General features: G+C 74.1%; 48 protein-coding genes and 2 tRNA genes (1 of these 50 only partly in view). 29 read left to right on the plus strand and 21 right to left on the minus strand.

Annotation, left to right across the window (positions count from 1 at the left end):
- Together ACFZBX_RS19540 and ACFZBX_RS19545 are read left to right on the plus strand one after the other, a co-directional pair.
- Window positions 1-486, plus strand: the 3' portion of a protein-coding gene (locus ACFZBX_RS19540) for a helix-turn-helix domain-containing protein (RefSeq protein WP_391534988.1). It extends 345 nt beyond the left edge of the window; only the last 486 of its 831 coding nucleotides appear in the window; its start codon lies off the left edge, out of view; its stop codon occupies window positions 484-486.
- Window positions 483-689 (plus strand): DUF397 domain-containing protein, encoded by a 207-nt coding sequence (locus tag ACFZBX_RS19545; protein WP_391534989.1) that lies wholly within the window; start codon window positions 483-485, stop codon window positions 687-689. Before ACFZBX_RS19540 ends, ACFZBX_RS19545 begins: the two co-directional genes overlap by 4 nt.
- Window positions 690-779: 90 nt before the next feature.
- Here the strand turns inward: ACFZBX_RS19545 and ACFZBX_RS19550 are convergent, their stop codons facing one another.
- Window positions 780-1349 carry an SMI1/KNR4 family protein gene (locus ACFZBX_RS19550; RefSeq protein ID WP_391534990.1) on the minus strand — a complete coding sequence of 190 codons (570 nt, stop codon included), beginning with the start codon at window positions 1347-1349 and terminating at the stop codon, window positions 780-782.
- 229 nt (window positions 1350-1578) lie between these two features.
- Window positions 1579-2370: a MerR family transcriptional regulator gene (locus tag ACFZBX_RS19555; protein ID WP_391534991.1), complete on the minus strand. Its 792-nt coding sequence runs from the start codon at window positions 2368-2370 to the stop codon at window positions 1579-1581.
- Between the two features lie 165 nt (window positions 2371-2535).
- On the opposite strand from ACFZBX_RS19555, the gene ACFZBX_RS19560 reads away from it, so the two are divergent.
- Complete coding sequence (locus ACFZBX_RS19560) at window positions 2536-3300, plus strand: maleylpyruvate isomerase family mycothiol-dependent enzyme (protein WP_391534992.1); 765 nt, start codon at window positions 2536-2538, stop codon at window positions 3298-3300.
- A gap of 1 nt (window position 3301) precedes the next feature.
- On the opposite strand, the gene ACFZBX_RS19565 is transcribed toward ACFZBX_RS19560, so the two are convergent.
- The 3 genes from ACFZBX_RS19565 to ACFZBX_RS19575 all read right to left on the minus strand — a co-directional run bounded on the left by ACFZBX_RS19565 (window position 3302) and on the right by ACFZBX_RS19575 (window position 5638).
- Window positions 3302-4111, minus strand: a complete 810-nt coding sequence (locus ACFZBX_RS19565) for a DUF2268 domain-containing protein (RefSeq protein ID WP_391534993.1) — start codon at window positions 4109-4111, stop codon at window positions 3302-3304.
- A gap of 232 nt (window positions 4112-4343) precedes the next feature.
- Window positions 4344-4985 (minus strand): hypothetical protein, encoded by a 642-nt coding sequence (locus ACFZBX_RS19570; protein WP_391534994.1) that lies wholly within the window; start codon window positions 4983-4985, stop codon window positions 4344-4346.
- Window positions 4982-5638: a hypothetical protein gene (locus tag ACFZBX_RS19575; RefSeq protein ID WP_391534995.1), complete on the minus strand. Its 657-nt coding sequence runs from the start codon at window positions 5636-5638 to the stop codon at window positions 4982-4984. Before ACFZBX_RS19575 ends, ACFZBX_RS19570 begins: the two co-directional genes overlap by 4 nt.
- A gap of 551 nt (window positions 5639-6189) precedes the next feature.
- Here ACFZBX_RS19575 and ACFZBX_RS19580 point away from each other — a divergent pair.
- Complete coding sequence (locus ACFZBX_RS19580; RefSeq protein WP_391534996.1) at window positions 6190-6645, plus strand: hypothetical protein; 456 nt, start codon at window positions 6190-6192, stop codon at window positions 6643-6645.
- 84 nt (window positions 6646-6729) lie between these two features.
- Here ACFZBX_RS19580 and ACFZBX_RS19585 read toward each other — a convergent pair whose 3' ends face one another.
- Entirely contained in the window at window positions 6730-7479 is a 750-nt protein-coding gene (locus ACFZBX_RS19585; RefSeq protein ID WP_391534997.1) for an alpha/beta hydrolase, read from the minus strand.
- Between the two features lie 274 nt (window positions 7480-7753).
- On the opposite strand from ACFZBX_RS19585, the gene ACFZBX_RS19590 reads away from it, so the two are divergent.
- Window positions 7754-8071 carry a hypothetical protein gene (locus ACFZBX_RS19590; protein ID WP_391534998.1) on the plus strand — a complete coding sequence of 106 codons (318 nt, stop codon included), beginning with the start codon at window positions 7754-7756 and terminating at the stop codon, window positions 8069-8071.
- A gap of 32 nt (window positions 8072-8103) precedes the next feature.
- Here ACFZBX_RS19590 and ACFZBX_RS19595 read toward each other — a convergent pair.
- A tRNA-Trp gene (locus tag ACFZBX_RS19595) sits at window positions 8104-8176 on the minus strand.
- A gap of 32 nt (window positions 8177-8208) precedes the next feature.
- A tRNA-OTHER gene (locus ACFZBX_RS19600) sits at window positions 8209-8281 on the minus strand.
- 217 nt (window positions 8282-8498) lie between these two features.
- On the opposite strand from ACFZBX_RS19600, the gene ACFZBX_RS19605 reads away from it, so the two are divergent.
- The 10 genes from ACFZBX_RS19605 (at window position 8499) to ACFZBX_RS19650 (ending at window position 14415) form a co-directional block, all read left to right on the plus strand.
- The gene (locus ACFZBX_RS19605) at window positions 8499-9017 is read left to right on the plus strand and encodes an RICIN domain-containing protein (RefSeq protein WP_391534999.1); all 519 of its coding nucleotides are present in this window, start codon (window positions 8499-8501) and stop codon (window positions 9015-9017) included.
- Window positions 8978-9571 carry a hypothetical protein gene (locus tag ACFZBX_RS19610; protein ID WP_391535000.1) on the plus strand — a complete coding sequence of 198 codons (594 nt, stop codon included), beginning with the start codon at window positions 8978-8980 and terminating at the stop codon, window positions 9569-9571. Before ACFZBX_RS19605 ends, ACFZBX_RS19610 begins: the two co-directional genes overlap by 40 nt.
- Before the next feature lie 90 nt (window positions 9572-9661).
- Window positions 9662-9874 (plus strand): cold-shock protein, encoded by a 213-nt coding sequence (locus tag ACFZBX_RS19615; RefSeq protein WP_391535001.1) that lies wholly within the window; start codon window positions 9662-9664, stop codon window positions 9872-9874.
- Window positions 9875-10029: 155 nt separating this feature from the next.
- Window positions 10030-10647, plus strand: coding sequence for an ArsR/SmtB family transcription factor (locus tag ACFZBX_RS19620; RefSeq protein WP_391535002.1), 618 nt, complete (start codon window positions 10030-10032; stop codon window positions 10645-10647).
- On the plus strand, window positions 10644-11381 hold the full coding sequence (locus ACFZBX_RS19625) for an SRPBCC domain-containing protein (protein WP_391535003.1): 738 nt from the start codon (window positions 10644-10646) through the stop codon (window positions 11379-11381). The genes ACFZBX_RS19620 and ACFZBX_RS19625 overlap by 4 nt, the downstream gene beginning before the upstream one ends.
- Before the next feature lie 58 nt (window positions 11382-11439).
- The gene (locus tag ACFZBX_RS19630; protein WP_391535004.1) at window positions 11440-12012 is read left to right on the plus strand and encodes a dihydrofolate reductase family protein; all 573 of its coding nucleotides are present in this window, start codon (window positions 11440-11442) and stop codon (window positions 12010-12012) included.
- A gap of 69 nt (window positions 12013-12081) precedes the next feature.
- Window positions 12082-12600 (plus strand): GNAT family N-acetyltransferase, encoded by a 519-nt coding sequence (locus tag ACFZBX_RS19635; protein ID WP_391535005.1) that lies wholly within the window; start codon window positions 12082-12084, stop codon window positions 12598-12600.
- 62 nt (window positions 12601-12662) lie between these two features.
- Entirely contained in the window at window positions 12663-12965 is a 303-nt protein-coding gene (locus tag ACFZBX_RS19640) for a DUF1905 domain-containing protein (RefSeq protein ID WP_391535006.1), read from the plus strand.
- A 56-nt stretch (window positions 12966-13021) separates the two neighbouring features.
- Entirely contained in the window at window positions 13022-13981 is a 960-nt protein-coding gene (locus tag ACFZBX_RS19645; RefSeq protein ID WP_391535007.1) for an NAD(P)-dependent oxidoreductase, read from the plus strand.
- A 5-nt stretch (window positions 13982-13986) separates the two neighbouring features.
- Window positions 13987-14415: a PPOX class F420-dependent oxidoreductase gene (locus tag ACFZBX_RS19650; RefSeq protein ID WP_391535008.1), complete on the plus strand. Its 429-nt coding sequence runs from the start codon at window positions 13987-13989 to the stop codon at window positions 14413-14415.
- A gap of 9 nt (window positions 14416-14424) precedes the next feature.
- Here ACFZBX_RS19650 and ACFZBX_RS19655 read toward each other — a convergent pair whose 3' ends face one another.
- The 3 genes from ACFZBX_RS19655 to ACFZBX_RS19665 form a co-directional block, all read right to left on the minus strand.
- Window positions 14425-18906 (minus strand): hypothetical protein, encoded by a 4482-nt coding sequence (locus tag ACFZBX_RS19655; protein ID WP_391535009.1) that lies wholly within the window; start codon window positions 18904-18906, stop codon window positions 14425-14427.
- Window positions 18903-19439: a hypothetical protein gene (locus tag ACFZBX_RS19660; protein WP_391535010.1), complete on the minus strand. Its 537-nt coding sequence runs from the start codon at window positions 19437-19439 to the stop codon at window positions 18903-18905. Before ACFZBX_RS19660 ends, ACFZBX_RS19655 begins: the two co-directional genes overlap by 4 nt.
- A gap of 212 nt (window positions 19440-19651) precedes the next feature.
- Window positions 19652-20284: a GNAT family N-acetyltransferase gene (locus tag ACFZBX_RS19665; RefSeq protein WP_391535011.1), complete on the minus strand. Its 633-nt coding sequence runs from the start codon at window positions 20282-20284 to the stop codon at window positions 19652-19654.
- Window positions 20285-20387: 103 nt separating this feature from the next.
- On the opposite strand from ACFZBX_RS19665, the gene ACFZBX_RS19670 reads away from it, so the two are divergent.
- Window positions 20388-21641, plus strand: a complete 1254-nt coding sequence (locus ACFZBX_RS19670) for a DUF418 domain-containing protein (RefSeq protein ID WP_391535012.1) — start codon at window positions 20388-20390, stop codon at window positions 21639-21641.
- On the opposite strand, the gene ACFZBX_RS19675 is transcribed toward ACFZBX_RS19670, so the two are convergent.
- On the minus strand, window positions 21574-22155 hold the full coding sequence (locus tag ACFZBX_RS19675; RefSeq protein WP_391535013.1) for a hypothetical protein: 582 nt from the start codon (window positions 22153-22155) through the stop codon (window positions 21574-21576). The genes ACFZBX_RS19670 and ACFZBX_RS19675 overlap by 68 nt on opposite strands.
- 188 nt (window positions 22156-22343) lie before the next feature.
- Here ACFZBX_RS19675 and ACFZBX_RS19680 point away from each other — a divergent pair, with 188 nt between their 5' ends.
- Window positions 22344-23138 (plus strand): metal-dependent hydrolase, encoded by a 795-nt coding sequence (locus ACFZBX_RS19680; RefSeq protein WP_391535014.1) that lies wholly within the window; start codon window positions 22344-22346, stop codon window positions 23136-23138.
- Window positions 23139-23215: 77 nt separating this feature from the next.
- Here the strand turns inward: ACFZBX_RS19680 and ACFZBX_RS19685 are convergent, their stop codons facing one another.
- Window positions 23216-24247 carry a hypothetical protein gene (locus ACFZBX_RS19685; RefSeq protein ID WP_391535015.1) on the minus strand — a complete coding sequence of 344 codons (1032 nt, stop codon included), beginning with the start codon at window positions 24245-24247 and terminating at the stop codon, window positions 23216-23218.
- A gap of 71 nt (window positions 24248-24318) precedes the next feature.
- Window positions 24319-24600, minus strand: coding sequence for a metal-sensitive transcriptional regulator (locus ACFZBX_RS19690; RefSeq protein ID WP_391535016.1), 282 nt, complete (start codon window positions 24598-24600; stop codon window positions 24319-24321).
- A 188-nt stretch (window positions 24601-24788) separates the two neighbouring features.
- Here ACFZBX_RS19690 and ACFZBX_RS19695 point away from each other — a divergent pair, with 188 nt between their 5' ends.
- The 4 genes from ACFZBX_RS19695 (at window position 24789) to ACFZBX_RS19710 (ending at window position 31086) form a co-directional block, all read left to right on the plus strand.
- Window positions 24789-25064, plus strand: a complete 276-nt coding sequence (locus ACFZBX_RS19695) for a heavy-metal-associated domain-containing protein (RefSeq protein ID WP_391535017.1) — start codon at window positions 24789-24791, stop codon at window positions 25062-25064.
- A gap of 130 nt (window positions 25065-25194) precedes the next feature.
- Window positions 25195-27444, plus strand: coding sequence for a heavy metal translocating P-type ATPase (locus ACFZBX_RS19700; RefSeq protein WP_391535018.1), 2250 nt, complete (start codon window positions 25195-25197; stop codon window positions 27442-27444).
- Window positions 27445-27773: 329 nt separating this feature from the next.
- Entirely contained in the window at window positions 27774-29687 is a 1914-nt protein-coding gene (locus ACFZBX_RS19705) for an amino acid transporter (RefSeq protein ID WP_391535042.1), read from the plus strand.
- A gap of 85 nt (window positions 29688-29772) precedes the next feature.
- Complete coding sequence (locus ACFZBX_RS19710) at window positions 29773-31086, plus strand: M64 family metallopeptidase (protein ID WP_391535019.1); 1314 nt, start codon at window positions 29773-29775, stop codon at window positions 31084-31086.
- A gap of 203 nt (window positions 31087-31289) precedes the next feature.
- On the opposite strand, the gene ACFZBX_RS19715 is transcribed toward ACFZBX_RS19710, so the two are convergent.
- From ACFZBX_RS19715 to ACFZBX_RS19725, 3 genes are all read right to left on the minus strand, one after another.
- The gene (locus ACFZBX_RS19715; protein ID WP_391535020.1) at window positions 31290-32102 is read right to left on the minus strand and encodes a GNAT family N-acetyltransferase; all 813 of its coding nucleotides are present in this window, start codon (window positions 32100-32102) and stop codon (window positions 31290-31292) included.
- Window positions 32103-32217: 115 nt separating this feature from the next.
- Window positions 32218-33309: an ABC transporter substrate-binding protein gene (locus ACFZBX_RS19720; protein ID WP_391535021.1), complete on the minus strand. Its 1092-nt coding sequence runs from the start codon at window positions 33307-33309 to the stop codon at window positions 32218-32220.
- A 124-nt stretch (window positions 33310-33433) separates the two neighbouring features.
- On the minus strand, window positions 33434-33559 hold the full coding sequence (locus ACFZBX_RS19725; protein WP_391535022.1) for a hypothetical protein: 126 nt from the start codon (window positions 33557-33559) through the stop codon (window positions 33434-33436).
- 208 nt (window positions 33560-33767) lie between these two features.
- Here ACFZBX_RS19725 and ACFZBX_RS19730 point away from each other — a divergent pair, with 208 nt between their 5' ends.
- Complete coding sequence (locus tag ACFZBX_RS19730) at window positions 33768-34184, plus strand: cupin domain-containing protein (RefSeq protein ID WP_391535023.1); 417 nt, start codon at window positions 33768-33770, stop codon at window positions 34182-34184.
- Between the two features lie 35 nt (window positions 34185-34219).
- Here ACFZBX_RS19730 and ACFZBX_RS19735 read toward each other — a convergent pair whose 3' ends face one another.
- Both ACFZBX_RS19735 and ACFZBX_RS19740 read right to left on the minus strand, forming a co-directional pair.
- Entirely contained in the window at window positions 34220-34927 is a 708-nt protein-coding gene (locus ACFZBX_RS19735; protein WP_391535024.1) for a transglycosylase family protein, read from the minus strand.
- A gap of 226 nt (window positions 34928-35153) precedes the next feature.
- The gene (locus tag ACFZBX_RS19740; RefSeq protein WP_391535025.1) at window positions 35154-35588 is read right to left on the minus strand and encodes a DUF5997 family protein; all 435 of its coding nucleotides are present in this window, start codon (window positions 35586-35588) and stop codon (window positions 35154-35156) included.
- 58 nt (window positions 35589-35646) lie between these two features.
- Here ACFZBX_RS19740 and ACFZBX_RS19745 point away from each other — a divergent pair, with 58 nt between their 5' ends.
- Window positions 35647-36414: a LysR family substrate-binding domain-containing protein gene (locus ACFZBX_RS19745; protein ID WP_391535026.1), complete on the plus strand. Its 768-nt coding sequence runs from the start codon at window positions 35647-35649 to the stop codon at window positions 36412-36414.
- A gap of 480 nt (window positions 36415-36894) precedes the next feature.
- The gene (locus ACFZBX_RS19750) at window positions 36895-37629 is read left to right on the plus strand and encodes a hypothetical protein (RefSeq protein ID WP_391535027.1); all 735 of its coding nucleotides are present in this window, start codon (window positions 36895-36897) and stop codon (window positions 37627-37629) included.
- A gap of 6 nt (window positions 37630-37635) precedes the next feature.
- On the opposite strand, the gene ACFZBX_RS19755 is transcribed toward ACFZBX_RS19750, so the two are convergent.
- Together ACFZBX_RS19755 and ACFZBX_RS19760 are read right to left on the minus strand one after the other, a co-directional pair.
- The gene (locus tag ACFZBX_RS19755) at window positions 37636-39306 is read right to left on the minus strand and encodes a hypothetical protein (RefSeq protein WP_391535028.1); all 1671 of its coding nucleotides are present in this window, start codon (window positions 39304-39306) and stop codon (window positions 37636-37638) included.
- The gene (locus ACFZBX_RS19760) at window positions 39303-40220 is read right to left on the minus strand and encodes an ATP-binding cassette domain-containing protein (RefSeq protein WP_391535043.1); all 918 of its coding nucleotides are present in this window, start codon (window positions 40218-40220) and stop codon (window positions 39303-39305) included. The genes ACFZBX_RS19755 and ACFZBX_RS19760 overlap by 4 nt, the downstream gene beginning before the upstream one ends.
- 332 nt (window positions 40221-40552) lie before the next feature.
- Here ACFZBX_RS19760 and paaK point away from each other — a divergent pair, with 332 nt between their 5' ends.
- The 5 genes from paaK to ACFZBX_RS19785 all read left to right on the plus strand — a co-directional run bounded on the left by paaK (window position 40553) and on the right by ACFZBX_RS19785 (window position 45819).
- Complete coding sequence (paaK, locus tag ACFZBX_RS19765) at window positions 40553-41905, plus strand: phenylacetate--CoA ligase PaaK (protein WP_391535029.1); 1353 nt, start codon at window positions 40553-40555, stop codon at window positions 41903-41905.
- A gap of 111 nt (window positions 41906-42016) precedes the next feature.
- Window positions 42017-42433, plus strand: coding sequence for a hypothetical protein (locus tag ACFZBX_RS19770; protein WP_391535030.1), 417 nt, complete (start codon window positions 42017-42019; stop codon window positions 42431-42433).
- The gene (locus tag ACFZBX_RS19775) at window positions 42402-43424 is read left to right on the plus strand and encodes a tyrosinase family protein (protein ID WP_391535031.1); all 1023 of its coding nucleotides are present in this window, start codon (window positions 42402-42404) and stop codon (window positions 43422-43424) included. The genes ACFZBX_RS19770 and ACFZBX_RS19775 overlap by 32 nt, the downstream gene beginning before the upstream one ends.
- Window positions 43425-44006: 582 nt before the next feature.
- Complete coding sequence (locus ACFZBX_RS19780) at window positions 44007-44363, plus strand: ArsR/SmtB family transcription factor (RefSeq protein WP_391535032.1); 357 nt, start codon at window positions 44007-44009, stop codon at window positions 44361-44363.
- A gap of 151 nt (window positions 44364-44514) precedes the next feature.
- Window positions 44515-45819, plus strand: a complete 1305-nt coding sequence (locus ACFZBX_RS19785) for an MFS transporter (protein ID WP_391535033.1) — start codon at window positions 44515-44517, stop codon at window positions 45817-45819.
- The last annotated feature ends 284 nt before the right edge of the window (window positions 45820-46103 follow it).

Genomic DNA, 46103 nt, shown 5'->3' on the forward strand with positions numbered 1-46103 from the left:
GTCCAGGAGTACGCCGAGGCATTGGCGTACACAGCAGTCGAGCGGGGCGCGATCACCCAGTCCGAGGCCGAGCAGCGAGTCGAGTTCGTGCTGGCCCGTCAGCGGGTGCTAGACAGGAAGAAGCCGCCACTGATCCACGCGGTGCTGGACGAGGACTGTCTGGTGCGCACGATCGGCGGACGGATCGTCATGGTCAAGCAGTTGGACCACATCGTGGAGCTGGCGGCTCGGCCGAACATCACCATTCAGGTGGCACCGTTCTCATTGGGGGAGAACCTGCCGTTCACGATGCCGGTGACCTTGCTTGACCTACCTGACGGCTCGGTCGTCGGATACGCCGAATCGCTTGCTCGCGGCTACCTTGAACGAAGGCGTGAAATCGTCTCGGGGTGGGAGAGGGAGTACGATCAGCTGGTGGTGGAAGCCCTGCCCAAGGCGGCATCCCTGGCACTGATCCACAAGGCTCGAAGGGAGCTAACTCCATGAACCCTGACTTGTCGAAGGCGTCCTGGTTCAAGTCGTCGCACTCCAACAATGGCGGTCAGTGCGTGGAGGTTTCCGCGAGCTTCGCCGGTGCCGTCCCGGTGCGCGACTCCAAGGATCCCGAGGGCCCGGCCCTCGTCTTCCCGGCCTCGGCCTGGCACGCGTTCGTCGCCGGCGTCCAGGATGGCGAGTTCGGCGCAGTCTGACGCGAGTTCACTGTGTGGGCCCCGACCGGTTTCCCGGTCGGGGCCCGTTGCTTGGGGCGTCGTGCGACGGTCATCCAGTTGGGAACCGTCTCACGACCAGGCAAGTCGACCTTCGGTGAACCGACAGACCGGGAAGCTTCCCTCGGCGATCCTCGTCAGCGTCTCCGCTACGGAGTCGAAGTACTGGGCCATTGAATCGTACTCGCCCGTGATCGTAGGGCCACCCACGAACCAGCGGCCGACGCGTCCGTCCCGCACGTCGATGAACTTTCCCATCCAGCCGTCCTGGTCCGACAGGAACGGGATCCACTCGTTACGCCAGAACGGACTGTCCGGCTGGTCCGGAGGGTCGAATCCGCAGGACGTGGAGCGGTTCGCGTAGAGCCTCTCCATCGCCCGGATGCCCAGAAAGAAGCTTCCCTCGTCGGGGAACCCGTCGAAGCCGCAGCACATGACGTCGTCGTCGACGTCTTCCTCCGGCAGATCCAGATTGTTCTGCAACAGCCAGGTCCGCAGGTCCCCATGCAAGGAGATCCCCATCCGTTCCTCGGCTGCCGCGAGCATCTGCTCCGTAGCGGGCCCTGGCAGCTCCGTGTGATCGGCCGGCGCGTGCTCCCGAAGAAGACTCATCACACGTGACCAACTCTCAGTCACACTCATCGCCCTCTGCCCTTCGACTTCTCTACAGGGATGTCTCCGTCCGACCACGCCACTGCGGAGGTTGGGAAGTACCGGCCGGAGAACCTTGCAGGGATGGTACTTCGAGCATGCGTTCCATTCCTCCCGACGACTGTCTTCCGCCCCGAAGCGCAGGGCCGGCCCCTCAGCGAAGTGACCGCCCGCGATTGAAGCATGTGCAGCAGACCTGCCTTCCGGAGGGAAAGGCCCGTCAGCCGCTGGTCGTCCCCGTCCCCGTCTCCGTTCCCGTCCCCGTCCTCTGGACGTGAATGCGTAGGGCTGCGGCTGCGAGGCGGGCAGCGTCGGGGCTGCCGAAGGTGTGGTGGAAGTCGGGGTCGGTCTCGTACATGGCGGCTACTCCACAGATCATGGCGGCCGAGCGTTCGTGGTCGCCCGCGTGGGTCGGAGTGCCGGGGATCTCGGCGAACCAGGCCACATGGACAGCCGCGTGGGCCTGCGAAGCGGGCGAGTCCGGGGCCTCGCCCGCTTCCCGGAGTGCGGACCAGCGGTGCACAAGCGCTTCGCTCCTGGCTTTCCAGTCACGTTGCTGGCCGATGGACTTCGAATGCCACCACTCGTTCGAGGCGTCGAAAACCTCCTGTCCCCAGCGCCGGACAACCTCGTCCTCGTAGTGGTCGTTGAAGCCCTGGAGCATCACGTCCATCGGGGGGTGAAGGCCCGCACGGCGCATCTGCACCGTGTGCTCGACCGCCTGGATGCGACGTTCCAGCGCCAGACGATCGGCCTTGAGCTGGTCCAGGTGTGTCAGCAGGGCGTCGATCTCCGCGGTGGGTGAGCTCTCCGCGTCCAGAACGGCCGCGATCCGGGCCAGGGGCATCCCGGTGTCCCTCAGCAGCAGGATCCGTTGCAACCGCGCGACCGCGTCGGGTCCGTAGTACCGGTAACCGTTGGACCCGACGCGGTCGGGGTCGAGCAGCCCGATGCGGTGGTAGTGGCGCAGCGTGCGGCCGCTGATGCCCGCACGCTCGGCGAGCTCGTGCACGGTCCACTCCACCACTGCCTCCACCTCGTCGACCCGGCCTGATCAACCACTTCCTGGGGGACAGCCCTTGGACCCGATCACCACATAGGACACGCTGTAGGAGAGCATCTCATCCGGGACCAAAATCGAGTGCGAGAGTTCCGGTTAGGGTGATACAAGGGCTGCGTGACTGAGCATCTCAACTTCCCCACCCTCCTGCGGATGATTGCCGAGCGGTCCGCCGCGTTCCGCGCCGCCGTCGCCGAGGCCCCCAGCCTCGACGCCGACGTCCCGTCCTGCCCGGGCTGGACGCTGTACGACCTGGCGAACCACCTCAGTGAGGGGGACCGCTTCTGGGCGCACATCGTGCTGAACACCGCGCCGGGCGACGAGCGGCCGAGCAAGGACGGGCTGGCGGCGCCCAGGGAGCGCGAGGCCCTCATAGCCTGGCTGGCCGATTCGACGGAGCAGTTGCTTGCTGCTCTGCGCGAGGCCGGCCCGGAGCGGGGCTGTTGGGCCTGGTGGGAGCCGCTGGCCTCGCCGCACACCGTGGCCGCCGCGGCCCGCCGCCGCGTCCCGGAGTCGCTGATCCACACCTACGACGCCCAGCTGGCCGCCGGCGCCCCCCAGGAGCTGCCGACGACCGAGGCGGTCGACGCCGTCGAGGAGTTCCTCGCCACCGTCTGCACCGTCACGGTCCCGTGGCCGGGCGAGCCCGCCACCATGGACTACCACGTAGCCGAGGCCGGCTCCTGGCGCCAGACGGTGGACGCCGCCGGTTCCCGCTTCACCCGCCTCACCGCGGCGGAGGCCGCCGAGAGCAAGCCCACCGCCGCCGTCTACGGCACGGCGAGTGAGATGGCCCTGCTCATGTACATGCGCATCCCGGCCGGCTCGCTGCGGATGGAGGGCGACGCCGACCTGGTCCAGCAGTTGCAGAACTGGGGCTGATTCAGTGTGGCGCGTCCGGCGTCAGGCCCAAACGCGGCAGGGCGACCTCCAGGATGTCGGCCGAGGGAGTGTGGACACTGCCGGCGGCGGTCGTGCCGGCCGCGTCGAGGTAGGCGCGCACCAGGCGGGCGCCCGCCGCGTAGCCGGCACCGGTGGGCAGTCCGACCTGGCGGGCTCCGAGCAATGCCGCGGCGGCATCGCCGAGGACCCAGGAGGCGAAGTCGGCCATGCCCGTGACGCCGAGCCCTGAGGCGACCTTCGCCAGTACGGCGTCATCGGTTCGGGTCCGGTCTCCGACGAAGTGGGTGTGGCCCCGTTCTCCGTGCAGTTCGGCGGCGAACACGTCGGCCAGGCCCTCGGAGACGACGTGCTCGCCCACGGTGACGGTGGCGGGGTCCCACACGACGCCACCCGGTGAGTAGCGCACATTGTGGTGCAGCTCGTGCACCGCGATCGCCTCCAACCGGTCGAGGACGACGGGGTGCGGCCACACGGTGATGGTGATGTAGCCGCTGATGCCCCCGAAGCCCGAGACGCCGTCGACTTCGGTCATGAAGTACGTGTTCGTCGGATCACCCAGGACAAGCAGGACCTGAAGGTCGGGAATCGTCAGCTTCGGGACCGCCGACGTGAGGGCGGCGACGCCCTCCTGGAGGGCCGCGCCGACACGCTCCCAGGCGTTGGCGGCCACCAGCGCGTCGAGGCCCTCGCGGACCCGCTCGTCGACGGTGTCCGAGCCGTTCACCGGAAAGCCGAAGTTCTGCTGGTGGACCGTCGCCATGTCCACCCCGCCCGGGACGAAGAAGTACATGCCCGCCAGGGGAGACCACAGGTCACGCACCCGGTCCGCTCGATCCGCGGGCGACGCCTCCAGTACGCGTCTCATGCCCGCGGCGCTGTCAATCACTGAGATGGTCATGACCCGGGACGCTAAACATTGCCGCTACGACAAGGTCAAGGCCGGCGGGTCCGGGCCGTCCGACGCGACACAAGCCTGCTGTGCCTTCGCCCCGTCGAGCTGTTGCTCGACGGGGCGAAGCAGGTCAGACGATCCGGAACGCCAGGGCGCTCTCGGCGGACAGCTTGAGGGTGTAGATCCACACCGTCCCGTAGACCTCGTCCCGATAGGTGGTCCGGACGGCGTCGAGGTAGTAGCCCCAGCGCTCGTCCTGGATCACCGACCAGCCCGCTTCGTTGGTGTGGATGAGGAACTTGAGTCCCCGGCCCTGGATCTCGACGCACCCGTTGACGGTGACCTCGGCGTTGGGGCTGCTCACCGGATCGGTGACGGTGAGGCACTCGAAGCTCGGCCAGGTGGTGAGGTAGGCGGACGGCCCCTCGCCCCGGCAGATGTTCCAGCGGGTGAGCCCTTCCCAATCCTCGGTCAGCAGTTCGGCCTGGTGGCGGCGGAACGGCCGGTCCGGGTCGAACTTCTTGTAGGGGTGGGCGGAGAGAAAGGTCGGACCGTACTTCCTTGTGCGAGGGAAGCTGCTGGGGTCCGCAGGCTTGCCCCAGTCGCTGTAGGGGCTCTGGAACCTGACCAGGGTCGGGTCGCACACCGTGCCGAACGGGCCCGGCAGTGAACCGGCCGCCGAGGCCTGCGGGGCGGCGAACAGCAGCAGGGCGCTGGCGAGGGCGGGCACCAGTGCGGCGAGCGCGCGAACCCGGCGCGCGACCGCGCTCACGCGCACGTCAGCCCGCGCCGGGCCAGCTCCTGGACGCTGCCGGGGACCACGGTGCTGTCGCAGGCGACGGAGCCCTTGATCTCGACGTCGAACGTCTCGTAGGTGCTCGTGCCGCCGGGCAGGGTGTTCACCCAGACGCCGGTGTTCGCGCCGGTCCGGGCGCACTGGTAGCGGACGAAGTCGCCCTCGATCCTGTGGGTCCCCTTGAACATCCCGTACTCGCCGGGCCGGTTGAAGTTCAGGGTGAGCGTCTGTGACCAACTGCTGGTGCTGGCCTTGGTCTTCTGCACCGAGAAGCCGACCTTGGCGGAGACCTTGGCGAACAGCAGGCCGGCCTGCGCGGTGATCTCCACCGAGTTGTTGTAGGTGGTGCTGACGGTGTCGACCTGGGAGAGCGTTTCCGTGAAGGTGCCGGTGGTGCCGGGTGCGATGGAGATGCCGGCCCAGTGCGTGATCGTGGGGGTGACCCGGACGTTGACGACGTCCTGCCAGATCGTCTCCAGGTTCGGGTTGCAGGTGTCGGACGGCGGCCGGGGGAGCGGGTCGGCGTGTGCCGCGCCCGCGGCGATGCCGCTGAGCCCCGCGAGCGTGACGGTCAGCGTGGCCAGTGCGGCGAGGCGACGGCGAAGGTGACGCCGTGGGACGGCTTCCACAGGGGTCCTCCTGTTGGTCGGGCTGCCAGGGGCATGCCAGTGCGTGCCTGCCCGGCGAGTCACCGGATTCTTCCTCGCCCACGAATGAAATTTCCATCCAAGGAACCTGGGATGTTTTCGGCCCCGGGTGATGTGCTAGGAGCGCGCGGAGAACCCGGCGGCCGGGAATTTCGTCACGTTTTCGGGACTTGACCTGCTTCGATCGGCAAATCGAAGTCGGAATGAACACGTGGGACGTTTCCGTCATGCCGCATATGGACATGACCGCGAGCCGGAGTGGCCGAGCCCCGAGCAGCTGTTCCGACATCGGGTCCGGCGAGTTGCGGAAGCGCAATGCCGCCCCGGTGGCCGGTGCTGGTGCAGCGGTGCCTGCACGATGTGCAGCGCCGAGGCCCACAGGATCGGCTGCATCTTGGCTGGAATGGTGTCCGGAATTCGCCGGAGAGGGCCCGCAAATACCTCTGTGGGGGTACGGGAAGGTGAACGACCTCTGACAGACTCCGAACCTCCCGGAGGAGATACCCCCGGGGATGGAATGGACAGGTGGGACCTTGAAGACAAAGGTACGTCTGATCGCGCTCCTTTTCGCTGTCGTCGGCGGATTGTTCGGCCTCGCCGCGCCCGCGAACGCCACGACCGGCAACTATGTGGACCTCGAACTGGGCGCCGCTCCGGGCTACTACGACAACGTCAGCGGCTGCACCACGACGTTCGCCTACGGCGCGCCCTCCCGTGTGCTCCTCTGTGGCAGCCAGACCACGATCGTGACCTGGGCGGACGGTCGCAAGGAGGTCACCGGGCTGGGCACCGACCACGCCGTCTGGACCGTGGAGCAGACCACGGCCGGCGGTTCCTGGGGCACCTGGGTGAGCCTGGGCGGCAGCGACCTCGACCTCAAGTACGGCGTGGCCTGGCCCAACCCGTCCAGTGTCGGCGCGTGGAGCGGCGACTACCAGTTCTGGTGCCGCACCAAGACCACCGGCTGGGGCCCCTGGCACCTCTGCTGATCCGCCGATCTCGGGCCTCCGGGCAGTAGGCCCGAATGCCGGGACGGTTCCGAGGCCCTCCGGAACCGTCCCGGCCCTCTCCGCCTACCTCAGGTGGCGGGCGAAGAACCGGGCCCCGGCGTCGAGTTCGAAGTGCGGGACGCCGGTGTGCCCGCCTGTGTTGGCGTGCAGCGTCTTCTCCTTCGACCCGAGGGCGTCGAACAGGTCCAGGGACGCCTGCCGGTCGTTGCCCTCGTCGTCCCACTGCAGCAGGACCTGCGCCGGAACGGAGACCCGGCGGGCCTCCTCGAACACGGCGGCGGGCACGAAGCTGCCGGCGAACAGGTTGGCGGCCGCGATGCGCGGATCGACCGCCGCCATCCGGATGCCGATCGAGATGATTCCCCCCTCGTACCCGACCGGCCCGCCGATCCCGGGGAGTGCGAGAAGCGCGTCCAGAGCGGCCCGCCACTCCGGGGCGGCCCTCTCGACGAGCGGGAGGACCAGGGCGTCGATGATCTCGCCGGTGACCGGCTCGCCGGCCTCCATCACCCGGCGCAGATCGGCCCGGGCCTGCTCGGCGGCGGCCCAACGGGGCCGCTCACCGCTCCCGGGGAGTTCGATGGTGGCCGCGGCGAAGCCGTACTCCGCCGCGTAGTACCGGGCCCGCCCCGCCAGCCGGTCGCGCACCCTGTCCAGCCCGAGCGGGGGAGCGCCGATCAGGATCAGCGGCGCCGGTGCGGACGGGGACTCGGACGCGGATCCGGGCGTCCACAGGATGCCGGGGATCCCGCCGAGGGTGAAGTCGCGTTCGAGGACGCCGTCGTCGAGGCGCCGCTCGGAAGTGAACCGCATGGTCGTGCCTTTCGGGAGAGCTCTGGAAACGGCGCTCCCGGACGACCTATCGCCCGACCGTGACCCCGGAGGGGAGCACCCATGTCGATACTGCGTTCACGGGTACCACCTCCTCGTTCTCTCGCACGGCTTCCGGAAAGGTAGCAGCGACCGCCGTGACCCGCCAAACGATTTGTCGCGCGGTCCGCGTAGCCACCGAGGGGCCCTTCCGCCGTCGCCGCCCGGCTCGCGCCCGTAGACTGCCTGTCCGCGAGCCGGACAGGGTGAGGACCGGATGGACTACTGCCGCCACGAGTTGAGCAACTGCGCGGACTGCGCCCCGCGCGTGCGTCCCGGCCGGGACGCCCCCGGCGCGGAGTGGGACGGCTGGCCGCCGTCCGCGATCATCGTGCACGAGAGCGGGAAGGCCCATCTGCCCGGCTGCACGCACATCGTCCCGGCCGACGTCCGACCGCCCGTCTACGGCTGGGTGCTCGACCCCGCGCCCGGCGCGTGGCGCCGGCTCTCGGGCTCCGGCCCGCTCCGGGCCACCGGGGGCAACACCAGGCGCGCCGCGGTGAGCCGCTGTCAGACCTGCGATGCCACCCGGTAGGGCCCCACGGCGCGACCGGCCGCTCTTTCCGGCACAGGCGGAGGGACTCGAACCCCCGGCACGCGGCTTTGGAGGCCGCTGCTCTACCAACTGAGCTACACCTGCGAGTCCCGTGATGTGTCGGCACGGGTACCGCGTCCGGACGGCAGGGCTCGAACCTACGACCTCTCCACCAAGGAAGCGCTCTCTGTCCATCTGAGCTACGTCCGGTCCCGGCCGCTTCCCGCGGCCGTCGGGCTTCATCCTGGAGCACACCGCACACGGCGTCCACGGGTTTTCCCGCGCCCACACCCGGCGGCCCCTGGCCGACGCGTGTGTACGGGCTGTTGACGTAGGCGTCCACCGGGTGTGCACGTGGGGGCGGAACAGTCCCTCCTTGTGCGCCGGGGGCACCCCGGCGCGAAGGTTTGAGAGAGGACGGACAACCATGGGGAACCTCCTGCGCAAGAGCCACCTGGTGGGCGCGCTGGCGGCCGCCGCGATCGCGGTGACGGCCCTGCCGGGGACGGCGAGCGCCGCGAGCACGACCGGCTCGATCAGCGTGTTCGGCAACAGCAAGTGCGTGGACGTCCGTGGCGGCGACACCGCCAACGGGACCCCGGTGCAGATCCACACCTGCAACGGCACGTACTCCCAGTGGTGGACCGCGACCGACCAGCCGGACGGCACCGGCATCACCCTGTCCGCGCTCGGCAAGTGTCTGGACGTCGCCTCCAGCGGCACCACGGACGGCACCAGGGTCCAGCTGTGGGACTGCAACGGCACCAACGCCCAGCGCTGGGTCCGCTACATGGGCGACGTCCTGATCAACCCGCAGTCCAACAAGTGCCTGGACGTGCCCGGCGGCGTCGCCGAGGACGGCAACCAGCTGCAGATCTACACCTGCAACTGGACCGCCTCCCAGCAGTGGTCCTTCAGCCCGCCGCGCATCCCGCACACCGGCTGACCTCCCGACCGCCTCAGGAACGGCTCACCGTCCAGGGCGGGCTGACGGTCGGCGACGTACTGGAGACGCGGGAGGGCCCGGCCCGGCCGGTCGTCCACGGCCGGCTGGAGGCCGAGGACGAGGTGCACGCCCACCGGGACGTGGTGGTCGACGGCGGCCTCACCGTGCACGGCGACGTCCGGCCGCTGCGGAACCTGGAGGTCGGCGGCACGGTCGGCGCGGCGGACCTGACGGCCGGGGGGAAGCTGACGACGAGCGGCGAGCACGCCCTCACCGTCCACGGGGAGTCGGTCTTCGAGGGCAAGGTGAACGCCAACGGGAGCCTGTCGGTCCGCAGCGGGGGCGAGTGGATCCTGCACGTCAACGACGAGAAGGTGTCGGTCCGCGACGCCTTCCGGGTCGGCGGGGAGTCGGTCTTCCACCGGAAGGTCAACGCCAACAAGCACCTGTCGGTCCGCAGCGAGGGCGTCGGCTGGATCCTGCACACCGTCGACGACAAGGTGGCGATCCAGGCCGACCTGCGGGTCCACGGGCGGCTCCACGCGGACGGCTGACGGCCGGGCCGCCGCTACGCTTCGCGCAGGCCCGACCCCGCTGCGTGAGACACTGGCGCGGTCAGCGTGACCCGCGTGCAAGGAGAAGACATGGCCGAGCGCCAGAACGGCGTCGTGAAGTGGTTCAACGACGAGAAGGGCTACGGCTTCATCACCCCGGAGTCCGGCCCCGACCTTTTCGTGCACTTCAGGGCGATCGAGGGGACCGGCTTCAAGTCCCTCGTCGAGGGCCAGAAGGTGTCGTTCGAGGCGGTCCAGGGCCAGAAGGGGATGCAGGCCGACAAGGTCCAGCTGGAGGCCTAGCGGAACGGGATCCACGGCCGGGGCCCACGCGCGAAGCGTGGGCCCCGGCCGCGTTTCCGTGCCGCCGTCCGGTGCCCGCCCGCCCCGGTTCGCCGATCGCAGCCGACAAATAATTTTTCCTTGACAAATTTTCCTGTCGGCAGCACTCTGGAGGGGTGCTGGACGTCGCTGTGATCGAAGAACCCGCCGCGGCCGAGGCGTCCCTGGCCCCCCTCCGGGCCAGGATCCTCGCCGCCCTGGCCGAGCCCGGCTCGGCGGCCATGCTGGCCGCCCGGCTGGACCTGCCCCGGCAGAAGGTCAACTACCACCTGAAGGAACTGGAGCGGCACGGACTGGTCGAACTCGCCGAGGAACGGCGCAAGGGCAACGTCACCGAACGGGTGTACCGCGCCACCGCCGCCTCCTACGTGATCTCGCCCGCCGTGCTGGCCGCCGTGAGCCCGGACCCGTCCCGCTCGCCCGACCAGCTCTCCGCCCGGTGGCTGCTGGCGCTGGGCTCCCGGCTGGTGCAGGAGGTGGGCACGCTGCTCACCGGCGCCGCCCGGGCCCGGCGGCGGGTCGCCAGCTTCGGCATCGACGCCCAGGTGCGGTTCGCCTCCGCGGCCGACCGCACCGCGTTCGCCGACGAACTCGCCCAGGCGGTGGCCGTCCTGGTCAGCCGCTACCACGACGAGTCCGCCCCCGGCGGCCGCACCCACCGGGTGATCGCCGGGCTCCACCAGATCCCCGCCACGGACACCGGCGCCGAGCCGGGACAGGAGAACGTGCGATGACCCACCCGTTCGAGATCGAACTGGAGACCCTCCTTCCGGCGAGCCCGGACGAGGTCTGGGCGGCCATCGCCACCGGGCCGGGCCTGGACTCCTGGTTCATGGGCCGCAACGAGCTGGACCCGCGCGAGGGCGGCACCGCCGCCATGGAGATCGGCGGCCACCGCGAGGCCGCGGTGATCACCGGCTACGAGCCCGGCAAGCGCCTGGCCACCCGCACCGCCACCGCCGAGGACGGCCGCTTCATGGCCTTCGAGTACCTCATCGAGGGCCGCGACGGCGCCGCCACCTCGCTGCGCGTCGTCCACAGCGGGCTGCTCGGCGACGACTGGGAGGACGAGTACGACGCGCTGCGCCGCGGCTGGCCGTTCCACCTGCACACCCTGGGCGAGTACCTCGCCCACTTCCGGGGCCGCACCGGCACCCCCGTCTTCGCCGTCGCCTCGGTGCCCGGGCGCCCGGCCGGCGGGCTCCGCGAGGCGCTGGCCCGCGCCCTCGGCCTGCCGCTGCCGCCCGCCGTCGGCGCCCGGCCGAGCGCCGGGCCGGCCGGGCTGCCGCCGCTGGACGGCGAGGTGGTCTGGGCGGACGACGAGCGCTTCGGGCTCCGGACGGCCGACGGCCTCTACACCTTCCACCACAGCGCCGGACTGGTCCTGATGTTCCACCACCTCTTCGGCCCCCACCCGGAGGGCGCCGAGGCCGCCTGGCAGCAATGGCTGACCGGCCTGCTCGCCTGACGGCCCCCGCACCTCCACCGTTCACCGTTCACCGTTCATCGCTCACCGAGGAACCATCATGCGCACCCTGATCAGCACCGCGTTCATCTCCCTCGACGGCGTCGTCGAGGCCCCCGGCGGTGAACCCGGCTACCGCAACTCCGGCTGGACCTTCAAGGACGTCGAGTTCGTCCCCGAGGCCTTCGAGATCAAGGGCCGGGAGCAGGAGGAGGCCACCGCGATGCTGCTGGGCCGGGTCAGCTACCAGGCCTTCAGCCCGGTGTGGCCGGACATGGCCGAGTTCGCCCGCTACCGGGAACTGCCGAAGTACGTCGTCTCCACCACCCTCACCGAGGACGACCTGGTGGCGAACTGGGGCGAGACCGCCATCCTGCGCTCGCTCGACGAGGTCGCCGCCCTGAAGGAGACCGAGGGCGGCCCGATCATCGTCCACGGCAGCGCCTCCCTCAACCAGGCGCTCTCCGACGCCGGCCTGATCGACCGCTACCACCTCCTCGTCTACCCGCTGCTGCTCGGCGCCGGCAAGCGCCTGTTCAGCGGCACCGACAAGGACGCCCAGAAGCTGCGGCTGGTCGAGCACGCCGTCTACTCCAACGGCCTGCAGAAGCAGGTCCTCGACGTGGTCCGCTGACGCCGCCCCGGGCCGGTGCTCGCACGGGTACCGGCCCGCCGGCCCCGTGCGGCGTGGCAGCATGCGGGGATGACCGATCATCAGAACGACGTCGTTCCCCTGGAGGGCTACGAGCCCGCCGAGATATTCGGCGACACCCCGGACCCGTTCGGGGTCGACGCGTGGGGGATCACCTGGCGGCGCAAGGAGCACCACGTCGGCATCCGGGAGGAGCCGGACGGCCGGCTCGTCGCACACGCCGGGCTGGTGGTGCTGCCGGTGTCGGCGGGCGGGCGGCGGACGGACGTCGTCGGGCTCGGCGGGGTGGCCGTCGCCGCGGACCGGCGCGGCCGGGGACTCGCCCGCGCGGTGGTGGAGGGCGCACTGGACCGGGCCCGCGGCCTCGGACCGGGGGCGGCGATCCTTTTCTGCCGCCCCGACGTGGCCGGCCTCTACGCCCGCCTCGGCTGGCGCCCGCTGGAGGGCCCCGTCGAGGTCGAGCAGCCCGCCGGGCCGGTGGAGATGCCGCTGCGCACGATGTGGTTCCCGCTGCACGAGGGCGCGCGGTGGCCCGCGGGCGCCGTGCGTCTGCACTCCCTGCCGATGTGAGCGCCGGCGCGACGGGACGCGTGAACGGCCGGGTTGTCAGTGCCGCGTGCGATGCTGGGCGCGTGGTGTTCGATTTTGAAGCCGAGCTCTGGATCTGGGACGCCCGGCGCGCCGACAGCTGGACCTTCGTCAGCCTGCCCGTCGAGGCCTCCGAGGAGATCCGCGACGTGGCCGCGGGCCCGCGCCGGGGCTTCGGCTCGCTGCGCGTGCGGGTCACCCTCGGCGGCAGTTCCTGGCAGACGTCGATCTTCCCGGACAGCAGCCGCGGCTGCTACGTCCTGCCCGTCAAGCGCGCCGTCCGCACGGCCGAGGACCTGGAGCCGGGCGACATCGCCGCCCTCACCGTCGAACTCGTCGACCTCTGAGGAGAACCGGCTGACTTTTCGTCAATTGACCTTCGCCGCTTGACCTTCACACTGATGTGAAGGTTCAGGATGGCGTCATGACCGATAAATCGAACGAATCAGCGAAAGACGCCCCCGTCGCCGTCCTCGGCCTCGGACTGATGGGGCGGGCCCTGGCCGGGGCGTTCCTGCGCGCGGGCCACCCCACCACCGTATGGAACCGCACCCCGGGCAAGGCCGCCGAACTCGCCGACGCGGGAGCCCGCACCGCCGCCTCGCCCGAGGAGGCGGTGCGGGCCGCCGCACTGGTGGTGGTCTGCGTGTCCGACCACACCGCCGTCCACGACCTGCTCGACCGCCTCGACGCCGCCGACCCGGCCCTGCTCGCCGGCCGCGTCCTGGTCAACCTCACCTCCGGCACCGCCGCCCAGGCCCGGGAGAACGCCGCCCGGGCGGCCGCCGCCGGCGGCGGGTACCTGGACGGCGTGATCCTGGCCGTGCCACAGGCCATCGGCACACCCGAGGCCGTCGTCCTCTACAGCGGCGCCCGCGCCGACTTCGAGCGGTACGAGCCCGCGCTGCGCAGCCTCGCCACCGATGCCACCGCCCACCTGGGCGAGGACCACGGCCTGGCCGCGCTGCACGACTCCGCCGTGCTCGGGCTGATGTGGAGCGTGCTGAACGGCTTCCTGCACGGCGCCGCGCTGCTCGGCGCGGCGGGCGTCGACGCGTCGGCCTTCGCCCCGCTCGCGGCGCGCTCGACGGTGACGGTGGCCGGCTGGCTGGCCGACTACGCCGGCCAGATCGACGCCGGCACCTACCCGGCCGACGACGCCACCCTGGAGACCCACATCGCCGCCATGGACCACCTCGCCGAGGAGAGCGCGGCCCTCGGGGTGAGCACCGAACTCCCGGACCTGGTCCGGACCCTGGCGGGCCGTGCGCTGGCGGCCGGGCAGGGCGGCGCGAGCTACGCCGCGCTGGTCGAGCAGTTCCGCCGGCCGGCCCCCGCCGCCGGGGAGGCTGCCGCAGAATGACCGCCATGACGACGACCTTCGATCCCCGCACCCTGCTCGCCGCGAGCCGCCTCGGCGTGCTCGCCACGATCAAGTCCGACGGGCGGCCCCAGCTCTCGCCCGTGATGCCGTACTACGACCGGGCCGCCGAGCGGCTCTACGTCTCGATGACGGAGGGCCGCGCCAAGACGGCCAACCTGCGCCGCGACCCGCGCGCCGCCCTGGAGGTCACCAGCGCCGACGGCCGGTCCTGGGCCACCGCCGAGGGCACGGTCACCGTGGTCGGCCCGTCGGCCGACCCCGCAGGACCGGAGGTGGACGTGCTGGTCGACTACTACCGGCGCGCCGCCGGCGAGCACCCGGACTGGGAGGAGTACCGCGCCGTGATGGTCGCCGACCGGCGCGTCCTCATGATCCTCGCGGTCGACCACGTCTACGGCGAGCGGCTCGGCTGACCGCTCCGCTCAGCCGCAGGGGTCCGCGTAGGGCAGGTCCGAGAAGGTGTTCTCCCACTCGGCCCGGGCGTAGCGGATCGTGCGGACCGCGCAGAGGCCCGCGCGGAGCCGGTCGAAGTCGGACGGCACCAGGACGCTCTCGCCGCCCAGCAGCGCCAGCGGGCTCGACGGCAGTCCGAGCAGCAGCGCGCCGTCGCCCGGCCGGAACCCCTCCAGGACGAGGCCGGACCGGTCGAGGCGGGTCTGCGCGATCAGCTCGGCGCTCCCGGGCGGGGCGCCGGCGGCCGGGAGGCGCCAGAGCGCGAGCGGCGCCCCGGCCGGGTCCGCCGGCGCCCAGGCGGCCAGCAGCCCGGCGCCCGGGGCGACGGCCAGCGAGGTCATCTTGCTCAGCCCGCCGGGCAGGGCGTACCGCTTGCCGGGGCTGTCCAGCGCGGCGAGGAACGGCTGCCCGAGGTCGGACAGTGCGGCGATGGTCCGATCGCGGGTGAAGCGGGCGGTGTCGCCGAGCCGGGGGCCGGCGGCGAGCCGGGTGGCCGTGCCGTCCTCGTCCGGCGTCCAGGCGGTGTTCGGCCGGTGGGAGCCCTCGCCCGCGATCACCTCGCGGCTGACGATCAGCCAGTTGTCGCCGCTGGTGTCCATGCTCATCCGCTGTCCCCGGACCAGCGACAGCTGCCGCGGGTTCGCCGGGTCGGTGAGGTCCAGGATCCGGAACTGGGTGTTGTGGGTGACGGCCAGCCGCCGGCCGTTCGCGCCGAACAGCGTCAGTCCGGTGTCGGTGTTGGGGTACTGGTCGGTGATGTCGGCCACCTGCACCGGATGGTGGACCTGCTGGATGTCCCACAGGTAGACGGTCGGCGGCGTGCCGTTGTACACGGCGATCAGCGTGCTGCCCGGGCTCGCCCCGACGACCGGGCGGCCCGCGAGCGCCCCGGGGACGGAGATCCCGCCCGCCGGGCGCGCCGTTCCGTCGGCGAAGGACCAGAGCCGCAGCACCCCGGGGCCGGCCATGCCGACCAGCACGTCGCGGCCCTGGAGGAAGCGGACCTCGCCGGTGGCCCCCGGCACCGACCCGGCGGGGACCGGCGGGCCGTCGCGGTCGATCTTCCAGATGGTGCCGGAGCGGCCCACCCCGTAGCGGCCGTCGGGGGAGAACACCGGTTCCCCCACGTCCAGCGAGCCGGTGAGGAACTCGGGCAGGCTCTGCACCGGCGGGTTCCAGAGCGTGACGACGCCGTTCTCGTCGCCGGCGGCGACCGTGCGGCCGTCGGGCGCGTACGCGGCGGCCAGCAGGCCGGAGCCGCCGGGGACCTCCCGCACGGCGGGGGGCTGGTCGTCGACCGCGGTGAGCCTCAGGCGCCCCCGGTGGGACACGGTGGCCAGCACCGCGTTCCGCTCGGGGAAGGAGAGCGACGGCTGGGTCTCCTGGCCGGGCGCCGGATCGGGCAGCGCGGCCGGCCGCGCCGGGTCGGTGGTTTCCCACAGGTGCAGCCCGCCGCCCCCGCCGCCGGCCAGCCGGCGGCCGTCCGGGCTGAAGGCCACGGCCTGCGCGGCGGCGTCGGCGGGCTCGGCGAGCAGGCCCGGGTGCGCCCGGTCCGCGACGTCGAGGATCCGCACGCGTCCGCCGGACACCGTCAGGGCGAGCGTGCGGCCGTCCGGGTGGAAGGAGACGGAGTCGACCGACTCGCCCTGGGCCCCCGGGCCGGCCCGGTCGGGGGCGAGGGGGCCGGGTCGGGACAGGTCGCTCAGGTCCCACAGCCGCAGCCCGCCGGCGGCCGCCACCGCGAGGGCCGTCCCGTCGGCGCTCACCGACAGGGCCTTGACCGGGCCCGCGTCGGCGGCGGTCCGGGAGAGCAGCGTCGGGCGCGAGGGGTCCGTGAGGTCCCACACCGACAGGTCCGCCGGGGTGTGCACCAACAGGTGGTTGCCGTCCGGGTGCCAGGCGAGCGCCGCGTTCCCCCGGGCCTCCAGCACCTCACCGGGGGACGGGTGGTAGCGGTCCGCGGTGTTCCAGATCCGCACGCTGTTGTCGGCGGCGGCGCTGGCCAGGGTGCGACCGCTCCGGTTGAAGGCCAGGCCGAGCACGAACGCCGTGTGGCCGGTGAGGCGGGCCTGCACCGGCTGGAGGGCGGAGGCCAGCAGCGCGCCGCGCGCCTCGGGGGTGGCGGCGGTGCGGTAGGCGGCCAGGCTCAGGTCCAGGGCCTCGCCCGGGTTCTCGGCGCGCAGCGCGTCGGCCTGCTCGGCCAGCCGCTGCGAGGCGGCGACCGCGGCCTGCCGGCGTTCCCGCTCGGTCCGCGCCCCCACCACCCGCACCACGCCCACCGTCCCGCCCGCCGTGACGGCCAGCGCGAGCGCGAAGGCCAGCGCGCGCCGCCGCCGGTGCCGCAGGCGTGCGCGGCGCTCGGTGGCCTGGCTGGTGTCCAGGAACTCCCGCTCGACGGGGGCCAGCGGCAGGCCGGGACCCTCGGCGGGCGCCATCAGGAGGCGCTCCAGCCGCTCCCCGGCCAGCAGGCCCTCGGCGCGGCGCCCGTCCGCCACCCAGGCGGCGGCGCACTCGGCGATCTCCTGGTGGCGCAACAGGTCCACCCGCGACTCGCGGATCCAGCGGCCCAGCAGCGGCCAGCCGCGCAGCAGCGCCTCGTGGGAGATCTGCGCTCCGTTCTCCGACCGGGTGACCAGCCGGGAGCGGTCGAGCGCCTCGATCACGTCCCGCAGCGCCCGCCGCTCCTCCGGCGGCCTGCCCTCCAGCAGCGCGGGCAGGTCGGCGGTGCGCCGCCGCGCCCCGCCGTCGGCGTCCAGGTGCACCAGGCGCAGCAGCACGTCGCGCAGCGCGGCCCGCCCGGCGGCGTCGAGGCGCTCGTGCAGTTTGTCGCCGGTGTTGGCGACCGCGTGCCAGATGCCCCGGGTGTCCTGGTAGCCGGCCAGGGTGAGGACGGCGCCGCTGCGCCGCTGCCAGGTCTCGTGCAGGGCGTGGGCGAGGAACGGCAGGCCCTCGACCGGCTCGTGGCTGCCGCCGCCCTGCCTCAGGTCGTGCAGCAGCCGGTCGACCAGGCCGTTCTCCAGGGTCAGCCCGGCCTCCCCGGCGGGCAGCTCGACCGCCTCGCGCAGCGCCGCGCCCTTCAGCGGCTCGACCGACAGCTGGTTGCGGTCCAGCGCGGCGGCGAGGTCGGGGTGGGCGAGCGCGTGGCCGTAGGCGTCCGCCCGCAGGGCGAGCACGGTCTCGGGCCGGCCGGGGACGTCCGGGCGGCAGAGCAGGTCGATGAAGCGGTCCCGTTGGCGCTCGTCCTCGCAGCGGGTGAACACCTCCTCGAACTGGTCGACCACCAGCAGCCCGCAGGGGGAGTGCCCGGGCAGCGGGGCCGGGAAGCGGCCGGCCGCGAAGGCCGCCTGCACGTCCTCGGCGGTCCGGCCGGTGAGCCGGGCCCACTGGCGGGTGAGGGTGGTCATCGGCGCGGGGCCGGGGGCGGCCACCTCCAGGGCCGGCCACGGCACGTCCGCCGCACCCCGGCCGTGCCGGTCGGCGAGGCCGGCCAGCAGGCCGGCGCGCAGCAGTGACGACTTGCCGGCCCCGGAGGCGCCGACCAGCACGGTCGGTCCGGGCGTGCGCCGGTCGCAGACCAGGTCGAGCAGGTGCTCGATCAGGTCGGCGCGGCCGGAGAAGTAGCGGCTCTCCTTCAGCCGGAAGGGCCGCATGCCGGGATAGGGGCAGGGCACGTTGCCGGGCGGCTCGCGCCGTCCGTCGGCGGCCGGCCGGTAGGCGAGGTTGGGCGCGATGGCGAGGGTGCCCATGTCGCCCTCGCTGTGCCCGCGCGGGCGGACCGCCTCGTGCTCGGCCTGCCGGGCGAGGACGGCGTGCAGGCCGTCCATGGTCAGCGCCGGCGCCCCCTCGGGATCGCCCTCGGTGAGGACCCTCAGCAGCCGTCCGCTGAACCGGGTGTGCCGGGCGCCGGGCGGGGCGAAGGACTGCCCGAAGTTGTTCGCCGAGGTGAGCAGGAAGCTGCCGACCGGCCAGAGCCGGGCGAACGGGTCCCGGTCGGGGTGGCCGAAGGGGACGGCGGCCCGCCCGGAGTAGCAGCAGTCCAGCACCACGATGCTGCCGCCGCGGGCCTGGCCGAGCAGGTCGCGGACGGTGCGGTAGGCCACCGCGTGGGCGACCTCGTGCTCGGTGCGCACGTGCCAGGTGGCCAGGTAGAGCTCGTCGTTGGGGCCGAGCAGGCCGTGGCCGACGTAGTAGAGGGCGACCGCGCCGGAGGCCTTGGCGACCACCCGTTCGACGGTGGCGAGCACCTCGGTCTGGTCGGCCTCGGGGCGCACCCGGTGGATCCGGGCGGCGGGCAGTCCGCAGACCTCGCGGAGCGCGGCCTCAAGGTCGTCGAGCGTGGTGTCGACGGCGGGCAGCGGCTCCAGGCGGGAGCGCGGCCCGTGCCGGCCGGTGCCGACCAGGATCGCGTGGGCGCCGGGCAGCGCCCCCAGGCCTGGCGGGGAGCCGTTCACGGTCCCTCCGGCCGGTCGCCCGGGCGGTGGTGGGGCCGGGCCCGGCGCCGGTCGGGCTCGTCGGCGTCCGCGGGGTCGGCCGGGTCTGCCGGTACCTCGGGGGCGTCCGCGCCGCTCGGCTCGATCGCCTCGGCGACGGCGCGGACCAGGGCGGCCAGTTCCTCCGGGTCGAGCCGGCCGACCCGGTCGGAGGCGACGGTCACCTCGACGCCGTCGGCCCGTCTGAGCGTGACGGTCCGCCGCTCCCGGCGGCCGCGGACCCAGGCGACCACCGACCCGACCAGGACCGTGACCGCGCCGCCCGGTTCCAGTACGGCGATCAGCAGATCGCTCACCGTCCCCATGGCGCCCGCGACGGGCGGCCCGCTGCGGGCGTGCCGCACCCGGCCGCGCAGGGCCGGCTCGCCGGCCAGCCAGCGCGCGAGCCCGTGGACGTCCGCGCCCCTGCCCGGGCCCCTGTCCGTGCCCCCGTTCCCGTCCCCGTTCCCGTCCCCGTGCGCGCCGTTCCCGACCGCGATGAAGACCTCTGCCATTGCCCCCGTTACCCCCGCCCGCTCGTCCGGACTCCTTCGCCCCGCTTCCGGCCCAGCAGGGCGCGGACCATCTTGACGGCCACCACCCGGCTCCGGAAGGGGGCACGGCAGCACATGCCGGGGCGCACGGCAGCACGGGCCCGCCGCCGACGGTCCCACGACGCGACACCGCGCCCGCGGTCCCGGCCTTCCGGCGGGGTGGGCGACGGTGGTCAGCCGCGGGCGTCGGCCGGGGTGACCGGGCGGTGCATGGTGGTGACGGCACCGAAGCCCAGCAGGGTGCGCAGGTACGGGGTCCGCTCGGTGCGGGCGGCCGTGAAGCCGTGGCGCTCGTAGAGGGCGCGGGCACGCGGGTTGACGTCGATGACGTCGAGCCGGACGCGGTGGCAGCCGTGCTCGGCGGCGACGGCCGCGACCTCGGTGAGCAGCAGCCCGCCGGTGCCCAGGCCGCGCCGCCGGGCGTCCACGGCGATGCCGTCCATGACCAGCTCGCCCGGCTCGGGCCTGCGCTCGAACAGGGCCAGGACGGCGAGCCGGGGGAGGCTGCGGAACAGGCCGTAGGCGGCGAGCACGTCGCCGAGGTCGCCGCCGGTCAGGCCGCGCCCGCCGAGCCGGTAGCCCGCCACGCCGACGACCTCCCCGCCGTGCACGGCGACGATCCCCCGGTCGTGGTGCAGGTGTTCGGCGATGAAGGCGCGGCCGGCCTCGGGCGGGTCGAGCGCCGGGCCGAGCTTGCGGCCGAAGGCCTCCCAGTAGAGCGCGGCGACCCGCGCCTCGGCGCCGGCCGGCACCCCGCGCAGCAGCGTCGGACCGCCGTCGCCGGCGTTCCCGTCCTCGATCCCCATGGCGGTGCGCCCCTCTCGTCTCGCTCGGGACTTGCACTATCGAGCATATAACGTTCATGCTCGGAACGAGAGTTTCCATGACGATAGTTTTGGAGGGGATCCCATGGAGCAGACCCGACCCGCGGCGGCCACCGCCGCCGCGCCGGACCGGGCGGGAACCGGTCCGGCACGGCTCGCGGACGTCGACGCGCTGCGCGGCTTCGCGCTGTTCGGCATCCTGACCGTCAACATCACCTACCTCGCCTCCGCCTTCCACGGCACCGGCGTCGACGAGCCCGGCTTCGGCTCGCCGCTCGACACCGGCGTACGGGCCGTGGTGGCGCTGCTGTTCGAGGCCAAGTTCTTCCTGCTGTTCTCGTTCCTCTTCGGCTACGGCTTCACCCTGCAACTCGACTCCGCCGAACGGCGCGGCGCCCGCTTCACCCCGCGCTTCCTGCGGCGCCTGGCCGGCCTGTTCGCGCTCGGGGTGCTGCACGCCGTCCTGCTCTTCCCCGGCGACATCCTCACCACCTACGCGGTGCTCGGGCTGGTCCTGCTCGCCCTGCACCGGATCCGGCCGCGCACCGCGGTACGCACGGCCGTCGCCCTCTTCGCGGTCACCGCCACCGCCTACCTGCTGCTCGCCCTCGCCCTGCGGGGCGCCGACGGCGGGGACCCGGCGGTCGCCGCGGCCGACGCGCAGCGGGCCACCGAGGCGCTGCGCGGCGGGTTCGGGTCGGTGGTCGGGGCGCACCTCGACCAGCTGCCGGACGTGCTGTTCCTGCTGGTGTTCTTCCAGGCCCCGGCGGCCCTCGCGGCCTTCCTGATCGGCCTGGCGGCCGGCCGGCACCGGGCGCTGGCCGACCTCGCCCGCCACGACCGGACGCTGCGCCGGCTCCAGGCGGTCGGCTTCCCGCTCGGGCTGCTCGGCGCGGGCGTCTACACGTGGTCGGCGCTCACCCACCCCGGCCCCGCGGCCGAGGTGTTCGCGCTCGGGGTGGACGTGGCCACCGCGCCGGTGCTGGCCGCGGCGTACGCGGCCACCGTGCTGCGGCTGGCCGCCGGACGGCACGGGCGGCGGCTGGTGGCGGTGCTGGCGCCGCCCGGGCGGATGACGCTCACCAACTACCTGACGCAGTCGCTGGTCTGTGTGCTGCTGTTCACCGGCGTCGGGGCCGGGCTGGTCGGGCGGGTGGCGCCGGCCGGGGTGGCGCTGATCGGCGTCGCGCTGTTCGCGGCGCAGGCCGCGGGCTGCCGCTGGTGGCTGGCCCGGCACCCGTACGGGCCGGCGGAGTGGCTGCTGCGCGCGTTCACCGCGCTGTCCTGGCCGCGGTGGCGCGGTGCGGCGTCCGGCGACCCCCGGCGTCCGCTCGGCTGAAGTCCGGCGACCCGGTGCGGGTCCGGCTGAGCTCGAAGAACGCCGGGTGCCCGGCCGGCAGCCGGACGCCGTCGAAGACCCGGACGGCCACCTCCCCGCGCGGGGCCGCGTGGAGCACCGGCCCGCAGAACGCGGCGCCGTCGACGTGGACGGTGGTCGGGGCGCCGACGTCCGCGCCGACCGGGTCCATGCCCGCGCGGTGGCTGCGCCGCAGCGCCTCGCCCCACCCGGTGGAGTGCGCGGCCTGGGCCGGCTCCTCCGGGAGGAGCCGGCCGTCGGCCTCCCGGTCGTCGCGGAGCAGCTCGGCGCCGTGCTGTTCGGCGCCGTGCTGTTCGGCGGCCGCGCTGCAGACCCGGACCGGGCCCAGCCGGTGTCGAGCGGCCCGGCCGGGTGAAGGGTCGTGGCGGACCACCGGGCAGGGCCGGTCCAGGGCCGGATTCCCGGGCCACTTTCCGGCGAGGGCCGCCGGACGCGCGCCGGGGGCGCCCGCGACGCGCCCGGGCGGCGAATCCATCCTCAGGGGTGACGACCCGTCAGCACGCCTGCCCGGCAGCCTCCCCTCGCCGTAGGAATCCCATCCGCCATTCGAGTGAATTCATGACTCCGGATCTTCTCGATCATGGGCGACTATGCTGCCGCCCCGTCAGGCCCTCGCGAAGCCCTCGCGATGGGCGGTTCGGGACGAGGGCGGGAGCCGAGAAGATGATGGGACCGGCGCATTCGCTGTCCGGCGCGGCGGCGTGGCTGGGCGTGGGGGCGATCGCGGAGGCCATGGGTGAACCGATGCCCTGGCCGGTGCTGCTGACGGGGGCGCTAATCTGCGCGGGCGCCGCGCTGGCGCCCGACCTCGACCACAAGGCGGCGACCATATCCCGGGCGTTCGGCCCGGTGTCGCGGGTCCTCTGCGAGGTGATCGACAACCTCTCCTACGCCGTCTACCGGGCGACCCGCAGCCGGCACGACCCGCGCCGCTCCGGCGGCCACCGCACGCTGACCCACACCTGGCTCTGGGCGGTGCTGTGCGGCGCCGGTGCCTCGGCCGTCACCGTGTACGGCGGACGGTGGGGCGTGCTGGTGGTGCTCTTCGTGCACATGGTGCTGGCGATCGAGGGGCTGCTCTGGCGCCAGGCCAGGGTCTCCAGCGACGTGCTGGTCTGGCTGCTCGGCGCGGCCTCCACCTGGCTGATCACCGGTGTGCTGGACAAGCCGGGCAACGGCTCGCTCTGGCTGTTCGACCAGCCGGGGCAGGAGTACCTGTGGATCGGCCTGCCGATCACCCTCGGCGCGCTGGTGCACTGCCTGGGCGACGCGCTGACCGTCTCGGGCTGCCCGGTGCTGTGGCCGATCCCGATCGGCCGCAGGCGCTGGTACCCGCTGGGCCCGCCGAAGGCGATGCGCTTCCGGGCCGGCAGCTGGGTGGAGCTGAAGGTGCTGATGCCGGTGTTCATGGGCGCCGGCGGACTGTGCGCGGTGGGAGCGCTCGGCTACTTCGGCTGAGCGGGCCGGCGGCGCAGCGGGCCCCGCACCGGGGGATCTCCTCCGGGGCGGGGCCCGTTCCGTTTGTCCGGGCGGCCTCAGTGCTGGTGGCCGCCGTCGCCGTGCCCGGTGGGTGCGGGGGTCGGTGCCTGAGCCTCGGCGGTCGTCGGTGCCGGAGTCTCGGCGCTCGCTGCCGGAGCCTCGGCGGTCGGCGCGGCCGCCGGAGTCCCGCCCACCGGGAGGGTGAACGCGGCGGTGTGCACGGCGCCCTCGTGCCGGAAGTCCAGGAAGAGCCGGTACTCGCCGCCGCTGGGCGCCGTGGTGGTGAAGGTGATGGCCGGACCGCCGGCCGTGGCGGCCCCCTCGGGCAGGTGCCCGTCGGGGTGGACGTGCAGGTAGGCGAGGTCGCCGGCGCGCAGCGCGACCAGGTGACCGGCCGCGCCGAGGTACGGCTGGAGGTCGGTGACGGGCCGCCCGTCCCGGGCGACGTTCAGCGTCAGCTGCCCGGCCCGGCCCGGGGTGAGCTCGCCGTCCAGGGTGACCGTGTAGCCGTCGACGGTGACGGTCCGTCCGGTCCGCGGCAGCGGGGCGGGGCGCAGCTCGCCGGCGGCGTGCAGGTCGGCGCCCAGGGTCAGGCCCTCGGCGGCGCCGGCCGGGGTGAAGTCGGCGAACACCCGGTACTCCCCGGCGGCCGGCAGGGCGACCGGCGCGCTCCAGGTGCCGTCGGCGGCGCGGACCGGGTGCAGGTGCTGGAAGGTGGAGAGGTCGCGCGGGGCGACGATCAGGTGCAGTTCCTTCTCGTGCGCGGGCCGGTACCCGGTGACCGGGCCGCCGTCGGCGCCGAGGATGCGGAACCGCAGCTCGGCCGGGGCGCCGGCGGTGACGAAGGGGTTCTCCAGGGCGAGGGTGTAGCCGCGCTCGGAGACCTGGAGCCCGCCGGGGAGCTGTTCGGCCGGTGACCCGGCCGCCGCGGCCGTCCCGGCGGCGGCCGGGGTGTGCCCGGCGTGCGCGGCGCCCGCGGGGCGCGGGGCGGGCGTCCCGTCGCCGGTGAGGTGGCCGGCGCCGTACGCGGCGCCGAAGACGGCGGTGACCCCGGTGGCGAAGGCGGCGATCTTCAGGGCGGTGTTCATGGCGGACTCCTCGGTGCGCGGGCGCGGGCGTGGGTGTGAGTAGGGGCGGGGGTGGGGCGGGAGCGGGCGGGTCAGGCCCGCATCAGGCGGGCGATCGCCTGCGAGGCCTCGGCGACCTTGGCGTCCGCCTCGGCGCCGCCCTTGGCGATGGCGTCCTGGACGCAGTGCCCGAGGTGGTCGTCGAGCAGCTGGAGCGCGACCGACTGGAGCGCCTTGGTGACGGCCGAGATCTGGGTGAGCACCTCGATGCAGTAGCTGTCCGAGTCGACCATCCGCTGCAGTCCGCGGATCTGGCCCTCGACCCGCCGCAGCCTGCGCTGCACCTGGTCCTTCTCGTGGTGGTAGCCGTTCATCAGGGGTCTCCCGTTGGTCGTCGATCCGTCCTCCGACGCCTCGATTAGATACCCCTAGGGGGTATGGAGTCAAGGATGGCCCTCTGGGTCCGAGGGTTGCGCGGCATACCCCCCAGGGGTATAAATGGAATCACTGCAAGGCGATACCCCCTCCGGGTATCGCGAAGCCGCTACTCACGGAGGACCCCATGTCCTGCTGCTCCACCGACGGCACCTGCTCCACCGATGCGACCGTCACCGTCGACCCCGCCGCAGTCACCACCGTCTACGCCGTCGCCGGGATGACCTGCGGCCACTGCGAGCAGGCCGTCGGCAAGGCGGTCTCCGCCCTCCCCGGCGTCACCGCCGTACGCGTCGACGTCGCGGCCGGCCTGGTCACCGTCTCCGCCGAGGCGGAGCCGGACGAGGCGGCCCTGCGCGCCGCCGTCGACGACGCCGGCTACGAGCTCACCGGCCGGGCCTGACCCGCCCGGCGGGCCCGGGGCCCGGCACCCCGGCCGGCGCTCTCCCCGAACCCCCCAGGGGTATCGGGCCCCAGGGCTCGAACCCGCCCACCCGCTCCACCGCCCCACCGACGACCCACGAGGAGCCCAGATGACCACCCAGGCGCCCGCCTCCACCGAGGTGGAACTCCAGATCGGCGGCATGACCTGCGCCTCGTGCGCCGCCCGGATCGAGAAGAAGCTCAACCGCATGGACGGGGTCACCGCCACCGTCAACTACGCCACCGAGAAGGCCAGGGTGAGCGTCACCGGCGCGATCGAGGTCGCCGACCTCATCGCCACCGTCGAGGCCACCGGCTACACCGCCGCCGTACCTCGCCCCGCGATGACCGAGAGCGCCTCCGAGGGAGAGCCCGCCGGGTCCGCCGACGAACTCGCCCCGCTGCGCCAACGGCTGATCACCGCGCTCGCCCTGGCCGTCCCGGTCATCGCGATGGCGATGGTCCCCGCCCTCCAGTTCGACAACTGGCAGTGGCTCTCGCTCACCCTCGCCGCCCCCGTCGTCACCTACGCCGCCTGGCCCTTCCACAAGGCCGCCTGGACCAACGCCCGGCACGGCGCCGCGACCATGGACACCCTGGTCTCGCTCGGCACCGGCGCCGCGTTCCTCTGGTCGCTGTGGGCGCTGTTCTTCGGCCACGCCGGGATGCCCGGCATGCGGCACGGCTTCGAGTTCACCATCGCCCGCAGCGACGGCTCCTCCAACATCTACCTGGAGGCCGCCGCCGGCGTCACCGCCTTCATCCTGGCCGGCCGCTACTTCGAGGCCCGCTCCAAGCGCACCGCGGGCGCCGCGCTCAAGGCGCTGCTGGAACTCGGCGCCAAGGACGTCACCGTGCTGCGCGGCGGCGCCGAGGTCCGCGTCCCGGTCGCCGAGCTGACCGTCGGCGAACTGTTCGTGGTCCGCCCCGGCGAGAAGATCGCCACCGACGGCGTGGTGGCCGAGGGCGCCTCCGCCGTCGACGCCTCGATGCTCACCGGCGAGTCCGTGCCCGTCGAGGTCGGCGCAGGCGACGCCGTCACCGGCGCCACCGTCAACGCCGGCGGCCGGCTGGTCGTCCGGGCCACCCGGGTCGGCGCCGACACCCAGCTCTCCCGGATGGCCAGGCTGGTCGAGGACGCCCAGAGCGGCAAGGCCGCCGCCCAGCGGCTCGCCGACCGGATCTCCGCCGTCTTCGTGCCGATCGTCATCGCCCTGGCCCTGGCCACCCTCGGCTACTGGCTCGGCACCGGCGAGGGCTGGACCGCCGCCTTCACCGCCGCCGTCGCCGTGCTGATCATCGCCTGCCCCTGCGCCCTCGGCCTGGCCACCCCGACCGCCCTGCTCGTCGGCACCGGCCGCGGCGCCCAACTCGGCATCCTGATCAAGGGCCCGGAGGTACTGGAGAACACCCGCCGCGTCGACACCGTCGTCCTGGACAAGACCGGCACCGTCACCACCGGCAGCATGGCACTGCTCGCCGTCCGCACCGCCGAGGGCGTCACCGAGGAGGAGGCACTGCGGCTGGCCGGCGCCGTCGAGCACGCCTCCGAGCACCCGATCGCCGCCGCCATCGCCGCAGCCGCCGCCGAGCGCCTCGGCACCCTGCCCGCCGTCGAGGGCTTCGAGAACGTCCCCGGCCTCGGCGTCCAGGGCGTCGTCGACGGCCACGCGGTGATCGCCGGACGCGAGTCGCTGCTCGCCGAGTGGTCGCAGCACCTGCCCGCCGCGCTCGCCGAGGCCAAGCGCGCCGCCGAGGCCGCGGGCCGCACCGCCGTCGCGGTCGGCTGGGACGGCGAGGCGCGGGCCGTCCTGGAGGTCGCCGACGCGGTCAAGCCCACCAGCGCCGAGGCGATCGCCGAACTGCGCGGGCTCGGTCTGCGGCCGGTGCTGCTCACCGGCGACAACCGGGCGGTCGCCGAGGCCGTCGCCGCCGAGGTCGGCATCCCGGCCGAGGACGTGATCGCCGAGGTGCTGCCGCAGGACAAGGTCGCCGTCGTCCAGCGGCTGCAGGGCGAGGGCAGGGTCGTCGCGATGGTCGGCGACGGCGTCAACGACGCCGCCGCGCTCGCCCAGGCCGACCTCGGCCTGGCCATGGGCACCGGCACCGACGCCGCCATCGAGGCCGCCGACCTCACCCTGGTCCGGGGCGACCTGCGCTCGGCCGCCGACGCCATCCGGCTCTCCCGCAAGACCCTCCGCACCATCAAGGGCAACCTGTTCTGGGCCTTCGGCTACAACGTCGCCGCCCTGCCGCTGGCCGCGGCCGGACTGCTCAACCCGATGATCGCCGGCGCGGCGATGGCCTTCTCCTCGGTCTTCGTGGTCGGCAACAGCCTGCGGCTGCGCACCTTCCGCTGACCGGTCGTCCGCGTCCCGGTCCGTCCGGCCGCCCGAGCCCCCGGAACCACCCGGTTCCGGGGGCTTCCGCGTGTCCCGCGCCGTCGTCCCGCCGTCGTCGCCCCGTCGTTCTTCGTCGCCCCCCGTCGTCCGCCCCGCCGTCCCGACTGGTCCGATGAGGGGACTCCGCCGAGGCGTTCCCGCAGGTCGGCGGCCCGGCCGCATAGCCTGTCGCCCTGCCGTCGGCCGGACGGCCACGGGCCGTGGACAAGGGGTGCAGGGTGGCTTCCTCGGGTACGGACTCGGGTGCGGACGGCCCGGGCGCGCGCACCCCGGGGGGCGGCCGGCGACTGCGCGCCTGGCTGCTGGAAGGCCTCTCCGACCGCGTCAAGCAGCACCCCGGCCCGCACGCCCAGGCCCCCGCCGAACAGGCCCGCCCGTGGTGGCGGGTGATGTGCCTGACCGGCCTCGACTACTTCTCCACCCTCGGCTACCAGCCCGGCATCGCCGCCCTGGCCGCCGGCCTGCTCTCCCCGGTGGCCACCGTCGTGCTGGTCGTGGTCACCCTCTGCGGCGCCCTGCCCGTCTACCGCCGGGTGGCCCGGGAGAGCCCGCACGGCGAGGGCTCGATCGCGATGCTGGAACGCCTGCTCTCGTTCTGGCAGGGCAAGCTCTTCGTCCTCGCCCTGCTGGGCTTCGCCGCCACCGACTTCATGATCACCATCACCCTGTCCGCCGCGGACGCCACCGCCCACCTGGTCGAGAACCCCCATCTGCACGACGCCCTGACCGGCCGCCAGGTCCCGATCACCCTGGTGCTGATCGCCCTGCTCGGCGGCGTCTTCCTCAAGGGCTTCAGCGAGGCGATCGGGCTCGCCGTCCTCCTGGTCGGGATCTACCTCTCGCTCAACGTGGTGGTCGTCGTCACCGGCTTCTACGAGGTCCTCAAGTCCCCGCACGTGGTCGGGGACTGGGCCGACGCGCTCACCGCCGAGCACGGCAACGTCGTCGCCATGGTCGGCGTCGCCCTGGTGACCTTCCCCAAACTGGCGCTCGGCCTCTCCGGCTTCGAGACCGGCGTCGCCGTCATGCCGCACATCGAGGGCGACCCGGGCGACACCGAGGACCACCCCGAAGGCCGGATCCGCGGTGCCCGCAAGCTGCTCACCACCGCCGCCCTGATCATGAGCGTCTTCCTGATCACCACCAGCCTCATCACCACCCTGCTGATCCCCGAGGAGGCCTTCGAGAAGGGCGGCCAGGCCAACGGCCGGGCGCTCGCCTACCTGGCCCACGAGTACCTCGGCAACACCTTCGGCAGCGTCTACGACCTCTCCACCATCGCCATCCTCTGGTTCGCCGGCGCCTCCGCGATGGCCGGCATGCTCAACCTGCTGCCGCGCTACCTGCCCCGCTACGGCATGGCCCCGCACTGGGCGAAGGCGGTGCGGCCGATGGTCATCGTGCTCACCCTGATCGCCTTCCTGGTCACCTGGATCTTCGACGCGAGCGTGGACGCCCAGGGCGGCGCCTACGCCACCGGCGTCCTGGTGCTGATCAGCTCCGCCGCCATCGCCGTCACCATCGCGGCCCGCGCCGCCCGCCAGCACGGCTGGACCATCGGCTTCGCGCTCATCGCGGCCGTCTTCCTCTACACCACCGCCCTCAACATCGCCGAACGCCCCGACGGCGTGAAGATCGGCGCCTGCTTCATCGCGGCCATCATGCTGGTCTCCTTCCTCTCCCGCCTCAAGCGCGCCTTCGAACTGCGGGTCACCGACATCGTCTTCGACGCCGCCGCCGAGCGCTTCGTGCGGGACTACACCCACCGGCCGCTGCGGCTGATCGCCAACGAGCCGGACAGCCGCGACCTCGCCCAGTACCAGGCGAAGAAGCGCCAGATCCGCACGGACAACGACATCCCCGCCGAGGACGACCTGGTCTTCGTCGAGGTGACGGTCCGTGACCCGTCCGAGTTCGAGGCGGTGCTCACCGTGCACGGCGAGGTCCTGCACGAGCGCTACCGGGTGCTCAGCCTGGAGAGCTCCGGCGTGCCCAACGCGCTCGCCGCGCTGCTCCTCACCGTCCGCGACCGCACCGGCCAGCAGCCGCACATCTACTTCGAGTGGACCGAGGGCAACCCGTTCGCCCAGTTCCTGCGGTTCTTCCTGTTCGGCCAGGGCGAGGTGGCGCCGGTCACCCGCGAAGTGCTCCGCGAGGCCGAACCGGACCGCTCGCGCCGTCCGCGCGTGCACGTCGGCTGAGGGGTTGTGCCGACGGGTTGTGCCGACGGGTTGTCAGGTGCCTAACATGGCCGCCCGATCGCCAGCCCGCAGAGGAGCAACGCCCGTGCGCCGCCATCGCAGGTTCGGCCCGCTCATCCTGACCGGCGCCCTCGCGCTCGCCGCCCTCGGCAGCGCCCCGGCCGTCGCCGCCCCTCCGTCCGGCGCCCGGCACGGCGTCGAGGTGTTCGGCGAGGACGGCTCGATCGGCCGGGCCACCGCGCCCGCCGCCTCCCCGTACCTGACCGGCGGTCGGCCCGCACTCGCACCCGCCCCCGGGGACGGCGAGGTCACCCCGATCCTGCGCGGCGGCGACCCGGCGGGCAAGGTCGACGTCGTCGTCATCGCCGACGGCTACACCGCCGCCGAGCAGGAGAGGTTCCGCACCGACGCCGCCGCCAAGTGGCGCGAGCTGAGCGCCGTCGAGCCCTACGCCGCCTACCGCGGCCTGTTCAACGTCTGGGCGGTCGCCACCGTCTCCGCCGAGTCCGGCATCACCGGCGACCCGGACCGCGACACCGTCCGCGACACCGCCCTCGGCTCCTACTTCTGGTGCGAGGACATCGAACGCCTGCTCTGCGTCGACACCTCGGCCGTCGAGGCCTACGCGGCCAAGGCGCCGCAGGCCGACCTCGTCCTCGTCGTCGCCAACACCGCCAAGTACGGCGGCGCCGGCTACAACGTCGCCTCCCCGCTCGGCTACGACGGCATCGCCACCGTGGCGGGCGGCAACCAGAAGGCCGGCCAGATCGCCGTACACGAGACCGGCCATTCGCTGGGCAAGCTCGCCGACGAGTACTTCTACGACGGCACCGACACCTACCCGGCGGAGGAGGGCGAACCGGGCGAGCCCAACATCAGCACGCACTCCGCCGGCCGGCTGGCCCGCGACCACGCCAAGTGGTACCGCTGGCTCGGCCGCACCTCACCCGACGGGGGAGTGGTCGGCGGCTACGAGGGCGGCGGCTACTACCCCAAGGGGCTGTACCGGCCCACCGAGAACTCGATCATGCGTTCGCTGGGGCGGGAGTTCAACCTGCCCGGGCGGGAGGCGATGATCGCCGGCTTCTACCGGCACGCCGCCGCCCTCACCAGCCCCACCCCGGCCGGTACCCCGCTCACCCGCGCCGACCGCCTCACCGTCGACCTCCCGGTCGCCGGTACCACCCTCACCTGGTCGCTGGACGGCCGCGACCTCCCCCAGCTGCGCGGCCGCACGACGGTCAACCTCGCCACCGTCCCCCTCCCCGGCCCGCCCGGCCGCCCCCACACCCTCACCGCCACCGCCACCGACCCCACCCCCGCCGTCCTCGACCCCACCCTCCGCCCCCACCTCACCACCACCCTCACCTGGCCCCTCACCTGGCCCCTCACCCGCTGACCACCTCGGAGTGGGAAGTCGGCCGGTCCGACTTCCCACTCCAGCGCAGACTCCCGCACGCCGCGTCACCGTGACCATCCCCGGCGACCCTCGGCACAGGAAGCCGGCGGGTCCGACCTCCCGCTCCGGGTGCGGGGCTGCCCTCCTTCTTCGTCACCGCGCGGAGTGGAAAGTCGGGCGGGCCGACTTTCCGCGCCGGGGCGTCAGATCGCAGTCAGGACTGCCTCGTCGTACGGGGTGACGGTGGTGAAGCCCAGGCGCCGGTAGAGGGTGAGGGCGGTGGGGTGGTCGGCGCGGACGTTCAGGCCGATGTGGTCGGTGCCGTCCTCGGTGAGGAGTTCGCAGAGGCGGGCCGTGCAGGCGGCGGCGAGGCCCCGGCCGCGGGCGTCCGGGTGGGTGGTGACGTTGCCGATCACCGCCACCCGCCGCGCGGGGGAGGAGACGTGCACCCCGGCCGTGGCGACCAGCCGGCCCGCGTCGTCGCGGACGCCGACGTACGGGCCGGTGGCCAGCATCCGCTCGTCGAACCAGTTCCCGGGGTACCCGGCGGCGAACAGCGCGAGCAGGTCCGGCAGGTCCGCCGCGCCGAGCGTGGCGACCGGGCCGACGCCGCGCCCGAGGTGAGGCGCGAGGGCGGCGCGGTCGGTGAGCGCCATCCGCAGCATCGCCGTCCGCTGCTCGACGCGGTACTCGGGCGCGAGGGCGTCCACTCCGCCGCCGGTGAGGTGCGCGAGCAGCCGACGGGGCAGCACCGGCCGCATCGCCCGCAACAGTCCGGCCAGCCCGTCGGCCTGCTCGGGCCGGGCCAGGCCGAGCAGGGTGGGCACCTCCCCGACCGCGTACAACAGCGCCACCGGGCCGTCCGCCGAGGCGGTGTACCAGGCGGTGTGCGACCAGAACGGCTCGTCCAGATCACCGAGTTCGAAGAGGTGCAACTCCGGGTCACGGCCGAACCGTTCGGCGAGCACCACCCGGTCGTGCAGACTGACCAGCGCGGGGAGGAGGGTCGAGGACACCCACCGAGCCTACGCCCACCCGCCGCGGCCCCGGCGGTCCGGTGCTGCTGGATCGGGTGGGGCGTCGAGGGTCGGCCGGTCCTCCAGGGCGTTGGGCCGCGGTGCGTGGGTTGGTTCAACCGGTGCGAAGGACCCGGAAGTTGTCGAGGTCCGCCGGGTTCCGGTCGACGACCTGGACCGGGGGCCAGGCCCACTGCCGGACGCTGATGCCCGGTGTGCGGGAGAAGCGGATCGGTCCGCGGGTGCCCTCCGTCGAGATGCGCGCCCAGTCCATGTCCGGGGAGCGGAGGAGTTCGGCGAGGACGGTGATCGTGTCGTAGCCCTCGAAGGCGACGAAGGAGGGTGCCTCGGCCAGCCGCTCGCGCAGGGTTGCTCCGACGCGGGTGCCGAGTGGGCCGAGGTGCTCGGGCAGGTAGCGCAGGAACGGGACGGCGGCGCCGTCCTCGCCCAGGAGCGTCCGCCACTCGGTGAACTCCGGTTGCCCGGCCGGGGCGCCGATCAGCAGTCCGGCGAGGCGTGGGTCGCGGCGGACGGCGCGGACGATCGGCACGGCCGGGTCCGGGTGGCCGACCAGCAGGAGGAGGGCCGTCACACCGCTGTCGGCGAGGGCGTCGGTCAGCTCGGCGGGGGCGAGTGCGCGTGCGTCGAGTTCGACGAGGGTGCCGTCGTGTGCGGCGAGGTGGTCCCGGAGGATGCGGGTCCCGGACGCCCAGTAGACGCTGGGCTCGGCCGCCACGGCGATCCGGCGGTGTCCGGCGTCGAGCAGGAAGTCCGCGTAGATCCGCCAGCCGTGCGACTGCGCCGGGGCGAGGCGCGCGACCAGGTCCGTCGGCCGGTCGGTGAGCGCGTCCAGGACCGCCGAGGAACAGAGGAACGGCAGCCCCAGGGCGTCGGCCCGGGCGGCGGCGCCGCGGGCGACGACGCTGTGGTACTCGCCGGCCAGGGCCGCCACCCCCAGGGCGGCGAGTTCGTCGACGGCGGCCGCGGCCCGCCCGGGGTCGGCGGCGGTGTCCCGCACCTCCAGCGCGAGCGGACGTCCGGCGATGCCGCCGGCCGCGTTCACCTCCTCGGCGGCCAGTTGGAGTCCGGCGAGCAGGTGCCGGCCCGCCTCGGCCCAGCCGGGCCGGGTGAGCGGGACGAGGGCGCCGATCCGGACGGGCGGCCCTTCGGGCAGGGTCGCTTCGGGTCGCGATGGTGACGTGCTCATGCGTCGGCCTCTCCCGGGTGGCGAGTCGGTGGCGAGTCGGTGGCGACAGGCCCGGACCGCAGGGTGCCGAGGCCCGTGATCATGCCGGACATTGCAACCAGGTTCGCCGCCGGAAGGCAAGCGATTATCGGCACGTCAGTTCGGCGGGGGAGCAGCCCTGGAGGATCGTGCCGATCTCCGGCCGGGCGGCGGCTCCGGCGGCGAGCGGGTCGTCCTGGCCGGTGGGCCGGCCGACCGGTTCGGCGAGCACCTTGCGGCAGCCGGCGTGGCCGTGCGGCGGGACGGCACCGGCGGCTGACGGAGGCCGTCTCCTTCGTGGTCCCGGACGGCCGCGCGGCCTGTCGCCGGCCGTCCGCCGCGGCCCGGGACGCGCCCTGGCGGGACGGGCGGGGGTGTGGTCCCATCGGCGGGGAGGGGCGGGTGGGGGCCTGCCGGAGACGGGAGGGGTCGGGTTTCGCATGGGCGAGCAGCCGTTCCGCACCACGGAGACCGGGGACGCCCCGGTCGTCCTCGCCCCGGACGGGGCCGTCGTCCGGCCGCTGCTGGCGCTGGACGGCCTCGGCAGCCAGGCCGTCTTCGAACTCGCCCCCGGTGAGGTGACGCGCGCGGTCTCGCACCGCACCGTGCAAGAGCTCTGGCACGTCACGGGTGGCAGCGGGCGGATCTGGAGGCGGCAGTCCGGCCGGGAGAGCGTCGACGTGCTGCGGGCGGGGACGGCGGTCTCGGTGCCGCTGGGGACGGCCTTCCAGTTCCGCGCCGACGAGGACAGCCCCGGCCCGCTGCGGATCGTCGCCGTCACCATGCCGCCGTGGCCGGACGGCTCGACGACGGAGGCCCGCCCCGAGCGCGGGCCCTGGCAGCCCACGGTGGGCTGAGGGCGGCCGCGGTTCGGGGCGGGCCGGGGGCGGTGTCAGAGCGGCAGGACCAGTTCCTGGCCGGGCTGGATGAGGTCCGGGTCCTCGCCGAGCACGGCGCGGTTCCGCTCGTAGAGCGCGGGCCAGCCGCCGTGGAGCCGAAGCTGCTCGGCGATGCTCTCCAGGGTGTCGTCCTGGCGCACCGTCCAGGTGCCGGCCCCGACGCTCCCCTCGGCGCCGCCGTCCGCGCCGGCGGGCGCAGGCGCGGCGGGCGTGGTGGCCGTGGTCTCCTCCTCGTCGACGGGTGTCTCCTTGGCGACGGGCGCCTCCTTGGCGACGGGAGGCGCCTTGCGGGCCGGACGGGTGCTGACCGGTGGCCGCTCGGAGCCGCGGGCGGCGCGGGCGCCGCAGACCGGCCACGGGGCGAGCCCGCGGCGGCCGGCGAGCGTGTCGGCGACGGCGATCTGCTGCTCGCGGCTGGCGAGGTCGGCGCGCGGCGCGTAGGCGAGGCCGCCGTTCGCCCGCCAGGTCGGCTGGTCGAACTGGAGGCCGCCGAAGTAGCCGTTGCCGGTGTTGATGTGCCAGTTCCCGCTGCTCTCGCAGGCGGCCACCCGGTCCCAGTCGACCACGGCCCCCCGACCGGTGCCCGCCCCACCTCCCTGGCCCGGTGGCGCGGCGTGCGCCGCGGGGGCGGCGAGGACGGCGGCGGCCAGCGTGCAGGCGGCGGTGGGAAGCAGGCGGCGCAGGTGCGCGGTGGGGGGCATCGGCGGCTCTCAGGTCCGGGGACACGGGCGTGTGCCGCTGGGAGCGGCGCGTTCCCACCGACGCACGCCGGGGGCGCCGTCCCGACGCCGACACGTCGACGGGGTCACCCGGGCGGCCCCGCGTCACCACCCGGGTGGCCCCCGCTCCGGACAGCCGACGGCCCCCCGGCGAGGACGCCGGGGGGCCGAGGTGAATTCGTATTCGAAAAAGAGGTGAAGCTGCAGGTCAGCGGGCCTGCTGGCGCTCCGCGGCGGCGGCGGCCTGCTTGCGCTGCTTCTCCTCCTTCTCGTGCTTCTCCTTGACCCGGGCGGTCTCCTTGCGGACCTCGCCCTGGATCGTGCGCTCACGCTGGAGCCACTCCGGGTTCTCGTCCCGCAGCTCCTCGATCTGCTCGGTGGTGAGCGCCTCCGTGATGCCGCCACGCGCCAGGCCGGACGTCGAGACGCCGAGTCGCGCGGCCACCACGGAACGCGGGTGCGGGCCGTTGCGGCGCAGGTCCTGCAGCCACTGCGGCGGCTCGGTCTGCAGGGCGGTGAGCTCCTCGCGGGAGATCACGCCCGACTGGAAGTCGGCGGGGGTGGCGCCGAGGTAGACCCCGAGCTTCTTCGCCGCCGTCGCCGGCTTCATGGTCTGCGTGGTCTTCTGCTTGAGCGATGTCATGGTCACCAGGGTAAGCGAGCGGCCGACGCCCGCCGTCACGGTCGGTAGCCTTGGTCGGGTGACAGAGATGCAGGTGACACCCTCGTTCCGGCTGGCCTACGTCCCGGGCGTGACCCCGGGCAAGTGGGCGCGCGTCTGGTCGGAGCGGCTGCCGGACGTTCCGCTCGCCCTGGTCGCGGTGGAAGCCGCGGACGGCGAGCCGACGCTGCGGGCGGGCGACGCGGACGCGGGCCTGGTGCGGCTGCCGGTCGACCGGACCGGTCTGAGCGCCATCCCGCTGTACACCGAGACGACGGTGGTGGTGTTCCCCAAGGACCACTGGCTGGCCGCGGCCGAGGAGGTCACCCTGGAGGACCTCGCCGACGACGTGGTCTTCCACCCCCTCGACGACACGCTCGCATGGGAGGAGCTGCCCGGCCGCCCCGCCATCGAGCGGCCGGCGACCACGGCGGACGCGATCGAACTGGTCGCGGCCGGGGTCGGCGTCCTGCTCGTCCCGCAGTCGCTGGCCCGTCTGCACCACCGGCGCGACCTCACCTACCGGCCGATGACGGACGCCCCGCAGTCGCGGGTCGCGCTGTCCTGGCTGGAGGACCGGACCACGGACCTGGTGGAGGAGTTCATCGGCATCGTCCGCGGCCGGACGGTCAACAGCTCCCGAGGCCGCGGCCAGAGCGCCGCCGCCCCCGCCGCCTCGGCTGCCCCGGCCAAGCAGCAGCGCACCACCACCGGCCGCCCCACCCCGCGCCGCACGACGGGAACCCCCCGCCCCCGCAGCACCGGCTCCACCCCGCCCCGCCGCGGCCGCCCCAAGCGCCGCGGCTGACCGGCCCCGCACCCGGCGGGGCGACCGGGCGGTCGCCGGCCGCGCGCAGGAAGTCGGCTCGGCCGACTTCCCGCGCCGCAGACGCACATGTCCTGGCGGTTCGGTCGGCCTGCGCGTCGGCCGCCGAGTCCCGAGCCGGGATCGCGCCCAACGTCCGGGCGCCGACGCGAGCGGCTCCCGGCGCAGGAAGCCGGGACAGTCCCCCCGCGAGTGGGGCCGATTCGGTGGGGCCGTGCCGGCAGGGTGCCCGCTCGCGGCGTGGTCCTGGCGTAGTCCTAGTATGGGAAGTCGGACCGGCCGACTTCCCGCGCCTGCCCTCCCGGGGGCGGCCGGCGGAACGGCGTGTGGGCGCGGTGCTGATGGTGGCCACCACCGTGGCCACGGTCTTCGGGTGGCCGGCCTTCTCGCCGTCCCTGCGCCCTGCCCGGGGGCGGTGCCCCGCGTGGTGGCGGGAGTGCGCCGGGCTGGTTGGATGCGGGCATGACGGACTGGTCCCGACTCAGCCATGCCTACGGTCCCGCCGACGACATTCCGGATCTGCTGGCGCGGATCGGCTCGGCGCCGACCGCGGAACTCTGGAGTGACCTGTGGGCGGCGCTGTGCCACCAGGGGAGCGTCTACCCGGCGAGCTTCGCGGCTCTGCCGTGGCTGGCCGAACGGGCCGGGTGCGGGGAGCGGGAGCAGGAGGTTCAGGCCGTGCTGCTGGCCGGCGCGATTCTGGGCGGGGCCGGGCAGGCGGACGCGGGCGGTGTTCGGGCGGAGTTCGCGACGGAGGCGGAGGACCTGCTGGCGGCGGCGAACCGGCACCTTCGGGGCGGCGCGGACGCCGACGACTACGTTCACCTCCTGGGAGCCATGCTGGGCCTCGAAGGCGTTCCCGGCTGGAGTGAGGAGCTGGCCTGGGGGATCGCCAACGAGGAGTACCAGGTCGCCTGCCCGGACTGCGAGGCCGATCTGTTCATCGCCCTCGGCGAGCGCGGGTTCTTCTCGGCCGCCGACGACTACGCGCTCTCCGACGGCGCCGTCGAGACGCGGCCCCTGCGTCCGGCGGACCCCGCCGCCCTGGACGGCATCGGCCGGCGCCTTCACGGCCTCGCGCTCGCCGACGGGCAGCGCGAGGTCGCCCATGTGCTGACCCACGTCTTCGGTCATGGGACCTGTCCTTCCTGTGAGGCCCGCTTCGCGGTCGCCGATCGGATCGCCGCCGACTGGTGAGCGGGGTCAATCGCGGAGGGTGCGGCGGGCGGAGGTGGTGAGGAGCGTGGTGGCGAGCAGGGCCAGGGTCAGGGCGGTGACGAGGACCGGGGAGGGACCGGCGAGCCGGCCGTCGCGGTGGACGGCGCCCATGAAGTCGACGGCGGCGACCTGGTTCACCACCAGGTACCAGAGCGGCAGGTAGAGCGCCTGGAAGAGGCGGTGGGTGCGGGAGAGGGTGCCGAGGGCGAGGGCCAGGGAGGGGATGAACAGGGCGCCGGCCGACCAGGCGGCCACACCGGCGGTGTCGCCGGCCGCGGCCAGCCGGACCAGGACCCCCGCGCCGAGCAGGGCGGTGAGCAGCACCCCGGCGGTCCATTCGGCGAGCAGCCGGGCGCGGGCGGCCGGGTAGGCGCCGAGCAGGGACTCCAGCCCGTACTCGGCCGAGCGGCTGCCGAGGCGGGACCAGAGCAGTACCGGCCAGATCCAGGCGGCGGGCAGCAGGGCCCCCGCGCCGGCGTCCGGCGGGACGGCGAGGCCGGCCGCGACCAGCCCGGCGGCCACGAGCCACCACCAGCGCGAGGCGTCGGCGAACAGGATCCGCGCCTCCCCGAACAGCAGCCGGCCGAAGCCGGGGCCGCGCCCGGGCCGTACCGCGACGGGGGCGGGCAGGGTGAGCGGGAGGAGCGGGAGGATCGGGAGGACCGGGGGCGCGGACGGCACCGGAGCCGCCTCGCCGCCGCCCGTCGGCATCCGCCGTTCGGACGACGCGCCGCGCGCCGGGTCGAAGCGGGTGAACCAGAGCGCGGGCAGCGCGGCCAGGGCCACCGCGAGCAGCACCAGCAGCAGCCGCTGGACGAGGAAGCCGCCGTCCAGGCCCGCGCCGTCCCAGCGGAAGGCCTCCAGCGGGGTGTCCACCCTGGTCAGGCCGAGGCTGAACTCGTCGCTGCCCAGGTCGACGCCGCGCGCGGCCAGCGCGTCGCGCAGGGAGGCGGCCGCCGGACCGAGGCCCAGCCCGCCGAGCGGGGCGCCGGGCTTCTCTCCGGCGATCAGCAGCACCGGGGCGCAGAGGGCCCAGAGGACGTTGCCCAGCCCGCCGCGCAGCAGCGGCACCGTCTCGAACAGGACGGCCAGCGCGGCCGTCGCCGCGAGCAGCGGCAGCGTCAGCACCAGGAAGGGCGTCAGCAGGGCGGCCGGGTCCAGGGCGCGGTCCTCGCCCCGGACCAGTTGCAGGGCGGGCGCGGTCAGCGCGAGCACGCCGAGCATCGACGCCAGGACCAGCAGGTTGCCGAGGAACTTCGCGAGCAGCAGCTCGGCGGTCCGCAGCGGCGTCGCGGCGAGGATCCGGCCGACGCCGGTCTCCTCGTCGCGCCCGAGCCCCTTGCGGACCACGTAGAACCCGCCGAGGGTGAGCCAGAGGGCCCCGGCCAGGGCGGTTGCGGTGCCGACGTAGGCGCTGTTGTACTCGCCCCGGAAGCGGCCCAGCGCGAGGATCGCCCAGTGCCCGTCGGTGGGCGGCACGGCGAGCAGGCCGAGGCCGACGGCGGCCAGCAGCGTCACCGCGTAGGCGGGGCGGCGGACCCGGTCCCGGAAGTCGCCGAGGGCGAGCCGCCAGAGCCGGGCGAGCCGGGCGAGCACCCCGGCGCGGGCCGGGACGGCGTTTGTCGGGCGGGCCGTGGCGAGGGTGCTCGCGCTCATCGCCGCACCTCCGGACGGACGTGCGCGGCGGCGGAAGCGGCGGAAGCGGCGGCGGGCCGGACCAGGCCCAGGTAGGCGTCCTCCAGGTCGGGCGCGACCGGCACCGCCCCGGCGAACGGCGGACCGTCTGCGAGCAGCCGCAGCCGCACCCGCCCGTCCCCCGTGCGCACCATCCGGCTCACCACGTACCGGGCCTGCACGGCGGCCACCGCTCCCGGGTCGACCAGGACCTCCCACACCCGGCCGGCCTGGCCGCCCAGCAGCTCCTCCGGGCTGCCCCGGCGCAGCAGCCGCCCGCCGGCGACCACCGCGATGTCCCCGGCCACCGACTCGACGTCCGAGACGATGTGGGTGGACAGCAGCACCACCCGGTCCTCGGCGAGCGCGCTGAGCAGGTTGCGGAAGCGCACCCGCTCCTCCGGGTCGAGCCCGGCGGTGGGCTCGTCGACGACGATGACGCGCGGATCGCCGAGCAGCGCCTGGGCGATGCCGACCCGGCGCAGCATGCCGCCGGAGTACGCGCCGAGCGGCCGCCGCACCGCCTCGGTCAGGTTCACCAGCACGAGCAACTCGTCGATCCGGGCCCGCGCCGAGCGGGCGGACAGCCCCTTGGCGGCGGCCAGGTAGGCGAGGAACTCGCGCGCGGTGAGCTGTGGATGGACGCCGAAGTCCTGCGGGAGGAAGCCGAGTTCGCGCCGGAGCGGCTCGGGCCGGGCGAGCGCGTCGGCACCCCGGTAGGTGAGGCGGCCGGCGGTGGGCCGGGTGACGGTGGCGACGATGCGCATCAGGGAGGACTTGCCCGCGCCGTTCGGCCCGAGCAGGCCGAGCAGCCCGGGGCCGAGCCGCAGCGAGAGGCCGTCGACGGCGCGCTTGCCGCCCCGGTAGACCTTGCTGACGCCGGTCAGTTCGAGGATGGGCGGGTCGGTGGGGCGGGGATCGGGGCGGACTGCGGGTCGGACTGCGGGTCGGCTCATGGGTTCTGCTCTTCCGGCCGGTGCGTGGGCGGTTGGTGACGTCATGGACGGTTGGTGACGTCGATGAGCCTCCCCGATCGGCGGGACGCTGCCATCTGCCGTTCGGCAGAGATCGGACCTGACGAAGGACAAGGGTTGGCGCGCGTCGAGCCTTGACAGGTGGTTCGGGTACTGGATTACTTGGCCCCGTCGAGAGGCAACCGAATGATCGGTCGGCCGAGCCGGCCGAGCCGACGGGGTCGGAGAGGTCGGTACGCCTGGAGGGAGGCGCGATGAGCGGTGGAGGGACGACCGGGAGCGGCGCGGGGGCGCCGACACGCCTCGGCGAGGCGCCGCCGGACGGGCTGCTGGACGCCGGCGAGCGGATGACCCGCGAGGAGTTGCGCGCGCACCAGCTCAAGCACCTGCGGGCCACGCTGCGCCACGCCTACGCCAACGTCGAGCCGTACCGCCGCAAGTTCGACGCGGCCGGCGTCACCCCCGAGGACTGCCGCACCCTCGCCGACCTCGCGCGCTTCCCCTTCACCACCAAGGCCGACCTGCGCGACACTTACCCGTACGGCATGTTCGCCGTCCCGAGGGAGGAGGTCCGCCGGATCCACGCCTCCAGCGGCACCACCGGCCGCCCCACCGTGGTCGGCTACACCGAGCGCGACCTCGACGTGTGGGCCGACGTGGTGGCCCGCTCGATCCGGGCGGCCGGCGGCCGGCCCGGCCACACGGTGCACATCGCCTACGGCTACGGCCTGTTCACCGGCGGACTGGGCGCGCACGCGGGCGCCGAACGCGCCGGCTGCACGGTCGTCCCGGCGTCCGGCGGCATGACGGCCCGCCAGGTCCAGCTGATCCAGGACCTCCGCCCCGAGATCATCATGGTCACCCCGTCCTACCTGCTCACCCTGCTCGACGAGTTCGAGCGGCAGGGCGTCGACCCGCGCACCACCTCGCTGCGGGTCGGCATCTTCGGCGCCGAGCCGTGGACGGAGGGGATGCGCGCCGAGATCGAGCGGCGGATGGACCTGCACGCGGTCGACATATACGGCCTCTCCGAGGTGATGGGGCCCGGCGTCGCCCAGGAGTGCGTGGAGACCAAGGACGGCCTGCACATCTGGGAGGACCACTTCTACCCGGAGGTGGTGGACCCGCTGACGGACGAGGTGCTGGCGGACGGCGCGAGCGGCGAACTCGTGTTCACCTCGCTCACCAAGGAGGCGCTGCCGGTGATCCGCTACCGCACCCGCGACCTCACCCGCCTGCTGCCGGGCACCGCCCGCCCCGCCTTCCGCCGGATGGCCAGGGTGACGGGGCGTAGCGACGACATGATCATCCTGCGTGGTGTCAACGTCTTCCCGACCCAGATCGAGGAGGTCCTGCTGCGGGTGCCGGCCGTCGCGCCGCACTTCCAGCTCCGGCTGACCCGCCGGGGCCGGCTGGACCACATGACGGTGCGGGTCGAGGCGCGTCCGGACGCCGCCCCCGAGCAGCGCGAAGCGGCCGCCGCGGCGATCGTGCGGGGCGTCAAGGACGGGGTGGGCGTGAGCGTGGAGGCCGAAGTGGTGGACCCGTACAGCCTGGAGCGCTCGGTCGGCAAGATCCGGCGGATCGCGGACCTGCGGGAGAACTGAACGCCGGGAGCGGCCTCGCCGCGCGCGCGGGCCCGTTCTGCGGGACGGTGGGAGACGGGAGGTCCGTGCCCCGGGGCACGCCCGGGGCCGCCCGTAGCCCGGGAGATAGCCATGGACCCAGAAGGCCTGGCCGCTGCCGCCACCCCGACGAGGCTCGGCGGATACCTCAGCAGCCTGCCGCGCCCGCCGGCCGCCCATCACGCGGGGCCCGCGCGGACGGTCCGCACGACGATGTACGACGGTCACCGGATCGTCGTCACCACGACTTACGAGATCACCGTGGACGGCCACCCGATCGGCGCGCACCTCGGGGTGGACCCGGACGGCAACGTGCACTGCCACGCGCTGCCCGCGTACCGGTTCCTCTCGGCGCTGGACGCCGTGAAGGCGGTGATCGACAACTATCCCGACGAGTTCACCGATCAGGGCGGCCAGGGCGGACACGGTGAAGGCGGCCACGGCGGTCACGGCGGGGGCGGCCACGGCGGTCACGACCATGACCACGACCACGAGCACGGAGGTGGCTGAGATGGCCGCCGTCGTCCGCAGGAACATCCTCACCGACACCGCCGTCCGCGACGCCTACACCTCCGGCGTCAACCTGCTCAAGCGCGAGCACAGCACCTTCACCACCGCCGACTTCGGCATCGCCGGCCCGGCCGAACCCGTCCGCACCTACGACCTCTTCGTGATCTGGCACGTGCTGGCGATGCGCACCGCCGTCCCGCCCGGCGGCGACGCCAACATCCGCAACGCGGCCCACCGCGGCCCGATCTTCCTGCCCTGGCACCGGGTGATGCTCGGCCTGCTGGAGGCCAACCTCCAACGCGTGCTGGGCGACACGTCCTTCGGCCTGCCCTACTGGGACTGGACGGCGGACTCGGTGCTCGACCTGCCGTCGGACAGCGACTTCTGGCAGCCGACCTGCATGGGCGGCAGCGGTGTGCCGGTCAAGGACGGACCGTTCGGCGTCGACCCGGCCAACCCGAACGACCCCGACGCCTTCCGGGTCCGGATCGACGTCAACTCCTCGCTCACGCTGATCAACCGCCACCCGCCGCGCGGCCTGCGCCGGGCCCTCGGCCGCGACGCGCCCAACGTGCCGAGCGCCGAGGAGGTCGAGGCCGCGTACGACACCGACCCGGTGACCGGCAACCCCAACCTCGCCGTCTACGACTTCGCGCCGTGGGACGTCGACTCGGAGGGCTTCCGCAACCGCCTGGAGGGGTTCAACCCCTTCGGCCTGCACAACCTGGTGCACGTCTACATCGGCCGCGACATGGGCCTGGCCTCCTCGCCCAACGACCCGGCGTTCTACCTGCACCACTGCAACGTCGACCGGCTCTGGGAGGGCTGGATGCGGCGCAACGGGCGGCACTACCTGCCCGACCAGTCCGCCCCGGCGGTGCTGGAGGGCCACCGGCTCAAGGACCCGATCGTCTCCCCGCTCGGCTCCTCCGCCACGCCCGAGTCCGTCCTCGACTCGACCGCCGTCTACACCTACGACGTGCTGACCTGACGCGGCCTGCCGCCCGCGCCGCCCGCCCGCTGCTGCGCTCAACGGGCGGGCGGCGCGGTGCCATCGGGGGCCATCCGGACGGTGCCGCCGTCGACCCCACCAGGTGCCGCAGCCCGCGGATCGCCTTCTCCCGCTCGGGCACGTGGAACTGCCCGCCCTCGCCCGCCGGGTACGCCGGGAAGCGGTCCGGCGCGGGGCCGAACAACCTGAGCAGCGGCACCTGGTACGCGGTGATCGAGGCGAGGTCGTCGACCTCGACGCCCTCGGTGATGCGGTCGCCGCTGCGCGTGCCGGAGGGGAGCCTGCCCGCGTCCGAACGAGGCGGACGGCGCGGCCGAAGGCGTCGGCCCCGCCGGCCGGCACGAGCCAGAAGAGCGACTCGTCGCGGGCCCCGTGCGCGCCGAGGCCGAGCGGCTGGTGTCGGAAGCCGGGGTCCTGCGGGGTGAAGTGGACGGTGCCGCTGTCGGGTTCGCCGTCGAGGGATCCGGCGGGCTCATTGCGGCGGCGGGCTTCCGGCAGGGGGCGTGAACCGCGCGATGTCGGGCGGGTGAACGGCGGTCGCGCGCCCTCTACGATGAGGCCATGAGCGGGAGCCTCCAGGTATCAGGTGCACATGCCTCGCAGCAGTCCGGCGCGGACGAACGGCTGGACGTGGCCGCCGGCATCCTCGCCCTGCTCGCCGACCGCACCCGGCTCGCGCTGCTCCAGCGGCTGAGCGAGGGGGAGGCGGACGTGACCACGCTGACCGAGGCCGCCGGAGCGGCCCGCCCGTCGGTGAGCCAGCACCTCGGCAAGCTGCGGCTGGCCGGGCTGGTGTCGACCCGCAAGGACGGCCGGCGGGTGGTGTACGCGCTGCGGCACGGGCACCTGCGGCGGTTGGTCCACGAGGCGCTGAACGTGGCCGACCACCAGATCAGCGGGCTGCCGCCGCACGACTGAGCGCGGTGCGCCGCCGCCTCGCCCGGTTCGGGGCGGGGCGGCTTCTTTTTAGTCAATGCGTGCACACGTATGCACACGTTGGCCTATTCTGGAGGGGTGGCGCCCGCACGGGACGCCCCGGCCGCCGCGCCGCGTCCGAACGGAGTCCCCGTTGCTCTCCGTGCTCCGCAACCGCACCTACCGGCACCTGTTCACCGCCCAGGTGGTCGCCCTCGCCGGCACCGGCCTGGCCACCGTGGCGCTGGGCCTGCTCGCCTACGACCTCGCCGGGCCCGACGCCGGCTCGGTACTGGGCACCGCGCTGGCGATCAAGATGGTCGCCTACGTGGGGATCGCCCCGGTCGTCGCCGCGCTGGCGCACCGGATCCCGCGCCGGCGCCTGCTGGTCGCCGCCGACCTGGCGCGCGCCGGGGTGGCGCTCGGGCTGCCGTTCGTCGGATCGGTGTGGCAGGTCTATCTGCTGATCTTCGTCTTGCAGGCGGCCTCGGCGACCTTCACACCGGCGTTCCAGTCGGTGATCCCCGAGGTGCTGCCCGAGGAGCGCGACTACACCCGGGCACTGTCCCTCTCCCGGCTCGCCTACGACACCGAGAGCCTGGTCAGCCCGGCCCTGGCCGCCGGGCTGCTGGCGCTGGTCGGCTACCGCTGGCTGTTCTGGGGGACGGTGACCGGCTTCCTGGCCTCGGCGGTGCTGGTCGTGTCGGTGGTCCTGCCGGGTGGTGGGGTGCTCAAGGAAGGCGGGCTGGCCGGGGTGCGGCCGGTCGCGGCGCGATCGCTGGCCGGGATCCGGCTCTTCCTCTCCGTGCCGCGGCTGCGGGCACTGCTCGCCCTGGACCTCGCCGTCGCCGCCGGCGGGGCGACGGTGATCGTCAACACCGTCGTCTACGTCCGCGACGGGCTGGGCCGCTCCGCGGGCGACGTGCCGCTCGCGCTCGGCGCGTACGGGGCCGGGTCGATGGCGGTCGCGCTGCTGCTGCCCCGGATGCTGGACCGGGTGGCGGACCGGGCTGTGATGCTGCCCGCCGCGTTCGCGGTCGCGGGACTGCTCGCCGTGCTGGCGGTGGTCACCGCGGCGGGGCGGGCGGCGGACGGCGGCGGATGGCGCTGGCCCGCGCTGCTCGCCCTGTGGGCCGGGCTGGGCGCGGCGGGCTCGCTGATCCTCACCCCGGGCGGACGCCTGCTGCGCTCCGCCGTGCCGCCGGCCGACCTGCCCGCCGTCTTCGCGGCCCAGTTCTCGCTCTCGCACGGCTGCTGGCTGCTCGCCTACCCACTGGCCGGCCGGCTCGGCGCCACCGCCGGCCTCCCCACCGCCACGGCCGCCCTCGGCACCCTCGCCCTGATCGCAGCCACCGTGGCCACACGCGCCTGGCGCACCCTCACACCGCCCCCGGCGCCCGCCCGCCGCCACAGCCTCGCCACCCGACCGCGCCGTCAGCACCGCCCGGCGGCCCGCTGACACGCTGGCCCGTGCCGTTCGCTGTGCTCCGGCGGTGCCGTTCGCTGTGCTCCGGCGGTGCCGTTCGCTGTGCTCCGGCGGTGCGGTGCCGTTCGCTGTGCTCCGGCGGTGCGGTGCCGTTCGCTGTGCTCCGGCGGTGCCGTTCGCTGTGCTCCGGCGGTGCGGTGCCGTTCGCTGTGCTCCGGCGGTGCGGTGCCGTTCGCTGTGCTCCGGCGGTGCCGTTCGCTGTGCTCCGGCGGTGCGGTGCCGTTCGCTGCGCTCCGGCGGTGCGGTGCCGTTCGCTG

The organism is Kitasatospora sp. NPDC008115 (genome assembly GCF_042957205.1).
GTDB lineage: Bacteria > Actinomycetota > Actinomycetes > Streptomycetales > Streptomycetaceae > Kitasatospora.

Coding starts and splice junctions, on each gene's coding strand:
- ACFZBX_RS19545 (WP_391534989.1), top strand. CDS start 483: ATGAACCCTGACTTGTCGAAGGCGTCCTGGTTCAAGTCGTCGCACTCC.
- ACFZBX_RS19550 (WP_391534990.1), bottom strand. CDS start 1,349: ATGAGTGTGACTGAGAGTTGGTCACGTGTGATGAGTCTTCTTCGGGAG.
- ACFZBX_RS19565 (WP_391534993.1), bottom strand. CDS start 4,111: ATGTACTTCTTCGTCCCGGGCGGGGTGGACATGGCGACGGTCCACCAG.
- ACFZBX_RS19585 (WP_391534997.1), bottom strand. CDS start 7,479: ATGCGGTTCACTTCCGAGCGGCGCCTCGACGACGGCGTCCTCGAACGC.
- ACFZBX_RS19590 (WP_391534998.1), top strand. CDS start 7,754: ATGGACTACTGCCGCCACGAGTTGAGCAACTGCGCGGACTGCGCCCCG.
- ACFZBX_RS19605 (WP_391534999.1), top strand. CDS start 8,499: ATGGGGAACCTCCTGCGCAAGAGCCACCTGGTGGGCGCGCTGGCGGCC.
- ACFZBX_RS19615 (WP_391535001.1), top strand. CDS start 9,662: ATGGCCGAGCGCCAGAACGGCGTCGTGAAGTGGTTCAACGACGAGAAG.
- ACFZBX_RS19625 (WP_391535003.1), top strand. CDS start 10,644: ATGACCCACCCGTTCGAGATCGAACTGGAGACCCTCCTTCCGGCGAGC.
- ACFZBX_RS19630 (WP_391535004.1), top strand. CDS start 11,440: ATGCGCACCCTGATCAGCACCGCGTTCATCTCCCTCGACGGCGTCGTC.
- ACFZBX_RS19635 (WP_391535005.1), top strand. CDS start 12,082: ATGACCGATCATCAGAACGACGTCGTTCCCCTGGAGGGCTACGAGCCC.
- ACFZBX_RS19650 (WP_391535008.1), top strand. CDS start 13,987: ATGACGACGACCTTCGATCCCCGCACCCTGCTCGCCGCGAGCCGCCTC.
- ACFZBX_RS19660 (WP_391535010.1), bottom strand. CDS start 19,439: ATGGCAGAGGTCTTCATCGCGGTCGGGAACGGCGCGCACGGGGACGGG.
- ACFZBX_RS19665 (WP_391535011.1), bottom strand. CDS start 20,284: ATGGGGATCGAGGACGGGAACGCCGGCGACGGCGGTCCGACGCTGCTG.
- ACFZBX_RS19670 (WP_391535012.1), top strand. CDS start 20,388: ATGGAGCAGACCCGACCCGCGGCGGCCACCGCCGCCGCGCCGGACCGG.
- ACFZBX_RS19675 (WP_391535013.1), bottom strand. CDS start 22,155: ATGGATTCGCCGCCCGGGCGCGTCGCGGGCGCCCCCGGCGCGCGTCCG.
- ACFZBX_RS19680 (WP_391535014.1), top strand. CDS start 22,344: ATGATGGGACCGGCGCATTCGCTGTCCGGCGCGGCGGCGTGGCTGGGC.
- ACFZBX_RS19685 (WP_391535015.1), bottom strand. CDS start 24,247: ATGAACACCGCCCTGAAGATCGCCGCCTTCGCCACCGGGGTCACCGCC.
- ACFZBX_RS19690 (WP_391535016.1), bottom strand. CDS start 24,600: ATGAACGGCTACCACCACGAGAAGGACCAGGTGCAGCGCAGGCTGCGG.
- ACFZBX_RS19695 (WP_391535017.1), top strand. CDS start 24,789: ATGTCCTGCTGCTCCACCGACGGCACCTGCTCCACCGATGCGACCGTC.
- ACFZBX_RS19700 (WP_391535018.1), top strand. CDS start 25,195: ATGACCACCCAGGCGCCCGCCTCCACCGAGGTGGAACTCCAGATCGGC.
- ACFZBX_RS19720 (WP_391535021.1), bottom strand. CDS start 33,309: ATGAGCACGTCACCATCGCGACCCGAAGCGACCCTGCCCGAAGGGCCG.
- ACFZBX_RS19730 (WP_391535023.1), top strand. CDS start 33,768: ATGGGCGAGCAGCCGTTCCGCACCACGGAGACCGGGGACGCCCCGGTC.
- ACFZBX_RS19735 (WP_391535024.1), bottom strand. CDS start 34,927: ATGCCCCCCACCGCGCACCTGCGCCGCCTGCTTCCCACCGCCGCCTGC.
- ACFZBX_RS19740 (WP_391535025.1), bottom strand. CDS start 35,588: ATGACATCGCTCAAGCAGAAGACCACGCAGACCATGAAGCCGGCGACG.
- ACFZBX_RS19750 (WP_391535027.1), top strand. CDS start 36,895: ATGACGGACTGGTCCCGACTCAGCCATGCCTACGGTCCCGCCGACGAC.
- ACFZBX_RS19755 (WP_391535028.1), bottom strand. CDS start 39,306: ATGAGCGCGAGCACCCTCGCCACGGCCCGCCCGACAAACGCCGTCCCG.
- paaK (WP_391535029.1), top strand. CDS start 40,553: ATGAGCGGTGGAGGGACGACCGGGAGCGGCGCGGGGGCGCCGACACGC.
- ACFZBX_RS19770 (WP_391535030.1), top strand. CDS start 42,017: ATGGACCCAGAAGGCCTGGCCGCTGCCGCCACCCCGACGAGGCTCGGC.
- ACFZBX_RS19775 (WP_391535031.1), top strand. CDS start 42,402: ATGACCACGACCACGAGCACGGAGGTGGCTGAGATGGCCGCCGTCGTC.
- ACFZBX_RS19780 (WP_391535032.1), top strand. CDS start 44,007: ATGAGCGGGAGCCTCCAGGTATCAGGTGCACATGCCTCGCAGCAGTCC.